Consider the following 57,671-nt stretch of genomic DNA (forward strand, 5'->3'; position numbering starts at 1 on the left):
GCTGGTGGCGCGCGATGCCGACGCGCTGGCGCAGGCGCGCGACGACCTGGCCGACGAATTCCCCGGCCGCGCCATCCACGGCCTGTCCGCCGACGTCGCCGACGACGAGGACCGCCAGGCGATCCTGGACTGGGTCGAAGACCATGGCGGGCTGAACCTGCTGGTCAACAACGCCGGCGGCAACATCACCAAGCCGGCCAACGACTACAGCGAGGACGAGTGGCGCGGGATTTTCGAGACCAACCTGTTCTCGGCGTTCGAGCTGTCGCGCTATGCCTACCCGCTGCTCACCCGCCACGCCGCGTCGGCCATCGTCAACGTCGGCAGCGTGTCCGGCATCACCCATGTGCGCAGTGGCGTGGTCTACGGCATGACCAAGGCGGCGCTGCAGCAGATGACCCGCAACCTCGCCTGCGAATGGGCCGAGGACGGCATCCGGGTGAACTCGGTGGCGCCGTGGTATATCCGCACCCGGCGCACCTCCGGGCCGCTGTCCGACGCCGACTACTACGACGAAGTGATCGCGCGCACGCCGATGCGCCGCATCGGCGAGCCGGAGGAAGTGGCCGCGGCGGTCGGCTTCCTGTGCCTGCCGGCGTCGAGCTATGTCACCGGCGAGTGCATCGCGGTGGACGGCGGCTTCCTGCGCTACGGGTTCTGAGCCGCGCCGGCGGCGTCAATGGCCGCCGCAATCGCGGTCCAGCCGTGCCTCGATGCCGCGCTGTTCGCGGGTCAGGGCCTGGCGTTCGCTCTGCAGCGCGCTGTTGTAGCGGCGCACCAGTTCCCAGCGACGGTCGCGCAGGCGCGCGCACACTTCCTGTTGTGGCAGCGGGTGACAGACATCGCGGACCCAGGTGCCGCTGGCGATGACGGCGCCGCCGGGGTGCGGGTGGCCGTGGCCGGGCCGTCCGCCCGCGACCATGCCGCCACCGGAAGCCGGTGGCGCGGTGCCGATGCGCCCGGGCGGGTGATGGCCGCCGACCCACAGCGGCACCCAGCGCGGCGTGCCGAGACCGTCTTCGCTGGTGTAGCGCCCGCCATCCGGCGCGATGCACTCGTACAGGGGCTGCGGCGGCTGCACGGTGACGATGCGCACTTCGCGCTCCGGTGGCGGTGGCACTGGCGCAGTGGCGGGCGCCACCGCCGGCCGCGGCGGTGGATCCCGGGGGCGCTGCATGTCCAGCACCTGCTGCCGATGCGTACCGGCGCAGGGGGCGTCCTGCAGCGTGACCGCGCCATTGGCAGCCACGCAGCGGTAAATGCGCACGCTGTCGGCCGGCGGCGGCTCGGCGGCCATCGCCATGGCGGGCAGCAGGCCCAGGAACCCGGGCAGGAGCAGGCGGACACGCATGCGGCCATGGTGCCGCATCTGGCGGACCGCGGGTAGGCGGGCGTTTCCGGCCGTGGTGGTGGGCGCCTGCCGCCCCCGGGACCCCGCGCCGGGTGGCTTACTCGCGCAGCACCTGGCCGGTGGCGGCGACGCGGATGCGGGTGGGCTGCGCCAGCCCGCCGGTGGCGCCATCGAGCAGCCCGTCGAGCTGCGCCAGCAGGGCCGGGTCGAGCTGGTCGCGGGCGCGTGCCGGCGGCTGCCCGGCGAGGTTGGCGCTGGTCGAGACCAGCGGGCCGCCCCAGGCCTGGCACAGGGCGCGTACCTGCGGATGCGCGCTGACCCGCACCGCGATGCCGGTGTGTTCGCCGGTGATCCAGCGCGGGGCGAGCGGCCCGGCCGGCACGATCCAGGTATGGGCCCCGGGCCAGCTGTCCAGCACCGCCTGGCGGCGGTCGTCGGCCAGCGCGTCCAGCCGCACCCAGCCTTGCAGCTGCGTCACGTCGGCGGCGACCAGGATCATGCCCTTCTCGACCGGCCGCTGCTTGAGCGCCAGCAGTTTCATCACCGCCGTTTCGTTGGCCGGGTCGCAGCCCAGGCCCCAGACCGCTTCGGTCGGATAGGCGATGACGCTTCCGGCGCGCAGCGCCGGGACCACGTTCTGCAGATCGAATTCAATCATCGGGGGTACCGTTGGCTACCGCGGCGGTGGCCGCGGGAACGCAGGGAGGCCAGACGCGCCAGACCGCCCGTGGGCGGCCTGGTACAGGTACGCGATTATCCCCCTGCCGGGGCGGCAGGGCGAGACGGCGCTCAGAACGGCGGCGCGTCGTCGGCCGCCGGTTTGCCCGCGGCCTTCACCACGGCTTTCTTGACGGCCTTCTTCGCCGTGGTCTTGGTGGCCGTGGCCTTCTTGGCCGCCGCCTTCCTGGCCGGTGCCTTCTTGGCGGCCGGCTTCTTCGGCGCGGCGTCCTTCTTCACCGTGGTCTTCTTGACGGCAGCCTTCTTGGCCGCGGCCTTCTTCGCGCCGAAGCCCTTGCGTGCCGGCTTGCCGGTCTCGGCCATCAGCTGCTGGACCTCGGCCAGGGTCAGCGAGGCCGGCTCGCGGTCCTTGGGGATCTTGCCATTGAGGGTGCCGTCGCTGATGTAGGGCCCGAAACGGCCGTTGAGCACCTGGATGTCCGAACCCTCGAACTCCTTGATGATGCGGTTGCGGGCGATCTCTTCCTTTTCCTCGATCAGGAACAGCGCGCGCGCCAGGTCGATCTTGTACGGATCGTCCTCCTTCTTCAGCGAGGCATAGGTGCTGCCGCGCTTGGCGAACGGGCCGAAGCGGCCGATGCCCACGCTCACTTCCTCGCCATTGGCGTCGGCGCCGAGCCTGCGCGGCATGTCGAACAGCTTCAGCGCGTCCTCCAGCGAGATGGAGTAGATGCTCTGGCCGGGCTGAAGCGAGGCGAACTTCGGCTTCTCCTCGTCATCCACGGTGCCGATCTGCACCATCGGCCCGAAGCGGCCGATGCGCGCGCTCACTTCCTTGCCGCTGCCCGGGTCGGTGCCGAGCACGCGCGCGCTGCCCGCGTCGGTGCGGTCCAGCGATTCGCTCTTGTCGCTGACCAGCTCCTTGAACGGGCCCCAGAAGCGCTCCATCAGCGGCACCCATTCCTCTTCGCCGCGCGACACCGCGTCCAGCTCGTCCTCGAGCCGGGCGGTGAAGTCGTAGTCGACGTAGCGGGTGAAGTGGCTGGACAGGAACTTGCTGACCGCGCGGCCGACGTCGGTGGGCTTGAAGCTGCGGCCTTCCATCTCGGCGTACTTGCGGAACAGCAGGGTCTGGATGATCGAGGCGTAGGTCGAGGGGCGGCCGATGCCGTATTCCTCCAGTGCCTTGACCAGCGCCGCTTCGGTGAAGCGCGGCGGCGGCTGGGTGAAATGCTGTTCGGCCCCGATGCGTTCCAGCGGCACGTTGTCGCCGGGTTTCATCGCCGGCAGCTTGCGGCCTTCGTCCTCGTCCTCGGCATTCCTGCTGTCCTTGCCTTCCTCGTAGACGGCCAGGAAGCCGGGCACCACCACGGTGGTGCCGCTGGCGCGGAACACGTGTTCGCTGCCGGCGGACAGGTCGACGCTGACCGTGTTGAGCGTGGCCGGGATCATCTGGCAGGCCACGGCGCGCTTCCAGATCAGCTCGTACAGCCGGCGCTCGTCGTCGGTCAGGAACCTGGCCACCTGCGCCGGCGTGCGCAGCGCCGAGGTCGGGCGCACCGCTTCGTGCGCTTCCTGGGCGTTCTTGCTCTTGGTGGTGTAGGTGTTGGGCTTGTCCGGCAGCGAGGCGGTGCCGTAGTCGCGGGCGATCACGTCGCGGATCTCGACCAGCGCGTCCTGCGACAGGTTCACCGAGTCGGTACGCATGTAGGAGATCAGGCCGACGGTGCCTTCCTCGCCGATCGCCACGCCTTCGTACAGCTTCTGCGCCACCTGCATGGTCTTGCGCGTGGTGAAGCCGAGCTTGCGCGAGGCTTCCTGCTGCAGGGTGGAGGTGGTGAACGGCGGCGCCGGGCGACGCTTGCGCTCCTTGCTGGCGACGTCGGTGACGTGCAGGCGGCCCTGCGCGGCCTGCTGGATGCGCAGGCGTGCGGCCTCGGCGGTGTCGCCGTCGGTGATGGTGAACTGCTCGAACTTCTGCCCGTCCAGCTTGATCAGCTTGGCCGAGAAATGCTGGGTCGGATGCGCGCAGTCGGCCTGGATCGACCAGTACTCGCGCGCCTTGAACGCCTCGATCTCCTCTTCGCGCTCGACGATCATGCGCAGCGCCGGGCTCTGCACGCGGCCGGCGGACAGGCCGCGCTGCACCTTGCGCCACAGCACCGGGGAGAGGTTGAAGCCGACCAGATAGTCCAGCGCGCGCCGCGCCTGCTGGGCGTCGACCAGGTTGTCGGCAATGGCGCGCGGCTGCGCCATCGCCTCCTTGATCGCGCGCGGGGTGATCTCGGTGAAGACCACGCGCTGCATCGACTTGTCCTTCAGCAGCCCGCGTTCCTTGAGGATCTCGGCGATGTGCCAGCTGATGGCCTCGCCCTCGCGGTCCGGGTCGGTCGCCAGGAAGATGTCGTCGGCGCCCTTGGCGGCCTTGGCGATGGCCTCGACGTGCTTCTCGTTCTTCTCGATCAGGTCGTAGCGCATCGCGAAGCCGTGGTCCGGATCGACCGCGCCTTCCTTTGGGACCAGGTCGCGCACGTGCCCATACGAGGCCAGGACGGTGAAGTCCTTGCCGAGGTATTTGTTGATCGTCTTGGCCTTGGCGGGCGATTCGACGATGAGCAGGTGCTTAGGCATGTCAGTGGGTTCTTGCGGGGAGGGCGGGGCCCGGTGGGGGGCGCTAGGGTGGCGCAAACGCGCCCGATAGTGAAGCCGCGGGGCCGATGCGGAGATGCGCAACGCCCGGGCAGGGCCCGGGCGTTCAGCTTTCCTTGTCCAGAGAAATCACGGAGAGGCCGCCGTTGTCAAGCGGCGGCATGTGACTCAGCTGAAGTTGGAGGCGGCGATGCCGATGATCGCCAGCAGCGCGACGATGCCCACCAGCACCATCACGCCGAACAGCGACAGGATCACGATGGTCACCGTGCCCAGCCCGCGCTGCTGCCACTCCGGGTGGTCGGTGAAGGCCCATTTGTCCACCACCAGGGTGTCGCAGATCATGTCGTGCAGGCTCTGCTTGCGCTCGGTGAAGGCGGCCATCAGGTAGCCGATGCACAGGATCAGGCCGCTGAGCATGGCCGCGAAGTAGCGGCCGATGCCGCGGGCGATGGTGATCCGTTCGCCGTTGCTGCGCACCACCTTGATACCCACCGCCATCTTGCCCAGGGTGGCCTTGCCGGACGAGGCATGGAAGACCGCGTAGTAGGCGGCGGCCAGGCCGATGGAGACCAGGTTGGTCAGCAGCTGGATCGCGATGAAGCCCGCGCCCATGGCGTCGCTGCCGCCGCCGATGCCGGCCATGCCGATGCCCAGCACCATGCCGATGACCATCGCGATCACGCCGCCGACGATGCCCACGACCAGGCTGTCGATGAAATAGGCCGCCACGCGCTTCCAGAAGCCGGCGTAGACGATCTCGCCGCCGCCGACCACCGCTTCGCCGGTGGTGGCGCTGGTGGGCGCCGCGTACGGCGATGGCGCCGCCGCACTGGCCTTGGCGACGGCGCTGCCGTCCTCGATCGCCTGGTAGTCCGCGCGCAGGTCGATGCCGGTACCGGCGGCCGCCGGCACCAGCAGCTGCAGCTCCTCGGCCATCGCCGAGAGCGGCTGCCACTGCGACATGCCTTCGCGCCAGACCAGGCTGCCCAGGTCCAGCTCGTTCCTGCGGAACTTGTCGCGCAGCACGTCGGCTTCGACCGGCCCATGCCGCTCGCGCTGCGCATCGGCGTAATACCACTGACTCATCAATATTCCCCTGTGAAGTGTGTGCGTCCCGGCTCAGCCGCGGCACTGGGCTGGCAGATGTTGGTCCGCCACGTCGGACCGGCATGTCCAGGTGGCGGTCTGCGTATCGTAGTCGAGCCAGAGGTGCTTGCCGTCAAGCGCCTGCCTGCCGGGCACCTGGAAACGCGCCTCCACGCCGCAGTGGCCGTTCTCGAAACGGCCGATGCGCGCGCTTGCGACATCGCCGGCGGCGTAGCTTTCCGGGCTGTGGAAGCCACTGTCGCCGTTGACCGGGCAGTGGCCGCTGGCGCTGGCGAACCGCGCCACGTCCTGGGTGAGTGGCTGCAGCTGCGCCCACGCCGCGGTCACCTTCGCGCGGGTCAGGTAGCTGTTGTAGGCGGGTATGGCGATGGCGGCCAGAATGCCGCCGATCGCCAGCAGCGCGACGCCCGCAACCGCGGCGATGATGCCGGCCACGGCGCACCCGGACAGTCCGGGCCGTGGCGGCGCCGGAGCGACGATAGGTGCCTGTTGCACCGGCGGTGGTAGCGGCGGCGCGGAGGATTGGCCCGCGGGCATGTCCAGGCCGAGCTCGGCGGCGAAGTCGGCCAGTGGCCGCCAGTCGCTGGCGCCCTCGCGCCAGACCAGGGTGTCGCCGGCGATGCGGTTGGAGCGGAACAGCTCGACGATGCTCGCTGCGGGCAGGGGGCCGCGGCGTTCGCGGTTGCCCTCGGCATAGAACCACTGGCTCACGGGGACTCCTTGTGGCTGTCCAGGGTGGGGCGCGTCGTGGCGCGCAGGGATGTCCTTTCCGCTACCCGCGCCGGCACCGGCGGGCCCGGCGTGCCGCCAGGAGTCGGGCGGCGGGGTCGTCAGCGCCGCGCGATGCGCCGCGCCGTCGATCCTCAGTGCAGCGGCTCGGGCTCGTCGACGAACATCTGCGTTTCCATCCAGGCATAGGCGGCTTCCGCGCCCGGCTGGTTGAACAGCACCATCAGCACCACCCACTTGAGGTCGTCCAGGTCCAGCTCGTCTTGGTCCAGCGCCATCGCCCGGTCCAGCACCAGTTCGCGCTGGTCGGCATCGAGGATGCCGTGCTGTTCCAGGAACAGCAGGAACCCGCGGCTCTCCACGTCCAGCTTGTCCAGCTCCGGGCCATGGAAGATGCGTACCGGCCCGTCCACCCGCGCCTGGCCCACGGCCGGGCGCTGCTCGGCCAGGGCATCGAGCCAGTCGAAGGCCTTGCTGATCTCGGTGGGGCTGAAACCGGCCTGGATCAGGCCGTTCTGCAGGGAGTCGCGGTCTCGGATGAGATCGGCGTCCTCGCTGAAATAGTGTTCGAACAGATACAGCAGGACGTCCAGGATGCTCTCTTTCATTGCCTCGGCCTGCGCCATGCGGCGCTGTGGAGGTGAAGGAACCTCAGGTGCGGGTGTAGCAGCCGTATGCGGACGACACCTTCCCTTCCAGTTCCATGACCAGCAGCATGGATGACAGCCTGCTGGCCGTCAATCCAGTGCGCCTGATCAACGAATCCATACCGGTTGGGTCGTAACCCAGCGCATTCCACAAGCGCTGGTAGTCCGGGTCCGGTGGGGTGGGGGCCGGGCAAGGGCTGCCCGGGGCCTCAGGAATGGGGGTCAGCAACCGGTTTTGCAAGGCGCCCGCCAGTTCGCCGGCCAGATTGGCCACGCCTTCCATAATGTCCGCCGGTTGTGTCACCAGGATTGCACCGTCGCGTATCAGGCGATGGCAACCACACGCCATGGCGTTGCCGATCGATCCGGGCACCGCGAACACTTCACGACCGGCTTCGGCCGCCAGCCGCGCGGTGATCAGCGCGCCGGAGCGCGCGGCGGCTTCGACCACCACCGTGCCCAGGCACAGCGCGGCGAGCAGCCGGTTGCGGGCGGGAAACTGGCCGTTGCGCGGTGGCGTGCCGGGTGGGTACTCGCTGACCACTGCTCCGGTCGCGGCGACCTGCTCCTGGAGCGGGGCATGGCGGCGTGGGTACGCCAGGTCCGGGCCGGTGCCGATCACCGCGAACGTGGCACCGCCGGCATCCAGCGCGGCACGGTGGGCGGCGGCGTCGATGCCGGCGGCCAGGCCGCTGCCGATCGCCAACCCGCCCGCCGACAGCTCGCGCGCGAACGCGTAGGCGTTGTCGCGGCCCCCCGCGCTGGGATTGCGGCTGCCGACGATGGCGATGGCCGGCTGCCACAGGCAGGCCGGGTCGCCATCGACGAACAGGGCCAGCGGGGGATTCGGGCAACGCCGCAGCAGGGGCGGGTAGTCCTCATCGCCCCAGCCGAGCAGGTGGTGGCGCGGATGCTCCAGCCAGCGACGTGCCTGCGCCATGCGCGCCGGTGCCGGCGCGACCAGCGCCTGCGCCTGCTGTCGGTCCAGGCCGGCGGCCTGCCACGCGGGGCGCCCGGCAGCCAGCGCGTGGCGTGCGCTGCCGCAGTGGTCGAGCAGATCGCGCAGCGGCCGGGCGCTGCCGCCGGCCAGCACCAGCGCCAGCAGCGCCTCGGCTTCGTCTGCGCACGCGCCGGCAGGGTCGGGAAAGGCGGGCATGCGCGGATGCTGGCCCGGAAACGACGACGGCGCCCTCGGGCGCCGTCGTGCTGCTGCATAGGATTACGCCGCGCCTACTGCGCGTCCGGATGCTTGAGCTCGTAACCCACGCGCGCCGGCTTGGTGCCTTCCATCACCAGCGCATAGCTGACCCGGTCGAAGGTGCGGAACACCATGGCGTGCGCGGCATACTCGGCCGGCAGCGACACGCGACCAGCGCCGGGCTTGAGCCCGTCGTCGGTGCGCGACGTGGCCATGCCGGTCACGCGGTCGGTGACATGGCGGCCGCTGCGCCAGACCGAGAACACGGTGCCGTTGTCGATGCCGTCGCGGGCGCCGCCGGAAATGGCGATGACGTCGCGCGGACCGCCCGAGGTGAGGGCGTCGGCCACGGCCAGGACGCGCAGGTGGCCGTCCGCGACCGCCGTGCTGGGGGCGTGCGGTACGAACTGCAGGTCGTAGGGGCTGGCCTGCACCGGGACCAGGCGGTCGCCGGCGCGCACTTCGCGGCCGCTGGCCTGCAGCAGCAGGGTGCTGGTCTCGTGCTCGCCGTTGCCGACGCGGGTGACGGTGCCGGTGGCGACCTGGGCCAGCTCGTAGCCCAGCAGTTCGTGGCGGTCGCTGCTGGCCACGTAGCTCCGCCACAGGTCGCCGGTGAACGGGGTCACGTTGCCGCGCTCGTCCAGGTCGTCGCTGGGCTTGGGCTGGCCATACCGCACCGTGGGCCGCAGCACGGCATAGCGCTGGCCGGCCTGTGCGCCCTGCAGGCCGCGCACATAGGCCTGCTGCCCGGCGCTGGCGCGCATGCGGTTGTCTTCCAGGCCGACCACGTAGGGCAGCTGCTTGAAGCTGTCCATGACGGTCAGGTTCTTCAGGAACGGTTCAACCTGCGCCAGCGGGATCGCATTGATCGGCGCTTCGTCGCGCTTGCCCGGCTGGATGCTGCCCTGCGGCGTCACCCGGTCCAGATAGGCCAGGCTCAGCACGTCGCCCGGGTAGATCAGGTGCGGATTCTTGACCTGCGGGTTGGCCTGCCAGATTTCCGGCCAAAGCCACGGCTTCTTCAGGAAACGGGCGGCGATATCCCAGAGCGTGTCGCCCTTGCGCACCACGTAGGTGTCCGGATGGGTGGCGCCCGTCTCGACCGCCACGGCATAGGTCGTCACGGTCAGCAACGCGACGGCGGCGACCGTACGTATTTGTTTCAGCATGGCTGCGATCTGCCTGATTCCCCAACAGGTTCGCGCACTATAGTGCAGAACCCGGGGCGCGGGGCAAGCGCAGGCGCTAGAATTGGGACGTCCTGCCGAATTGTGCGGCATCCCCATTCCGGTGCACCCCATGGCCCTCCTGCCCATTCTCGAATTCCCCGACCCGCGGCTGCGCACCAAGGCGGTCCCGGTCGACCCCGCCGAAGTGACCACCCCGGCGTTCCAGCAGCTGCTCGACGACATGTTCCAGACCATGTACGACGCCCCCGGCATCGGCCTGGCCGCCAGCCAGGTGGACGTGCACAAGCGTTTCATGGTGATCGACGTCAGCGAGGAGCACGACGCGCCGCAGGTGTTCATCAACCCGCAGATCGCCAGCGCCAGCGAAGGCGGCCGGGTCTACCAGGAAGGCTGCCTGTCGGTGCCCGGCATCTACGCCGACGTGACCCGTGCCGACAGCATCGTGGTGCGTTTCCTCGACCGCGAGGGCAAGGCGCAGGAACTGGCGGCCGATGGCCTGCTGGCCACCTGCATCCAGCACGAGATGGACCACCTGGATGGCAAGCTGTTCATCGATTACCTCTCGCCGCTCAAGCGCGAGATGGTGCGCAAGAAGCTGGCCAAACAGCGCAAGCACGTCGCCTGAGCCGCGCCCCCGGCCTGGCCGGGGGCGCACCAGCGCAGCGCACGGCGCCGACCCCGGCGCCGTCGTTCTTTCCGGGAGTTGGATTGCCATGAGAATCGTTTTTGCCGGTACGCCGGAGTTCGCCGTCGCCTCGCTCGGCGCGGCAGCGCGCCACCACGAGGTGGTCGCGGTCTACACCCAGCCCGATCGCCCGGCCGGCCGCGGCCGTGGGCTGATGCCGTCGCCGGTCAAGCTCGATGCCATCGCCCGCGGCATTCCGGTGTTCCAGCCGGAGAGCCTGAAGACCCCCGAGGCCCAGCAGCAACTGCGCGACCTGCAGCCGGACCTGATGGTCGTGGTCGCCTACGGCCTGATCCTGCCCAGGGCGGTGCTCGCCATCCCCACCCATGGTTGCTGGAACGTGCACGCCTCGCTGCTGCCGCGCTGGCGTGGCGCGGCGCCGATCCAGCGGGCGATCGAGGCCGGCGACAGCGAGACCGGGGTCTGCCTGATGCAGATGGAAGCCGGGCTGGATACCGGGCCGGTGCTGTTGCGCCAGCACACCGCCATCGCCGACACCGATACCGGCGGCCTGCTGCACGACCGCCTGGCCGAGATGGGCGCGCGGGTGCTGTCCGATGGCCTGGGGCTGCTGCGCGCGGGCCTCAAGCCGGTAGCGCAGCCGCAGCCCGAGGCCGGGGTCACCTATGCGCACAAGCTCGACAAGGCCGAGGCGCGGCTGGACTGGAGCCAAGACGCCGCGGCGCTGGCGCGGCGGGTGCGCGCCTTCAACCCGTGGCCGGTGGCCGAGGCCATGCTGGCTGGCGAGCGCGTGCGCATCCACGGCGCGGTGGCCATCGACGACAACCGCGGCAAGGCGCCAGGCACGGTGATCGGCGCCTCCCGCGAGGGCATCGACATCGCCTGCGGCCAGGGTGCCCTGCGCCTGCGCGTGGTGCAGCGCGAGGGCGGAAAGGCGATCACCGCCGCCGACTACCTCAATGCCCGCCGCGACCTGCCGGTGGAGGGCTGAGCGGATGGTGGTTTCGGCATCCGGGCCGTGGAAGGGCGGCGTCGCGCAACAACCGGGCGTGCAGACGCGCGTGCTGGCGGCCAAGGTGCTGGCGGCGGTGGCCGGCCGCGGCCGTTCGTTGAAGGCCGAGCTGGCGACCGTGCTGCCGCAGCTGGACGACGGTCGTGACCGCGCCCTGCTGGAGGCGATCTGTTTCGCCGCGCTGCGTCGCCACGCGGTCTACGAGCAGGCGTTGCGGCAATGGCTGCAGAAACCGCTGGGGGCGCGCGACGCCGACCTGAAGGGGCTGCTGCTGGCCGGCTTCGCCCAGCTCGATGCGCTGCAGCTGCCAGCCCATGCGGCGCTGTCGGCCACGGTCGATGCGGCACGCGCGCTGGGGCGCGAGCGCCAGGCCGGGCTGGTCAACGCGGTGCTGCGCCGGGCCCAGCGCGAAGGTTTTGCGGACGCCCGCGCCGGGGATGCGTGGCCGGCCTGGCTGCAGGAGCACGTGCGCCGCGACTGGCCGGCGCAGGCCGAGGCGGTGTTCGCCGCGAGCCTGCAGCCGGCGCCGCTGTGGCTGCGGGTCAACCGCCAGCGCCATGCGCGCGACGCCTATCTCTCGCTGCTGCACGAGGCGGGCATCGAGGCCGAGGGTTCGGCCCTGGCCGCCGACGCGATCCGCCTGCCGGTCGCGGTGCCGGTCGCCAGCCTGCCCGGCTTCGGCGAGGGCGCGGTGTCGGTACAGGACCTGTCGGCGCAGCAGGTGGCCGACGCACTGGCGCCGGCGCCCGCTGCGCGGGTGCTCGATGCCTGCGCCGCCCCGGGCGGCAAGGCGGCGCACCTGCTGGAACGTGATCCCGGCCTGCGGCTGCTGGCGCTGGACGTGGATGCGCGGCGCCTGCAGCGCATCCGCGAGACCTTCAACCGTACCGGGGTCGGTGCGTCGGCGCAGGTGCGGGCGGCGGACGCGGCCGATTGCGGCGCATGGTGGGACGGCGAGCCGTTCGATGCGGTGCTGCTGGATGCCCCGTGTTCGGCCACCGGCGTGGTCCGTCGCCAGCCCGACGTGCTGCTGCACCGGCGCCCCGCCGACATCGACGCGCTGGTCGCCCAGCAGGCGCGGCTGCTCGATGCGCTGTGGCCGGTGGTGGCGCCCGGCGGCGTGTTGGTGTACGCCACCTGCTCGATCCTGCGTCGCGAGAACCAGCAGCAGATCGCGTCCTTCCTGGAGCGGACGGCCGATGCGCGCATCGACGTGCTGCCGGAGGCGTTTGGCCATGGCGATGCCGGGACGCGGCAGCGCCTGCCCGGTGAACAGGATGGCGATGGCTTCTTCCATGCGCGGCTGCTGAAGCGCGGCTAGCCGGGCCAGCCCCGGGCTTGGTGAATGTGTTCATCATCACGGAACGCGCATTTACATTCGCTTTCCAGTCGCCGTGCAATGCTTGTGAAGAAGTGTGCGGGCCCTGTGAAACCCCGCCCAGCCAGGCAACCAGAGTTGCGTGACGCTGGGGCGCGGGTTGCCTGGTCCGCACGCGCAGGCCGGCGGGCGTTGCCTGCTGCGCCGCAGTCCGTTTCCCCGAATCCAGAAGTGCCTCCCATGTCTCGGCCCTCCAGCGAACTGCCGATATACGTCATCAACCTGCCCGCATCGGCCGACCGGCGGGCATCGATGCAGCGCCAGGCGACCGCGCTGGGGCTGCGGTTCCACTTTTTCGAGGCGGTGAACGGGCGCCAGCCGCATCCCCTGTTCGCGCATGTCGCCGAAAAGAAGCGGCTGCTGCGCAAGGGCAGGCCGTTCCGCCCCGGGGAGATCGGCTGCTGGGCCAGCCACTACCTGCTCTGGCAACGCTGCGTGGAAAGCGGGCAGCCGATGCTGGTGCTGGAAGACGACATCGCGATCGACCCGCGCCTGCCCGCGCTGCTGGCCGACCTGGATCAGCTGCCGCAGGATGTCGGGTACTTCCGCCTGCATGCCGCCGACCGGGCCAGCGAGCCCTGGTGCCGCGTCGGCGGTTTCGTTCTCCACCGCTACTGGCGCAGCCCGCTGTGCACCTTCGGCTACTACCTGGCCCCGGCGGCGGCGGCGCGGTTCCTGGAGCATGCGGACGAGTGGATCGTCGCGGTCGACGACTACATGGACCTGGCCTGGCTGCACGGCGTGGAATGCCTCGGCCTGAAGCCGGGGCTGGTCAGCAGCGACGAGAGCTTCGAGTCGATCATCCAGGCCCGCACCGGGGCGAAGGAACCGGTCGGGCCGTGGCGCTGGCTGGCCCGGGAGGGTTACCGCCTGAAGCTCGACGTGCGCTGGTTCCTGCACAACCTGCCCGGGCGCGTCCGCCCCCGCGCGGTGTCCTGACCCCGGCCGCGCCGCGCGCTGTCCTGCCGGCGGCCGGCCGTCAGCGGCCGCGCCTGTGGCCGAGCAGGATGCTGGCCGCGCGCTCGTAGCGCTTCCACCACGGCGCATCGCCGCGCAGCGCCAGCGACGCGTAGCGTTTGCGTTCCTTGCGCGTCGGTGCGGGCTTGGTGCGGTACTCGGTTTTGCTCAGCACGCAGCAGTTGTCGTCCAGCCCGCTGCGCCAGGCGTAGTGGCGGACGATCCCGTAGTTGCGCAGGCCGTTGAGGTGCAGCGATGCCGGCTGCTGGCGGGTCGCCCACCAGCCGTTGCTGCCGTGGGTCCGGTATTCGACGCAGCCGGTGGGCAGGTAGTACTTGCGCGCGCCGAGGATGCTGGCGCCGTGGACCAGGCAGGCATCGGCGCACAGCTTCCACTGTTTGCGGAAGCTGGGTGGCAGGTCCAGCACGGTGTCCGCCCAGCGCCGGCGCAGCGAGAGCGCCGAGGTCGGGGCGCCGTACCAGGTGACGAAGAAGTAGGTGCTGATCGCGGTGTAGCCCAGGTCGATCGGGCTCTTGCTGTCCTCGTACAGGATGTCCTGGTTGTCGATGCCGAAGGTCTGCAGGTCGCTGAACACGAAGTCGACGTCGCGCCGCGCGTCGTAGACCGCGCCGATCTGCTCCAGGTACCGCGGTTTCCAGCGGTCGTCGGCGTCCAGGAAGCAGACCACGTCGGCGCTGGCGGCGGCCACGCCGCGCTGGAACGCGGCCAGCTGCCCCTCGTTCTCGCCGAACAGCAGGGTCACCCGCGGATCGGCGCCGTAGCGCTGCTGCAGCAGCGCCGGCGAGCCGTCGCTGGAACCATCGTCGACGACGATGACCTGCGCGGCCGGCCGCGTCTGCGCAAGCGCGCTCTCCACCGCCTCCACCACGAACGGGAGGTAGTTGTAGCTGGTGATGACGACCGAGAATGTGGTGGCCGCGGTGCTCATGCCGCCAGCACCTGGCGGAAGTAGGCGATGGTCTCCCTGAGGCCGTCGTCCAGCGCCACTTTCGGTTCCCAGTCCAGGCTGGACCGGGCCCGGGCGATGTCCGGCTGGCGCTGCCTGGGGTCGTCCTCCGGCAGCGGCTGGAACACCAGCCTGGAGCGGCCGCCGACCAGCGAGATCACCTTTTCGGCCAGTTCCAGCATGGTGAACTCACCGGGGTTGCCGATGTTGACCGGCCCGGTGAAGCCGCGCTCGCTTTCCATCATGCGCAGCATGGCCTCGATCAGGTCGTCCACGTAGCAGAAGCTGCGGGTCTGGCTGCCGTCGCCGTAGATGGTGATGTCCTCGCCCCTGAGCGCCTGCACGATGAAGTTGCTGACCACCCGGCCGTCGCTGGGATGCATGCGCGGGCCGTAGGTGTTGAAGATGCGCACCACCTTGATGTCCAGCCCGTGCTGGCGGAAGTAGTCGAAGAACAGCGTCTCGGCGCAGCGCTTGCCCTCGTCGTAGCAGCTGCGCATGCCGATCGGATTGACCCGGCCCCAATAGCCTTCCTGCTGCGGGTGTACTTCCGGGTCGCCGTAGACCTCGCTGGTGGACGCCTGCAGGATGCGTGCGTCCAGGCGCTTGGCCAGGCCCAGCATGTTGATCGCCCCGTGCACGCTGGTCTTGGTGGTCTGCACCGGGTCGTGCTGGTAGTGAACCGGCGAGGCCGGGCAGGCGAGGTTGAAGATGCGGTCGACCTCGACGTAGAGCGGGAACGTCACGTCGTGGCGCATCAGCTCGAAGCCGGGGTTGCCCAGCAGGTGCGCGACGTTGCGCTTGTTGCCGGTGAAGAAATTGTCGACGCAGAGCACGTCGTGGCCGTTGCCGACCAGCCGGTCGCACAGGTGCGAACCGAGGAAGCCGGCACCGCCGGTGACCAGGATGCGTTTCATGGGGGGAGATATCACCGGAAGGGCGGCCTGTTAAGGCGAATGATACAGGCGTGATATCGTCCACCGGTTACCAAAGTCGCGGGTCGCATGCACGGATTCAGGGGCCGTGGAAGGGTTCGGCAGCGTTTCTGGTAGGGAATGATTCATGGCCTCGGCCCCAGAGTGACAGGGATGGCACGCAATCTGACGTATACCGAAACCGCTGCGCTCGAGCGGCCGGACGCATTGGGCATGCTGGCTTCGGCAGGGCTGTTCCTGCTGCCGGCGGCGCTGGTGAGTACGCCGGTCAATGTGCTGCCGTTCGCCATGGTGCTGCTGGCGACCAGCGCGTGGGGGTTCTCCCGGCTGTGGCGCGTGCGCACCGGTGTCGTCGGCGGCCTGCTGCTGGCCCTGGCCCTGGCGGCGCTGGTCTCCGCACTGGTGTCGTCGTTGCATTCGGTGGGGATGTTCAGGGACGAGGGCTACCGTACCCGCTTCCTGGCCATGCCCTGGGTACTGCTCTGGGTGTACGCCTTGCGTCCCCGCCAGGAAATGTTGTGGTGGGGGGCGCTGTTCGGCCTGTTCGCGACCCTGGCCATCGCCGTTTACCAGGTGACCCATGGCTGGGCGCGAGCCGAGGCATGGACCAACGCCATCGTGCTGGCCGACGTCACCCTGGTGCTGATGATCGTACTGGTGTTCTGCCGCCCGCCCGGGCGCTGGGGCTGGATCGCGCTGGGCATGGCGGCCGGCGGCACGGTGATTCTGCTCAGTGGCAGCCGGGGGGTATGGCCGGCGCTGCTTGCGCTGCTGGTGGCGATGGCGCTGTCGATCCGCCGTGGCAGCGGGCGCCTGCGCCTGGCCTGGCTGGGCGGGCTGCTGCTGGTCGCGGCAGCCCTGGTGCTGGCGGTCCCGCAGCTGCGCGAGCTGACCCGCCTGAGCGAGCTGCACAGCGACGTGCAGCGCATCGAGGCCGGGGATGTGGATTCGTCGGCCGGCGCACGCCTGGAGCGGCTGCAGGTGGCATGGGACACGTTCCGCGAGCACCCGTGGACGGGCGTGGGCATCGGCAGGTTCGATACCGCCATGCAGCGCCTGCCGGAGTGCCGCCTGCCGCAGGCGGTGGAGGCGCGCTGTCATCTGGGGCACGCGCACAACGACGTCGCCGAATGGGGCGCCACCCAGGGCATCCCGGGCCTGCTGTTGCTGCTGTGCATCTATGGCCTGCCGCTGTGGATCTTCATCCACCTGCACCGCCACAGCGGCATCGGTGGGTTCCGTGGCCCCGCCGCGGCCGGGGTGATGCTGGTGGTCGCCTACCTCCTGTGTGGGGTCACCCAGTCGATGTTCGCCCACCAGATAACCGTGAGTACCTACGCCACCCTGGTGGGGGTACTGGCCGGCCTGTCGCTGGTGACGGCCTCCGCGCGCTACCGCCCGCAGGACGGGCAGCGCCAGGCCGGGCAGCGCCAGAGTGGGCGCCGGCAGCCCGTTCAGGGCTGATCGCGCGGCGGATCGGCCACGTTCCGGCCGTTCTGCAGCAGCCACAGCATGATGGTCTTCTGCCGCACGTAGTTGGCGCGCACGTAGGCGTACACCAGGCCGTGCCAGCCGTCGCGGAAGCCGCCGCGCAGCAGCCAGCCGCGCCAGAAGCGCCACGCCGGCGCCAGCACCAGCTTGCCCAGGGTGGCGCGCTTGCCGCGGGCGAACTCGTGCTCGGCCATCATCCGTGCGTAGCGCTGGGTCTTGGCCAGCTGCTGCTCGAATGAGCGGTAGGGGTAGTGGACCAGGTCGCCGCGCAGCGTGCGCACCGGGCCATCGACAGTGGCCGCCTCGTGGATCTCGCGCGCGCCGCGCCAGCCGCCGCGGCGGCGGTCGAACAGGCGCAGCACGCGGTCGGGGTAAGCGTTGCCATGGCGCAGGAACCGGCCGAAGTATTCGGACAGGCGGGCGAACCGGTAGCCGGCCGCGCCGTCGAATCCGGTGTCGCGCGCCTGCTCGATGGCGTGCCGCAGTTCGGGGCTTACCCGCTCGTCGGCGTCCAGGCACAGCACCCAGTCGTGGCGGGCCTGCTCCACGCAGTACGCCTTCTGGCTGCGGAATCCGTCGAACGCGCGCTGCAGCACCCGTGCGCCCGCCGCTTCGGCGATGGCCACGGTGGCGTCGCTGGAGTACGAATCCACCACCACGATCTCGTCGCAGAAGGCCAGCGAGGCCAGGCAGTCGCCGATGCGTGCGGCTTCGTTGAACGCGATAATGCAGGCCGTGATGCGAGGCCGTTCGGTGGGAGCGGTCGAAGAGGACATGGTGATGGCCGGATACCTGCTGTTTGCGACGGAGCGCTATGCGCTGCCTATTCTCGCGCCTCTGGCGCAGGCGTTGCACGCGGGCGGCCATGCGGTCGCGGCCTGGTTCGAGGGCGGTGCCGCCGGGGCGACCCTGGACGGAGTGCCGTCGATCGGGCTGCAGCAGGCGCTGGCGATGCGGCCGCGCGCGGTGCTCAGCGCGGCCAACTGGGTGCCGCCGTTCGTGGCCGGGGCCAAGGTGCAGCTGTTCCATGGTTTCAACGTGCAGAAACGCGAGGATGCCCGCGGCCATTTCCGCGTGCGCGGCCTGTTCGACCTGTACTGCACGCAGGGACCGGCGACGACGCGGCCGTTCCAGGAACTGGCCACGCGCGAGCGCCACTTCGTGGTGCAGGAAACCGGCTGGCCGAAACTCGACCCGCTGTTCCGCGATGATGGCGGGCAGGCCGCCGCCCTGCGCGCAGCGGCCGGCGACCGCGCGGTGGTGCTGTTCGGCTCCACCTTCACCGAGCGCCTCAGTGCCGCCCCGCACCTGTACGACAGCATCGCCGCCGACATCGCCGCGGGCGGGCGCTACTGGCTGCTGACCCTGCACCCCAAGTGCGCGCCGGAACTGTTCGAGCGTTACCGCGCGCTGGCCGGCGACAATGCCCGTTTCATCGAGCCCGAACAGGTCATGGCCGCGCAGCGCGCCGCCGACGTGCTGGTTTCGGATACGTCGTCGATCGTTTCGGAGTTCGTCGTCCAGCACAAGCCGGTGGTGACCTTCCGCAACCGCGTGCCGCAGCCGCACATGCTCGACTTCGACGATCCGCGGCAACTGCCGGACATGCTGGCGCGCGCACTGTCGCCGGAGCCGGCCTTGCTGGCCGAGATCGTCCGCTATGCCGATTCGATCCATCCGTATCGTGACGGGCGCTCGGCGGAGCGGGTGATCGCCGCCACCGAGGACTTCATCGCCGGCCGCCTCGGCACGCCCGGGCGCAAGCCACTGGGCGCGCTGTGGCGCGGCCTGCAGATCCGTCGCGAGCTGGGCTACTGGGGGCCGTCGCGGTCGTAGCGCGCCGGGTTCCGCCGCGCCCTTACCAGCGCAGCCGGCGCCGCGCCATCTCCTGCCCCAGCTGCTCCATCAGTTCGCGTGCGCGCGCTGCTTCCAGGAAGTGCAGCCGCAGCGGCGGCGAGCCGGAGGCGCCGGCGGTATCCAGGGTGAGGGTGGCGGTGCCGAAGCAGTGGTCCAGCGGCGAGCGGTCCAGGCGCAGCGCCTGCAGCTTGTCCAGCTCGGCCACCCGCCACCAGCGGCTCCACCAGCCACCGCGTATCGCGACCCGGCGCGAGTCGATGCTGTAGCCCATGCGCGCGACCTGGCGGTGCGCATGCAGCGCGGACCAGGGCAGCCACAGCAGCGGCAGCAGGCCCCAGGCACCGAACTGGCGGCAGCCCAGCGCGGTCACCGCGGCAACGGTCATCAGCGCCGGCAGACACAGGCGCCACCAGCCACGCATCGACACCGCCTGCCATCGTGCCGGCGGCCACTGCACCGCGGGCAACAGGTGCTGCAGCAATGCGTCGCACGCCGCGGGCGCGGCCACCGGTACCAGCTCCTTCAGCGCCCGGCCCTGCTGCTCCTGGCCACCGCCGCTGGCGATGTCCACGCGCAGCTGGCGACGCCGGAACAGGCGATGCAGCATGCCTTCGCGCAGGGTCCAGGCCTGGATCCGGCGCTGCGCGACGCTGCTGCGCGAGCGGCTGAGCAGGCCGCGTTCGACGGTCAGCCGGCGCTCGGCCTCGCTGAGGCGGAAGCCGTGGTACTGCACGATCGCCAGGGCGATGGACATCAGCGCCATCAGCAGCAGCCCGGCCACCAGAACCAGCGCGACGGTGCCGGCCAGCGGCACCGCGCCCAGCTGCAGCTGGCTGGCATAGCCGATCGCCTGCCGGCCCTGGTCGCGGACGAACTCCTCCGCGACATCGCGCGGGAACATCTGCCAGATGGCGCCGCAGGCGGCCGCGGCCACCACCAGGGCGCGGTTGGAGATCAGTCCCAGCCGCACCAGTTCCGGCAGCGGCAGTTCGAGCAGCGGGGCCGGAGCGGCGGGCCCGCTGTCCGCGGCCGCCGGCGCGCTTTCGCCGCGCTGGCGGATGAGGCGTTCCAGCTCCAGCGCCTGCGCCAGCCGCAGCACCCGCATCTGCGCCTCGGGCTTGTCGCCGGCGGCCGACTCCAGGCGCAGCTCGGCCACGCCGAACAGGCGGTGCAGCAGGTTCTGGTGGACCACCACGTTGTGGATGCGCGCGAACGGGATTTCGCGGCGGGTGCGCTCGAGGATGCCACTGCGCACGGTCAGCGCATCGCTGCCGATCCGGTAGCGGTAGGTCAGGTACTGCAGCAGCGCGCTGCCGGTCATGGCCAGCAGTACCGCGAGGGTGACCAGGTGGAACGGCCATTCGCCGTCCTGGCGGCGGCTGCCGAAGAACAGCAGGGCCACCAGCGGCAGCAGGAACTGCTGCAGGTGCTGCTGCAGTTCGAACAGCCACGACCAGGGGTGCAGGCGCTGGTCCGGTGCGTCGTCCGCGCTGTCGGACATGCTCACAGCGCGTCGTCGTGGTCGAGTTGGCGGGCCAGCCGGTCGCGCAGGTGCTCGGCGTCCTCCTGCGCCAGCCCGGCGATGGCGACGGTGTTCATTCGCGTGCCCGCGGTATGCACGACCAGCGTCGCCAGGTTGGCGGCGCGCTGCAGCGGGCCGCGGCGCAGGTCCAGGTGCTGCACGCGCGACACCGGTACATGGCTCTCGCTCTGCCACAGGTGGCCGCGGCGCACGCCCAGCGCCTGCGGATCCAGCCGCCAGAACGTGCGGCGATGCCGGCGCCAGCCGATCCAGGCACCGCCCAGCAGGCCGGCAACGGCGGCGGCCAGCACGCTCGGCAGCCACCAGGGGTTGCGCAGCACCAGCGACAGCACGCCGCTGGCCAGCAGCAGCACCAGCATCGATGCCAGCCCCGCGCCGATCGCGGCGAACGGCGCGCCGCGCGCCGGCAGCGGTTGCCAGTCGGCGGTGGTGGAAGGCGGGGTGGGGAGCTCGGGAGGTTCGATCATGGCGCGACCATACAGGCACCCCGGGAGGTCCGTCATCCGGGTGCCGCGGCCGTGCCTACTGCGCCGACATGATCAGCGCGTCGACGTCCAGGTGGTGGCCGGCGCGCGCGGCCTTGGTGCGCAGGTACTGCTCGTTCTCGGCGGTGATCTCGCCGGTCACCGGGATGCTGCCCAGCACCTCGATGCCGGCATTGCGCAGGTGCTGCACCTTGGTGGGGTTGTTGGTCAGCAGCTGGATGCGCTGCACGCCCAGCCCGCGCAGCATGGCGATGGCGCTGCCGTAGCGGCGCTCGTCCGCGCCGAAGCCCAGCTGCGCGTCGGCGTCGATGGTGTCCAGCCCCTCGTGCTGGTAGCCATACGCGCGCATCTTGGCGGCGATGCCGGTGCCACGGCCTTCCTGGTCCAGGTACAGCAGGATGCCGCCGCCCAGTTCCTTCAGCGTGCGCAGGGCGCGCCGCAGCTGGTCGCCGCAGTCGCACTTGAGCGAACCGAACAGGTCGCCGGTCAGGCACGAGGAATGCACGCGCACCGGCACCACGCCCTGCAGGTCGGGGCTGCCGACGATCACCGCGACCTGGTCGCGCTGCGCCACCCCGCCGCGGAACACCGCGAACTCGGTCATGCCGACATCGCGCAGCGGCACCGGCGAGCGGGTCACCAGCTCGTAGTCCTGGCCGGCCTGGGCGGCGCCGCAGCGCAGGTCGTCCAGCGCCAGGTGCAGGCAACCGTCGAACGCCGTGTCGCCGGCATGCAGGGTGGTCGATACCAGCGCCGGCAGCAGCAGGCCCAGGCGCGCCACTTCCACGGCCGCCGCATCCAGGGCGTCGCCCTCGCTGGGGAGGCCGTCCGGCGAGGGTGTGTCGCGCAGGTAGGCCAGCGCCGCCAGGGCCTCGAAGCCTTGCCCGGCCAGCGCGATGCGGATGCCGTGGGCGCTGTCGATGCCCAGCGTGCGCGCGCGCGGCGTGGTCAGGAACAGGTAATGGCGGTCGTCCGCGGCATGCGCGAACGCGGCGAAGCCGGCCGGCGAGGCGCTGTCCAGCGCCATCGTGGCGAGGCGGCGGTCACCCTCGGTGATCACCACCGGTCGCCCTGCGCGCAGTTCGGCGGCGGCGCGCTCGCAGCGGATCGCCGCGGTCTCGCCAAAGCAGGGGAGGGCGGCAGCGGGGAGGGAGGAGGTGGCGTTCATCGGCAACCTAATGGGGTCGGCACCCGTGGATTCAATCGATCACCGGGGTGACGCAGTGTTGCAGGGGCATGTAGCGGGCGCATCAGTGCGGGTGGCGCTCGGTGGCGTACGGGTCGCTCTCGCCGCTGCCAGGGGGGCGCAGCGTGTAGCGCTTGTAGGTCCACTGGTACTGCGCCGGGTCGCGCCGGGCGATGCGCTCGATGCCCGCGCTCAACGCGCTGGTGGCGACCTGCAGGTCGGGGTCGGCGATCGACGCCGGTGCCGGTTCCACGTGCAGGGCGAACTTGATGTCCGGGCCGATCCGCTCGCACCAGGCGTAGAGCACGGTGGCGCCGGTACGCTCGGCCAGGCGGTTGACCAGGGTCATGGTCAGCGCCTGCACCCCGAAGAACGGCACGAACACGCCGTCGCCGTTCTTCGGCTGCTGGTCGGGCAGGATGCCGACCGCGCCACCGTCCTTGAGTACCTTGAACAGCTGCCGCACCGCGGGGCCCTCGGCCCGCACCTGGCGGATGTTGTCGCCACCGCGGACCCGCTGCAGGAAGGCGTCGCCGACCAGGTTGTCCGGGGGCGCGTACACGATGGCGATCGGCCCGCGCGAGGCCAGCCACTGGTTCAGCAGTTCCCAGTTGCCGTAGTGCGGGGCCACCACGATCACGCCCCTGCCGGCGGCCAGCGCGGCGTCGTACAGCGCCTGGCCGTGGCGCTCGCGCAGGTGGGTGGCCAGATTGCGGGCCGGGTCGTGGGTCCACAGATACAGGGTCTCCAGCGCCTGGCGGGCGGTGGTCCTGAGGATGTCGCGGTGCAGGCGCGCGCGCTGCGGCGCCGACAGCGCCGGGTAGGCCAGTTCCAGGTTGCGCCGCGTCACCCGGCTCTCGCGGGCGTCCAGCCGGCGCCACAGCCAGGCCAGGGCATCGGCCAGGGTCCGCTGCCAGGACCAGGGCAGGGCGGTCAGCCCGGCGGCGAGGCGGTGGTAGAGCTTGGCGGCGCGTTCCGGTTTCATCCGTGCAAGTTTAGCCCGCCGCGGCGGCGGACCCGGCAGCGGCGCCGCCGGGCGGCTGCAGGGCCGTCGCCGCGCCGCCCGGTGCGGTATATGGTGCGCGCTCCCCTTTTCCAGGAGCCGCCATGCTTTCCCTCCTCCAGCGCGTCACCCAGGCGTCGGTCAGCGTCGGGGACCAGGTCGTCGGGCAGATCGGCCCGGGGTTGCTGGTGCTGGTCGGCGTCGAGCCGGGCGACGACGAGGCGGCGCTGGCGCGGATGGCCGAGCGCCTGCTCGGATACCGGGTTTTCGCCGACGATGCTGGCAGGATGAACCGCTCGCTGCGCGATACCGGGGGCGGCCTGCTGCTGGTCAGCCAGTTCACCCTGGCCGCCGACACCCGTTCGGGCATGCGCCCGGGCTTCAGCACTGCCGCGGCGCCGGCCGAGGCTGAACGGCTATTCAATCGATTGGTGGCGATCTGCCGTGAAAAACACGCCGGCGGGGTGGAAACCGGGCGCTTCGGGGCCCATATGGTGGTCAGCCTGGTCAACGATGGACCGGTGACCTTCCTGCTCAGACACTGACGCGCCGTGAAACCACCGCCCGGCAAGCGTTATGCTGCGCTGGTATAATAGTAGGTTCTCTATCTTTCCCTGCCGGTGGCGCGAGCACTACATGGCCAACGAACGTCCTGCCCAGCAATCCGATATCAAACAACTGATCAGCAAGGGCCTGGAACAGGGCTACCTGACCTACGCCGAAGTCAACGACCACCTGCCGGACGACATGGTCGACCCGGAGCAGATCGAAGACATCATCGGCCTGATCACCGGCATGGGCATCGACGTCCATGAAGTGGCGCCCGATGCCGACACGCTGATCCTCAGCGATGGCAACACCGGCAACCGCGAGGTGGATGATACCGCCGCCGAGGAAGCCGCTGCAGCGCTGACCGCGCTCGACACCGAAGGTGGCCGCACCACCGACCCGGTGCGCATGTACATGCGCGAGATGGGCACGGTCGAGCTGCTGACCCGCGAAGGCGAGATCGCCATCGCCAAGCGCATCGAGGAAGGCCTGGGCCAGGTGCAGGCGGCACTGGGCACCTTCCCGCCGGCGGTCGAGTCGGTGCTGGCCGATTACGAGCTGCACAAGGAAGGCAAGAAGCGCCTGGCCGAGATCATCGTCGGCTTCAACGACCTGGTCGAGGAAGAGCCGGCGCCGGCCGCCACCGACAGCGACGACGCGTCCGACGACAGCGATGCCGAGGCCGACGAGGACGAGGACGATGTCGGCGGCGACGAGGATGCCGGCCCGACCGGTCCGGATCCGGTGGAAGTGGCCAACCGCATGGAGCAGCTGGCCAGCGACATGGCCAAGTTCAAGAAGGCCCATGCCAAGGGCGACCTCAAGGCGCAGGCCAAGCTGCGCGAGGAGCTGTCGGCGACCTTCGTGACCCTGAAGCTGCCGCTGCCGCTGACCGACGTGCTGGTGCGCCTGCTGCGCGACACCATGGGCCGGATCAAGGCCCAGGAGCGCCGCGTGCTGCACCTGGCCACGGTCACCGCGCGCATGCCGCGCAAGGACTTCATCCGTTCCTGGGAAGGCAACCAGACCAACCTGGAATGGGTCGAGGACGCGATCAAGCGCAAGCAGAAGTGGTCCTCGGCGCTGCGCGACGTCAAGGACCAGATCATCGCCGAGCAGCAGGCCACGCTCGACGTGGAGAAGGAGTCGCACCTGAGCCTGGACGAGCTGAAGGAGATCAGCCGGGTCATGGCCTATGGCGAAGCCAAGGCGCGCAAGGCCAAGAAGGAAATGGTCGAGGCCAACCTGCGCCTGGTGATCTCCATCGCCAAGAAGTACACCAACCGCGGCCTGCAGTTCCTGGACCTGATCCAGGAAGGCAACATCGGCCTGATGAAGGCGGTGGACAAGTTCGAATACCGCCGCGGCTACAAGTTCTCGACCTATGCCACCTGGTGGATCCGCCAGGCGATCACCCGCTCGATCGCCGACCAGGCGCGCACCATCCGCATCCCGGTGCACATGATCGAGACGATCAACAAGCTCAACCGCATTTCCCGCCAGATGCTCCAGCAGTACGGCCGCGAGGCCACGCCGGAGGAGCTGGCCAAGGAAATGGACATGCCGGAAGACAAGATCCGCAAGGTGATGAAGATCGCCAAGGAGCCGATCTCGATGGAAACCCCGATCGGCGACGACGAGGATTCGCATCTGGGCGACTTCATCGAGGACACCAACGTGGAGTCCCCGATCGATAACACCACCAACATCAACCTGTCCGAGACCGTGCGCGACGTGCTGGCCGGCCTCACCCCGAGGGAAGCCAAGGTGCTGCGCATGCGCTTCGGCATCGACATGAACACCGACCACACCCTGGAAGAGGTCGGCAAGCAGTTCGACGTCACCCGCGAGCGCATCCGCCAGATCGAGGCCAAGGCGCTGCGCAAGCTGCGCCACCCCAGCCGTTCCGAGCAGCTGCGCAGCTTCCTCGATATCGACTGACCGGCCTGCGGCCCCGCCGCGGTACCGAAGAGAAGGCCCCGCATCGCGGGGCCTTTTCGTTTTGTGGCGCCGCGCCAATACCCCGATGGCGACGGATGTTATCTTCGATAGAGATTGGATCGATCCAAGGAGCGGGCAATGGCAGTCGGGCAGGCGAAGTGGATGATCGCGCTGGTGCTGTTGGCGGGCACGGCGGTGGCGGGCGAGCGTGCCGGCGAGCACGCGGTGGCGGCGGTGGACCCGTTCATCGGCACCGGCGGCGAAGGCCACACCTACCCGGGCGCGACGGTGCCGCACGGCATGGTCCAGCTCAGCCCCGACACCCAGATCCGGTCGCGCAGGGACGGCTACGGCTGGGCGGCCGGCTACCGGCACGACGACACCACCATCGTCGGCTTCTCGCACACGCACTTCTCCGGTACCGGCCACTCCGACCTGGGCGACGTGCTGCTGATGCCACTCAGCGGCGAAGTGAAATACGAGCGCGGCGACGTCACCCGGCCGGGCAGCGGCTACACCTCGCGCTTCGACCACCGCAGCGAGCGCGCCGAGCCGGGCTACTACGCCGTCACCCTGGACGACTCCGGGGTGCGCGCCGAGCTCACCGCCAGCGCGCGCGTGGGCATGCACCGCTATGCGTTCCCCGCGGACCGGCCGGCGCATGTGCTGGTCGACCTGCGCACCAGCATGTACGACTACCCGGGCAAGATCCTGTGGTCGCGCCTGCGGTTGCGCGCGGACGGCACCGTGACCGGTTACCGCCAGACCCGCGGCTGGGCGCCGGGACGGCAGCTGTACTTCGCCATGCGCTTTTCGCGGCCGCTGCGCGGCCACGCCTTCCACGACACCGAAAGTGATGTGGTCTACCGCGGCTTCCCGCCGCCGGCGGAGAAGGACCCGGGCGCGCGTGCGCAGATCGAGGGCCGGCAGCTGGTGGGCAGCTTCGATTTCGGCCCGGGTGGACGCGAGCCGCTGCTGGTCAAGGTGTCGATCTCGCCGGTCAGCGAGGACAACGCCATCGCCAACCTCGACGCCGAAGCGCGCGGCTGGGACTTCGACGGCATGCGCGCCGCCGCCCGCGCGCAGTGGGCGCAGGCGCTGGCGGCGGTGGAAGTGGACGCAGCGCCGGCGCAGCGCACCGCGTTCTACACCGCGCTGTACCACAGCATGCTCGGGCCGACCCTGTTCATGGACAGCGATGGCCGCTACCGCGGCCCCGACAACGCCGTGCACCAGGCGCAGGGCTGGACAAACTATTCGACCTTCTCGCTGTGGGACACCTATCGCGCGCTGCACCCGCTGATGACCCTGCTGCAGCCGCCGCAGCGCAGCAGCGACATGGTCAACTCGCTGTTGGCCGCGCGCCGCGAAAGCCCCTACGGGATCCTGCCGGTGTGGTCGTTCCACGGCCTGGAGACGTGGTGCATGATCGGCTACCACGCGGTGCCGGTGATCGCCGATGCCTACCTGAAGGGCATCCGTGGCTTCGACGCCGACGAGGCGCTGCAGGCGATGGTCGCCAGTGCCAACTACGGGCCCTATGACGGCATCGCCCAGTACCGCGAACTGGGCTGGGTGCCGATCGACGAAGAAGGCGAGGCGGCGAGCAAGACCCTGGAATACGCCTACGACGACTGGAGCATCGCGCGCATGGCCAAGGCCATGGGGCGGGACGATATCGCCGCGGAATTCGCCAAGCGCGCCGGCAACTGGAAACACGCCTTCGATCCGTCCACCGGCTTCATGCGCGCGCGCAGGCGCGACGGCCGCTTCCGCGAACCCTTCGACCCGGCCGCCAGCGGCTACGGCAGCGACTACACCGAAGGCAACGCCTGGCAGTACTCGTGGTACGTGCCGCAGGACGTGGCCGGGCTGGCCGCCGCGCATGGCGGCGCGGACAGGCTGCTGCAACGGCTCGACGCGGTGTTCGATGCGAAGGTGGACCCGGCGGTGTTCGAGCACATGGAGGACATCACCGGCCTGATCGGCTGGTACGCGCACGGCAACGAGCCCAGCCACCACGTCGCCTACCTCTACGCCTACGCCGGCCAGCCGTGGCGCACCCAGGCCCGGTTGAAGCGGATCATGGACACCCAGTACGCGCCGCGCCCGGATGGCCTGGCCGGCAACGACGACCTCGGGCAGATGTCGGCGTGGTATGTGTTCACCGCGCTGGGCTTCTACCCGGTCACGCCGGGCAGCAACGAGTACATCATCGGCCGCCCGTTCCTGCCGCGTGCGCGCCTGAACCTGCCCAACGGCAAGCATTTCACCATCGTGGCCGAAGGCCTGGGCGAGGCCCATCCCTACGTCGGCCGCGTCACCCTCGATGGCAAGCCGCTGGACCGCGCGTTCCTGCGCCACGACGAGATCATGGCCGGCGGCGAGCTGCGCTTCACCCTGCAGGCCGAGCCCAACCGCGAGTGGGGCACCCGGCCCGATGCCCGCCCGTACTCGCAGTCCACGCACTGAGCCGCGCATGCCGGCGGACCCGGCGGTGGCCGCCTGCCGCGGCCTCCACTACACTTGCGCACCGGCAGCGGGCCTATAGCTCAACGGTTAGAGCAGAGGACTCATAATCCTTTGGTTCCAGGTTCGAATCCTGGTGGGCCCACCAAATAGCCATCCATTGACGTCCAGAGCAGTCCACTCGACCACTTCAGAGCAAGCATTTTACTTGGCTTATCGCTCACCGCTGTCCATGGTCGTCCAGTTGAATCCGCCCAGGAAGTGAGTCACGCTGTGAGTCAATCAGCCCCCCTCCATCGGCTGACTCACACATCGCTGACTCACATGCTCACTGACACCAAGATCCGAGCCCAGAAGCCGCGTGAGCGCGCGTATCGCGTCGCTGATGCTCAGGGCCTATGCCTCGAGGTACGCCCGAGTAGCGCCAAAGTCTGGCGGTACCGCTACCGGCACGCCGGCCAGGCGAGCATGATCACCCTTGGCGAATACCCAACCATGGGGCTGGCCGACGCTCGTGCAGAGCGAGACCGACTTCGGGCCCTGGTCCGATCTGGCGCGAATCCTGCGCACGTGGCTCGCGTAGAGCGCATCACAAAGGCCGGGCAGGCTGCGACCACCTTCGGCGCCGTTGGCTTGGAGTTGCTGGAGAAGCGCGCCAAGGAGGGGTTGAGCCCTCAGTCTGTAAAGCGCGAGCGCCGACTGATCGAGAAGGACATGGCCGGCATCCGAGACTTGCCGATCACAGAAGTGACTGCGCCGCTGCTTCTGGATGCGTTGCGAAAGCTTGAGCGTCGCGGAGTGATAGAGACCGCCCACCGCGCCCGAGCGCACGCGGGCCAGGTGTTCCGCTACGCCATCGCCACCGGCCGCGCTGAGCGGAACCCCGCGGCCGACCTGACGGGCGCTCTGGAGCAACCGAAGACAACCCATCTTGCCGCACTGACGGAGCCCGCAAAGATCGGGGAGCTGCTTAGGGCCATCGATGCCTACCAGGGCTCGCCAGTCACCACAGCCGCCCTCAAGCTCGCTCCGCTCTTCTTCGTTCGCCCAGGTGAGCTGCGAAGCGCCCGATGGGCTGACATCGACCTGGAGGGCGCTGAGTGGCGTTATACGGCCTCGAAGACCAAGACGCCCCATATCGTCCCCTTGGCAACCCAAGCAATTGCGATCCTCCGGGAGCTCCACCCTCTGACACAGCGGAGCGAGTACGTCTTTCCAAGTGTCCGCGGCGCGTCCAGGCCTATGAGCGAGAACACAATCAACGTGGCCCTACGGACAATGGGCTACGACGGGAGCGTGATGACTGGGCACGGCTTCCGCGCAATGGCTCGTACCGTGCTGGACGAGGTGCTTGGGTTCCGACCGGACTTCATCGAGCACCAGCTTGCCCATGCAGTCCGGGATCCGCTTGGGCGGGCCTATAACCGCACCGCGCACTTGGCGGAGCGGAAAAAAATGATGCAGGCGTGGGCGGACTACTTGTATCAACTCGCTAGTGAGACCACCTGCGCCGGGAAGTAGCAACTACCGCGGCTCAACAGTTACTACAACCACGTGCTCAAGCAGACAGGCTTATTACCCCTGTCCGACGGGCATGTTGGCTGGGTTTAGTGCTGGATCACCGCTGTGTCAACCGACCTCTGGCGCGGCGACACCTCCGTTGGGGTGTCTGGCGTCGAGGCTGCCGCAGTCTGCGTCTGCGTGCGTGGGCATGCGCCGGGGGGGGGCGATCCCGTAAACCAACCACGCGAAGTCAGCAGGTTGACCTACGGACCTGCTGGTGGGTGATAGGTCGCCCTGAAGCTGGCATCTGTAAGCCAAGTCTTGAAGCCGGGATTGTCGCTGAACTGCTTGAATAGCTCGATGTGGTCGGCCATCAGCGACATCACTGCGTTGGACAGCGCCTTGTCGTGCTCAAGCTTTGCATTGGCCTTGTCGGAATTGGCGACGGCGCGCTTCTACGCTTTCGCCGGCAAGGACAGCCCGGCCAGCACGGCGCTGATCGAGGCGGTCCGACGCGCCGGCCAAAGCCGGTTTACTCCGCGAGGGCTGCGGGACCGATAGGCGCTATGGCTGTCTTCGTGTTGATTGAATCCGAGATGTAGACGACCGGTCTATTTTAATGCATAATGCCCAGCATGCACCTGACCAAGAAAGCCGAAGCGACACGCCAGCACATCCTCGATACGGGGCACCGGCTCGTGCTGCACAAAGGGTTTTCCGCGTTGGGGCTGCTCGAAATCCTCAAGGCCTGCGGCGTGCCCAAGGGCTCGTTCTATCACTACTTCCCGTCGAAGGAAGCCTTCGGGTGCGAGCTGCTGCAACAGTACGTCGATGGCTACGCGCGCAAGCTCGATGGCCTGCTTTCGGTGCCCGGCAACGGCAACGAGCGCCTGATGCGGTATTGGGATGCCTGGATCGCAGATCCCGCCGATCCGGCACAGGGATGGGCCGACGAATGCCTGGTGGTGAAGCTGGCGGCGGAAGTGGCCGACCTTTCCGAAGACATGCGCCGGGTACTCGATGCCGGTGTGCAACGGCTTCTGGCAAGGATCGCGGCACTGATCGACGAAGCCCGCGCGGACGGCTCCTTGCCTGCTGGCTCACCATCGCCGGCATTGGCCCGGGTGCTTTACCAGATGTGGCTGGGCGCGGCGCTGCTGGCGAAGTTGAGCCAGGACAAGACGCCTTTGACGCAGGCGCGCGACGCCACGGGGCAGTTGCTGGCCTGCGGCACGGCACGGCACATCGCGGCCGACCAAGCACTTTCCCGATAACGCCTGGAGCTTTTTATGAAAATCCTGTTCGTACTCACTTCCCACGACCGCCTGGGCGATACCGGCCACAAGACCGGTTTCTGGCTGGAGGAGTTCGCCGCCCCCTACTACGTGTTCAAGGACGCCGGCGCCGCCATCACGCTGGCTTCGCCCGCAGGCGGCCAGCCGCCGCTGGATCCCAAGAGCGACGAACCCGATGCGCAAACGGCCGCGACCGAACGCTTTCGCCAGGACGTCCAGGCGCAAGCGGCCCTGGCTGCCACCGTACCGCTTGCGCAGGTGGACGCCGCGGATTTCGATGCGGTGTTCTACCCCGGCGGCCACGGCCCGTTGTGGGATTTGGCCAACGATCCCGCCTCCATCGCCTTGCTCGAAGCCTTCGAGCGCGCCGGCAAACCGCTGGGCCTGGTCTGCCACGCGCCGGGCGCGCTGGTGAAGGTGCGTGCAGCGAACGGCCAGCCGCTCGTCGCGGGACGCCGTGTCACCGGCTTCACCAACAGCGAGGAAGCGGCCGTGGGTCTGAGCGCCGTCGTGCCATTCCTGATCGAAGACGAATTCATCCGCTTGGGCGGCCACTACCAGAAGGGCCCGGACTGGCAGGCGCACGTCGTCACCGATGGCCGCCTGGTCACCGGGCAGAACCCAGGCAGTTCCGAGGGCGTGGCCCAGGCGCTGTTGTCCCTGCTGGCGCGGGACGTAGAAGCGTCATGAATGCAGACAACGCGCATCCGCGTCCGCTGGCGGCCTATTACTTCGGAAACGATCCAGCCAGGCAGCAGGCGTTTCTCGACCGCACCACCTCCGGCGCCGCGGTCATCAACGACGTGATGACGCATGCCGTGGTCGAAAGCGTGCCTTTCGGCGGCGTGCGCCCGTCCGGCATGGGCGCCTACCACGGCATCCACGGCTTCCGTCGCTTCAGCTACGCCAAGGCCGTGGTGGTGCAAAGCGCCGATGGCGCGTCCAACCTGCGCTTGCGCGCACCGTATGCCGACGCGCTGGCGCAGGCGCAGGCCGCGCTCGCCGGCGTTGCGTGACGTTCCGCTTTCATCCTTTGCCTCTCTCATCCAACAGGAGCCAGCCATGAAGATCTTCTACAAGACCCGCGCCACCGCCACGGGCGGCCGTTCCGGCCGCACCGCGCTGGACGACGGCAGCCTGGCGCTCGACCTGGCCACGCCCGGTTCCGGCAAGACCGGCGCCAACCCCGAGCAGCTTTTCGCCATGGGCTACGCCGCCTGCTTCGACAACGCCTTGCCCGTGGCCGCCAAGCAACTGGGCCTGGCGCCGACCGGGACGCGCACCTCGGTGGAGGTCGGCATCGGCCAGACGGCCACCGGCGGCTATGCACTGGACGTGGACTTGCATGTGGAAGTCCAGGGCCTGGACGAGGCCGCTGCGCGCAAGCTGGTGGAGGCCACGCATCAGGTGTGTCCGTATTCAAATGCCACGCGCGGCAATATCGACGTGCGCCTGCATGTTTCCGTGGCCTGAGCAGGAGAACAGCATCATGCGCAGTGCCATCCACACCACATTTGGCGAGCCTGCCGACGTCCTCGAACTCGGCGACCGTCAGGTGCCGCAGCCTGGCGCGGGCGAAGTCCGCATCAAGACCTCGCTGGCGCCGATCCACAACCATGACCTGTGGACGATCCGCGGCCGCTACGGCTACAAGCCGGAACTTCCCGCCATCGGCGGCAGCGAGGCGGTCGGCATCGTCGATGCACTGGGCGAGGGTGTCGAAGGCGCCACCGTCGGCCAGCGTGTTGCCGTGGCCTCGGCACACGGTACCTGGGCCGAGTACTTCCTGGCCCCGGCGCGGCTGCTGGTGCCGGTGCCGCAGGCCCTGCCCGACGAGACCGCCGCGCAGCTCATCGCCATGCCGCTCAGTGCGTTGATGCTGCTGGAGTTCCTGCACGCCGAGCCGGGCCAGTGGATCGTGCAGAACACGGCCAACGGCGCGGTCGGCAAGACGCTGGCCATGCTGGCCGCCGCACGCGGTGTGCAGGTGCTGAGTCTGGTGCGCCGCGACGCGGGCGTGGACGAACTGGCGGCCCTGGGCATCGGCAACGTCATTTCCACTGCGCAGCCGGAGTGGCAGGAACGCGCCCGCGCGCTCCTTGGCTCCACCCTGGCCCACGCGGCCGTCGACTCCATCGGCGGCGCGGCCAGTGCAGCGCTGCTGGGCCTGCTGGGCGAAGGCGGCACGCTTGTTTCCTTCGGCACGATGGCAGGAGAGCCGATGCAGATCGACTCGGGCTCACTCATCTTCAAGCAGGCCACGGTCAAGGGTTTCTGGGGCAGCAAGGTCAGCCAGGCTTTGTCGGCGGATGACAAGCGCCGGCTGGTGGGCGAACTGTTGCAGCGCACGCTGGCCGGTGAACTGTTGCTGCCGGTCGAGGCGATCTACGACCTGGCCGATGCAGCCCAGGCCGCGGCCGCCAGCCTGCAACCGGGGCGCAAGGGCAAGGTCTTGCTGAAGCCATGAGAAAGGGGTTTTCCCATTCGCTGTGTTTTGGCGATCGTGCCTGTGGAATGCGCCTCTTCTTGAAACCCGATCCCCGCGATGAACGTCTCCAGCATGTGCGGGATCAGCCAGTTCGGCCTGGATTGATACGCTGGGCGCGCAGCCGCAGCGCATTGCCCACCACCGAGGCCGAGCTCAGGCTCATGGCCAGGGCCGCGAACATCGGCGAGAGCAGCCAGCCGGTCAGCGGGTAAAGCACGCCGGCGGCCAGCGGCACGCCCAGGCCGTTGTAGACCAGCGCGAACGCCAGGTTCTGGCGCATGTTGGCCACCGTGGCCTGCGACAGCCCGCGCGCCACGGCGATGCCGCGCAAATCGCCCTTGACCAGGGTCACCTGGGCGCTGTTCATCGCCACGTCGGTGCCGGTGCCCATGGCGATGCCGACGTCGGCGCGCGCCAGCGCCGGGGCGTCGTTGATGCCGTCGCCGGCCATCGCCACCACCCGACCCTCGGCCTGCAGGCGCTCGACCAGCGCCAGCTTGTCCTCGGGCTTGACCTCGCCGTGCACCTCGTCGATCCCCAGGCGCGCGGCCACCGCGCGGGCGGTGGTCACGCCGTCGCCGGTGGCCATGACGATGCGGATACCCGCCGCGTGCAGCGCCGACAGGGCTTCGGGCGTACTCGCCTTGACCGGGTCGGAAACGGCCAGCAGCCCGGCCAGCCGATCCTCCACGGCCAGGTGCATGACGCTGGCGCCTTCCCGGCGCAGGGCCTCGGCCGGCGCCGCCAGCACCTCGACGGCCACGCCGAGCCGGGCCATCAGCGCGGTGTTGCCCAGCGCCAGCGAACGGCCGGCGACGCGGCCTTGCACGCCGATGCCCGAGCCCGAGTCGAACTGCTCCACCGCATCCAAGGCGATGCCCTGTTCGCGCGCCTGGCGGACGATGGCGTCGGCCAGCGGGTGCTCGCTGCCCTGGTCCAGGCTGGCCGCCAGGCGCAGCACCTCCTCGGCGGCGAAGCCCTCGGCGGGCACCACCCGGTCGAAGGCCGGGCGGCCCTCGGTCAGCGTGCCGGTCTTGTCCACGATCAGCGTGTCGACCTTGCGCAGGTTCTCGATGGCCGCCGCGTCGCGGAACAGGATGCCCTGGCTGGCGCCACGCCCGGTCGCCACCATGATCGACATCGGCGTGGCCAGGCCCAGCGCGCACGGGCAGGCGATGATGAGCACCGAGACCGCGTTGATCAGGCCGAACACCCAGCCCTGGGCGGGGCCGAACAGCCCCCAGGCGAAGAAGGTGACGATGGCCACGCCGACCACGGCCAGCACGAACCAACCGGCCACGCCATCGGCCATGCGTTGCAGGGGCGCCTTGGAGCGCTGCGCCTGGGCGACCATCTGCACGATCTGCGACAGCACGGAGTCGGTACCGACCCGCTCGCAGCGCATCAGCAGCGCGCCGCTGGTGTTGAGGGTGGCGCCGATCAGCCGGTCGCCTGCGCGCTTGGTCACCGGCAGCGGCTCGCCGGTCAGCATGGACTCGTCGAGCGCGCTTGCGCCTTCGAGCACGATGCCGTCGACCGGCACCTTCTCGCCGGGCCGCACGCGCAGGCGGTCGCCCACCTGCACGTGGGTCAGCGGCACGTCCTCCTCCGTGCCATCCTCGCGCACGCGCCGGGCGGTCTTGGGCGCCAACCCCAGCAGTGACCTGATCGCTGCCGAGGTCTGCGAACGCGCGCGCAGTTCCAGCATCTGTCCCAGCAGCGTCAGCGAGATGATCACCGCCGCCGCCTCGAAGTAGACGTTGACCCGCCCCATCGAGACGAAGGACGCGGGGAAGACGCCCGGCGCCACGGTGGCCACCACGCTGTAGACGAAGGCTGCGCCGGTGCCCAGGCCGATCAGCGTCCACATGTTGGGGCTGCGATGGACCAGCGATTGCCAGCCGCGCTGGAAGAACGGTGCGCCGGCCCAAAGCACCACGGGCGCGGCCAGCACCAGTTCCACCCAGCTCTGGGTCGCCATGTCGAACAGGTGCAGCCGGTGGCCGGCCATTGCCAGCAGCATGACCACCACCGACAGCGGCAGCGTCCACCAGAAGCGGCGCGAGAAGTCCTTCAGCTCGGGGTTGTCGTCGTCTTCCAGGCTGGGCAATTCCGGCTCCAGGGCCATGCCGCACTTTGGGCAGGTGCCGGGGTGGTCCTGGCGGATCTCCGGGTGCATGGGGCAGGTGTAGAGCATCCCGGCGCGAGACGGCGCCCCTGTTGCCTGCGAGGCAGAAGCGGCCGGTGCGGCATGTTCGCCATGGTGTGCCCCGTGCCCGCCAGGGGCGGATGGCACCGCAGCGGTCGCCTGCACGGGCGCGAGATACCGATCGGGCTCGGCGACGAACTTCTCAAGGCAGCGGGCGCTGCAGAACACCTGCGTGGCCCCGGCATGCTCGACGCGGTGCGGCGAGTCCCCGGATACCGCCATGCCGCAGACCGGGTCGTGCAACGGCGTGACCTGGTGCGCGCTGCCAGGGCCGTGCGCACCAGGGCCATGCTCCACCTGTGGGCTGGTGGTCTTGTCGCTTGTGCTTGCCTGACCGGCAGGCGGATGAGGTGTGTGCATGGAGCCTCCCGGCATGAGGCCGTGCGTCTACACGCGCGGCGTTTTCAATCTTCGGTGACCAGCTTGAACTCCCGCAGCAGCGCGCCGATCTGGGTCTTGTCGAGCCGGTTCATCAGCAGGTTGCGCAGGAACGCCGGGCCGGGAATGTCCAGTACCTTGCCGTCGCGCAGGCGGCCGGTCGCCGCCAGCAGCGTGCGCACGTCGTAGGTGGAATTGAACACCTCTGGCACGCCGCGCTCCACACCCAGCAGGGTATACACCGCTTCCATAGGCGTGCGCACCGAGTATTCGGTGGTGAAGATGCAGTCGCGCTGCCGGGACTCGGCGAACTGGCCGATGAAGGCGAAGTTGACCGCGCCTTCCGGCACCACGTCGGGCCGGTCGCCGGCCTGGCGCGGCATGAAGAACGCGGTGATGTACGGCATCATCACCGGCACCGTCTTGGCGCCGGTCGCGGCCAGTTCGTCGATCTGCTCCACCGGCACGCCCAGGTGGTACAGCCACTCGCGGGTGATCTCCTCGCCGGTGCACGCCTGCATCGGCTTTTTGACGTAGTCGCCGGGCGTGTCCACGAACAGCGAGTACACCCAGACCACGATCTGGTCCTTGGGCTGTTTCTTGAAATGTGGCTGGCGGTTGACCGTCCAGCTCAGCAGCCAGCTCGAATCCTTGACGCTGACGATGCCGCCGGTGACCACCTTGCCGCTGAACGGGTCGCGCCTGGCGATCTTCTGGATGTACTGCGGGATGCGCGCGTCCAGCGTGGTGACGGTGGCCGACTCCCACTTGGTCTCGGGAATATGCGCGCCGAACACATCCGGGCGGCCGAAGTCCGGTGCCCTGGCCGCGATGCGGCGCCACAGGTCCCAGGCCGGGGCCGGGCCTTCATCGAGCCTGGCTGGGGTGTGGTGGTCGCCGTTGTCCGAGTTCTCGGTCAGCGAGCCGATGGTCATGAACACCAGGTCGTCCGGGCCAAGGTCCACGCCACCATCGGCGCCGTCGCGCTTCCAGTGGATGCGGGTGGCCTGCTTGCGGCCCGGGGCGATGTCGAAATCGACGTCGGTCACCTCGGTGCCGTACTGGAACTTCACCCCGTGGCCTTGAAGCCACTTCACCAGCGGCAGCACCAGCGACTCGTACTGGTTGTACTTGGTGAACTTCAATGCCGAGAAGTCCGGCAACCCGCCGATGTGGTGGATGAAGCGGTGCAGATACAGCTTCATCTCTAGCGCCGAGTGCCATTCCTCGAAGGCGAACATGGTGCGCCAGTAGAGCCAGAAGTTGCTGTCGAGGAAGTCGCGGCCCAGCACCTCGTCGATGCGCTTGTTCTCCATCTCCTCGCGCGTGGCCAGGAACAGCTTGATCACGTCCTTCTGCGCCTGCTCGCTGAGCGTGAACAGGCCATCGGTGCGCGCATCTTCGCCTTGGTTCACCGTGGCGCGTTGCAGCGAGTAGTTGGGATCGTCCTTGTTGAGCCAGTAGAACTCGTCGAGCACGCTGGCACCTTCAATCTCCAGCGAGGGGATCGAGCGGAACAGGTCCCACAGGCACTCGAAGTGGTCCTCCATCTCGCGCCCGCCGCGGATCACGAAACCCTTCTCGGGCACGTCCAGCCCATCGAGCGCACCGCCGGCGATCGCCTGCTGCTCCAGGATGGTGATGCGCTCGCCGGGCATGTGTCCGTCGCGCACCAGGAAGGCCGCGCCGGCCAGCGAAGCCAGGCCCGAGCCGACGAACCAGGCGGTCTTGTTCTCCACCCCGGCCGGCTTGCGCGGGCGGGCGAAGGCTTCGTAGTTGCCGCTGCTGTAGTACATGCGTTGTCCTTTCCTTATGAGGGGTCAGTTCGGGGTCTTGTCGTAGCGGTAGAAGCCCTCGCCGGAGGCGACGCCGAGCTTGCCGTGGTCGATGTAGTGCTCCTTCAGCCAGGCCGCCAGCTGCTGGGTGTGGGTGTTGCCGTGGGACAGGATGTTGTAGGGCGTAGTCAGGCCGATGATGTCGTAGATCTGGAACGGCCCCAGCGGCGCGCCGGTGGCGATGCGCCAGACCTTGTCCACGTCGTGCGGGTCGGCATAGCCGCCGGCGGCCAGCTCGGCGGCCGCGTTGAGCAGCGGCACCAGCAGCGAGTTGAGCACGTAGCCCGCTTTTTCTTTATGCAGCGCGATGGGCACCATGCCGATGTCGGCGGCGAAAGCCAGCAGCGCGTCGAACACCTTCGGGTCGGTGTCCTGCGTGCCCATCACCTCGGCGGTGTTGTACTTCCAGATCTGGTTGGCGAAATGCAGGGCGATGAAGCGGTCGGGTCGGCCGGTGGCGTCCTGGATCGCGCTCGGCAGCAGCGTGGACGAGTTGGTGGCGAAGATGGTCTTCTCCGGCGCCAGCCGGTCCAGCCTGGCGTAGGTCTGGCGCTTGAGTTCCAGCACTTCGGGGATGGCCTCGATCACCAGGTCGGCATCGGCCACGGCCGCACCCAGGTCGGTGTGCAAGGCGATGCGCGCCAATGCGGCGTGCAGCTTGTCGCCGTCGGCGCCGGCCACCTCCTCCTCGTAGGTTTCGAACAGCCCGTCCAGGCGCTGCCGCGCCTTGGCGATGGCCGCCTCGTCGATGTCGTAGACCGATACCTCGAAGCCGCTGTAGGCGGTCTGGAACGCGATCTGCGAACCCAGCACGCCCGTGCCCAGCACCGTCACCTTGTTAATCTTGTCCAAAGCACAACTCCTTGTATCGAAGGGAACAGGGCTAGGCTGGCCCTTCGGTAGCCAGGCCCGCGAAATAGCCGTCCACGATTTGCCGGACCTGCGCGCGCAGGTCGTCCATCGGGACATGGCCGGGATGGGCGCCGGTGGAGGCGCGCGAGACCGCCAGATGCGCAGCGCCGAAGATCGAGATGCTGGCCACTCGCGCCAGCTCCGGGCGTGCCGGCAGGCCGCGCGCGCCGGCCTGCTCGAGCAGGCCGGCGGCCACGGCCGCCTCCAGCCCGGCCAGCAGTGCCAGGCCTTCGTTGCGGTATTTCTCGCCCGGGGCGCCGAACATCAGCTGGCGCTGGTAGACCGCCAGGTTCTCCGCATGCCGGCCGCCCAATTGCAGGATGGGCGCGACCATCGCCACCGCGATGTCCACCGGGTCGCGCAATCCACGGGCCCGCGCGGCGCCCTGTGCCAGCGCCGCGCGCAACGCCTGGTTAAGAACCATCAGCAGCAGTTCGTCCTTGGAGGACGCGTAGCGGAACAGCGTGCCCGCGCCGACGTCGGCGCGCTCGGAGATCGCCTGCGTGGTGACGCCGGCATAGCCATGCGCCTCGAACAGCGCTGCGGCCGCCTGGAAGATGCGGCCATGCTTGTCCTGCATGTTGCGGTCGCGCCGACCGGGTCGGGCGAGCGCGTCGGTCGTGATCATGGATGGCGATTGACTGAGTTTGCTCATTTATGAGTGTACTCAATTATTGTCGCAATCGCGCCCGGTTTCTCCTGCCGCCCGGAAACCCCCGATCCCCCGCGATGAACGCCTCCAGCATGTGCGGGATCAGCGTCGCTGCATCGACCGCCTCGCCATACGTCTGCGCGTGCAGCGCGGCGTAGCGGTCGAGGTCGGCTTTCAGGCCGGCCGGGCAAGCGAAGGTCAGCTTGACGCTTTCGGTCTTGGGCAGCGGCCCCAGCCGCAGCCTTTTGGTCGTGCTCATCGCGAAGCCCCCCGATTGAAGAACAACGGCTGGTACGGCCGCAGCACGAGATCCCGATTGACGATGATGCGAACCGGCAGGCCCGGTCGCTCGGTCAAGGTGGGCTGGATGTTGAGGTTGCGCCGGGTCATCTCCTGGCCGTAATCCGGGGGCGGACATCCGTGAGGTGGGCAACATCATCGAAGCGCTGTGCGCCCAGGACGCGAAGTTCCGGAAGGACTGGGACCTGTTCCGAACCGTCTATGGCCGCGACGTGGGCAAGTGGGGGGCGACCCAGGAACCAGACGCCTACTCCAATGGCAAGCGCGGCTTCCTCACGGCCAAGGGCGACATCGTCAAGAGCAAGGAAGAGCGGGTCATTGCCGACTGGTTGTTCTACTGCGGGGTGAACTACGAGTACGAGCGTGCATACGAACACGACACCGCCACCGAGCACCACCGGCAGTACTTCCCCGACTTCTACTACCCCGATGCCCAGCTGTACCACGAGCACTTCGCGCTCAACGAGAAGGGTGAGGCGCCCAAGGACTTCAAGGACTACCTGCAAGGCGTGGCATGGAAGCGGAAGGTCCACGCCGAGAAGGAAACGGCACTGGTCGAGACCACCTCGCACACGCTGTCCACTGGCGAGTGGATGGACACCCTGGAAGCAGCCCTTATTGAGCGGGGTGTCCAGCCCGCATTCGACCCCAATCGACCATTCCTGGGGCTGCCGCCCGTCTCCAATCAGGACCTAGCCCGCTCCTTCCGCGTGTTCCAGCAGCACGTCAAGAACAACGGGCTGTCGCACGCTCAGCTGCACGCAGCACTCAGGGAGCAGTCCGAGGAAGGCTTCGCTGCACGCTTGCGCATGTACCTGGCAATCTACGAGCGCATCGCGGCCGAGTGGGAGCGCCGGCTGCGCGAGGGCAAGTTCATCGACTTCGAGGACATGCTCATCCAGGCTGCGGAACATGTGGAGTCCGGGGCTTACCAGAGCCCGTTCACCATCATCCTGGCCGACGAGTTCCAGGACAGCTCCCGCGCCCGCATTCGCCTGTTGAAGGCACTGGCCTCCAACCCACCCGTCGAGACCCATCTGTGCGTGGTGGGCGACGACTGGCAAGGCATCAACCGCTTCGCAGGCTCCGATATCTCCGTTATGACGGAGTTCGAGAAGACCTTCGACCACGCCACACGCTTGACGCTCAACACCACGTTCCGGTGTCCGCAGGACTTGTGCGACGTTTCCAGCAAGTTCATCCAGGCCAACCCCGCCCAGATCAAGAATTCAGTCAACACGACCAACCCGCTGACCAAGACGCCGATGCTGGCATATGGCTTTCAGCAGGAGGAAGGAATGCTGGGCCATGTTGAGGAGCAGCTGGCAGGCATGCATCGCTTCGCCTCCGAGGGCAAGCTCACGCCCGCTAAGGGCAACCACATCACCATCATGCTGCTAGGGCGGTACCGTGACGACCAGCCCCCAATGCTCGCAGCCTGGCAACGCCAGTTCGGCGACCGGTTGAAGATTGAGTTCCGCACCGCGCATGGCTCCAAGGGGCTGGAGGCGGAGTACGTGTTCGTCCTCAACGTGGTGCAAGGTACCCGCGGCTTCCCCAGCCAGATCCAGGACGATCCTGCATTGCAGTTGGCCATGCCGGCACCTGACCCGTACCCCTACGCCGAAGAGCGTCGCTTGTTCTACGTGGCCATGACCCGCGCACGGAAGCAGGTGCGCTTCTACACCACGCTGGGGCAGCCTTCCCAGTTCCTGGTCGAGCTGGTCAAGGCAGAGCACCTCAAGATTGACCCTGTCGACGGTGTAGCGTTGGAGGCGTGCCCCAAGTGCGGCAACGGCGTGCTGCAGCTACGGGGTGGGCAGTACGGCGCCTTCCATGGATGCAGTCGCTTCCCTGCGTGCGATTTCAAGCGGAAGGCGGAGCAAGGGGCGGGGCAGCCCCGACCTCGAACAGGTGGATCTCAAAGGATCCAGGTGCCGGTCAAGTCGGGGGATCGATGCCCGATCTGCCGGCGCGGCTCCATCCAGGAGAAGAACGGGCGCAATGGCCCGTTCCTCGGGTGCTCCCGCTATCGCGAAGGGTGTCGCGCTACTGCGAACATCCGTTAGTGGCCTTCAAAGCTTGGTGACGTGGTGCCTGTGCCAGGTCAGTAAAGCCGACAGGAAGGTGCTTCGACTGGATGCGTTTATCAGTTGAATCCAAGGCCGAAAGCCGCCAGTTACTCAGAAATATTTCAAACCCACACTACTACGATGAAGCAGGCAGTTCTGCTTCTCGTCTGGGCGCTTCGGTTCAAGCGCCCCGTGGAGGTCAACGCATGTGCGATGACACCAAGGAGACGATTGTTCAGGTGCTGACCGTTGCGGCCGTGATCCTCGCGGCCATCTTCGGCAGGACCAACACTCGGATCTGACTCGCTACGTTGCTGGCAGCACAGAAGGCCCGCCCTCACCGGCGGGCCTTCTGCGTTTATGCCGCTGATTCAAGGAGCAGGAACATTCATCTGGTGGAAACGATGGCCTATACCGGCGAGAAGCCCTGGCACGGCCTTGGCAACAAGCTGGCCCCGCAACAACCCATCGAAGTGTGGCGGCAGCAGGCAGGGATGGACTATTTCCCTGATCAGTCACTGGCCCACAGCCGATCGTCATCCTGGGTCGCGGCCCAGAAGTCATCGAACAGCGCCAGCTTGGCTTCGTCCTTGGTCGCGTAGGTCTTGGTGCTGAACCGGCTGCCCGTCCGGTAGCCCCACCGCTTGAACTTGTTCATGTGGACGCCGAGGTTGTGCCCATCGACGTTCAGGAAGCTGTTCCCCTTGGCGGACACCCGCCACTTGCGTTGCAGCCATCGGGTTCGGCGTGCTGCCCGGTTGCGCAACTTGGCCTCACGCCGTTTCGGTCCTTCGTAGTCGCCACTCATCTTCTCGGCGCAGACGCGGCCGACGTCGAAGTTCTCATCCAGATCCGGGTGTTCCATGATGTGGACGTAGCGGATCTTCTCGTTGCCGCACATCTGGCAGGTCGCGTAATCGGTTTCGTCCGCCGACTCGCCGTCGGCCCGCAGGTCGACCACATCCACGCAGTGCCATCCTTTGTGGGGCACGCCCGGCTGGTCCCATCGATTTCCGCTCATGCCAGTTCACTCCATCTCAGAATCCCGGGTACTTGCGCCAGATCCGCTGGTTCAGCTCTTCGTTGTCGCTGTACTCGCCGATCGCCCAATCCTTGAAGGCGTAGAGGTCTTCAGCCAATTCGGTAATGACGTCGCGCAGTTCCAGCGGCTCCAGCCACTCGGCAGGGATTGCCTTCACGCCGTGCATCGCGCCCAGCAGGTTGCCGACGATCGCTCCGGTCGAGTCGGAATCGCCATCGTGGTTCACGGCCAGGATCACGCCATGTTTGAAATTGCGGGCGACCAGCGCGCAATAGATGGAGATCGCCAGGGCCTCCTCGGCGATCCAACCCTGGCCCAGCCTGGCAATGGCTTCTTCATGTGGCAAATCGGAATCGGCTAACTCCTCCGCCATCTCGATCGCCCGAAGCGTCTCCTCAAAGCCGGGCTCAGCTCGCAGTAAGAGTTTGACGGCGGCCAACGCCTCGCGCAGCGACGCGCCATCGGTCAGGGCCAGGATCAGAACCGCCAGCACACCACCGGTCAGGGCTCCGGTCGGGTGCCCATGGGTCAGCGCAGCCAACTCGGCACCCAGCCGGAAGGCGTCTTGGGGAGATTCGTACTGACGCAGGCGCCAGGCGAACAGACCGACCGGCGCAACCCGCATGACGCCGCCGCAGCCCTTGCTGTCGTTGCGGGCCGGCTCCCCGAGCGAGTTCATTGCCCGCAGGGCCGCCAGGCAGGTGTTGCCCGGTGCGCGACGGCTGTGCAGCTGACGCTGCTGAAACAGCCAGCCAGGCTCATCGGTGCCGAAGTCGATGTCGCATGTCGGACGTTCGCCCTGGGTTTGCAGCCAGCGCAAATAGGCGTGCGCCGTTACCCCGGAATAGGTTGTGATGCCTTTGAAGCAGCCACGCACCCAGCCTCGGATCAGTCCCTCGGCGGTAAACAAGGTCATCTGCGTGTCGTCGGTGATCGTCCCCAGGCCACCATAAGCCGGTGCGTACTGGGTGATTCCCTTCGGGCCGAAGCGACGCAGAATCTCGGTCCGCTTCATGAACTCCACCGGAGCGCCCAGCGCATCACCGACTGCACCACCGAGTAGGCAGCCCAGAAACCGCCCCTGGACTGTGCGTTTTTGCTGGCGCTTGCTGCGCCAGGCAAGTGGTGCCGGTGTCTCGAATTCTTCCGCCGCGCCCGCATCGGCAACAGGCTCCTCGTCCTCATTGCCAGACAAGGTGTAATGGATGCCCAACTCTGCGACCACGCGGGCGGCGGGCCGGGCAACGAGGTCGAGCTGCTTACGCCACTCAGGCACATCGGAGCCGTCCCAACTGATGCCCAGGCCTTTCTCCCAGTAGGACAGATAGGCCTCGCCCCGGTCGGCGGCGTAGTAGTTGCCGTTGCCCGCAGAGCAGTCGAGCGCGTACTCCCAGTTGTTCTCGCGCATGCAGACTCCGTGCTCAGGGTGAGGCACTTGCCCCAGCCCGATCAGGTATTCCGCGCTCTTGGCGTCCAACGGGCGAAACACGGCCACCCGCAAGCGTCCGTCGTCCCGGGCGGTGATGGCAGCGATCAGAGCATCGCCACGTTGGATGGTGACCAGTTTGCCGCCGAGGTCCACGGGCCCGACCTCGAGCCACCAGTGGTCCCCGGCCGCTGAAATGACATCGCGGGCATCGTCGGGCGCCAATAGCTCGGCAAGCCGATCCATTGCGGGTTCGACCTGCTGCCATTCGGCCTCCCCATCCCGGCTACGCTGCTGCAGACCGTGCAGCATCACGGCCAGCGGCAGGTCCCCGTTATCGAGCAGGGCCGACTTCAGATCGGCTGCTGGAACGGGGTACGCGATGTCCGGCAACCCGTACTGCGCCAGCGTCTCTGGCTTGAGGTGAAGCTCTGCGAAATCTTGCATGGCGCCCGTACCGATCCTTTTATCGCTGCGCCGCTTATGGTTATCACAATACGATGCTTGCACAAATCAAAATAGAGTCATGGACAGATTCTAGGGCAGACCATATATTTTTCACAATAACCCGTATAAGCATTCGCTAACCCGAACGAGCCAGCCAGGATGTCGAACGAACAGCTTGCAGATCTAACCCAGCCACAACGCGATCGGCTCGCGTTCGTGGAGTTGCGCGTGCGCTTCATCGGGGAGATACGCCGTCAGGACTTGGTCACGCGGTTTGGCATCCAGTCCGCCGCCGCATCCAGGGATCTGGCGCTGTACAAGGAGTTGGCCCCGGGCAACATCGACTACGACCCCAAGGGCAAGTCCTACGTCCTGGGGCCGGACTTCCGGCCCGTATTCGACTTTCCCCCAGAGCGGGTGCTGTCGTGGCTGACCCAGGGCTTTGGCGATGGCGAGCCGATGCGGCTCAAGGCGTGGGTGGCCAGCGAGAGCCCGTCACGGCTCACGCATCCGGATCTGGATGTGCTGGCGAGCGTGACCCGGGCGATCCACCAAGAGTGTCCGCTCGGCATCGAGTACCACTCCATCTCCAGTGGCCCCACTGAGCGGGAGATCGTCCCGTTCGCGCTGATCGACAACGGTCTGCGCTGGCACGTCCGCGCCTTCGACCGGAAGTCCCAAGAGTTCCGAGATTTCGTCATCACCCGGATCAAATGCCCGGTCCTTATGAAGGATGCAGATGTGCAGCCCCATGAGCGCAGTGATCAGGACATCCAGTGGACCCGGATTGTTGAGCTGGAGCTGGTACCGCACCCGGATCAACCCCGGCCGGAGATCACCGAGATGGACTACAGCATGCAGGGTGGCGTTCTGCGGATGAAGCTACGCGCCGCCACGGCCGGATACATCCTGCGCAAATGGAGTGTCGACTGCTCCCCTGACCACAGCCTGCGCGGGCATGAGTACCGACTTTGGCTGAAAGACCATCTTGCGCTCTACGGAGCCAAGAATGCGGTGTTGGCGCCAGGCTATGTAATTCCTGGTCGGGAGCCAGAAGGAGGTCAGGATTGATCTCCGCCTACCACGCCAAGTACTACGCCCACGAGCTGACGCGGCGACACGCCGCCGATGGCGTAGATCGACTCTCCCAATCGCTGTTCGATGCCAGCGTCGATCTTAACCCGCATCAGATCGAAGCCGCCCTGTTCGCCCTTCGGAACCCGTTGCAGGAGGGCGTACTGCTGGCTGACGAGGTGGGTCTTGGAAAAACCATTGAAGCCGCGCTGGTGGTTTGCCAGTACTGGGCCGAGCGCCGTCGTCGGCTACTTGTCATATGCCCGGCTAGCCTGCGCAAGCAATGGGCGCAGGAGCTGCACGACAAGTTCGCCGTGCCTACCACCGTGGTGGATGCCGTTTCGCTCCGCAAGCAGTCTGCTGGCGACATCCTCGCCACCATGCAGCGGCTGGTTGGCAAGGCGGTCGTGATCATGTCCTACCAGTTTGCCGCCAAGCTGGAAGCCGAGCTGCGTGCAGTTCCTTGGGATGTAGTGGTCATCGACGAAGCGCACAAGCTGCGCAATGCGCACCGCGCCAGCAACCGCACCGGGCAGGCGCTCAAGCGTGCGCTGCAAGGCCGCAAGAAGCTTCTGCTCACCGCCACGCCGTTGCAGAACTCGCTGATGGAGCTGTACGGCCTGTCGACGCTGATCGACGAACACATGTTCGGCGACGAAGCTGCCTTCCGCAAGCAATTCATGAACAGCGGAACGGGGCTTGACGAGCTGCGTGAGCGCCTTGCCAGCTTCGCCAAACGGACACTGCGCCGTGACGTACTGGAGTACATCAAGTACACCGAGCGCAAGGCACTCACCCAGCCATTCAACCCGACTGACGACGAGCAGGCGCTATACGAGCGCATCTCGACCTTTCTGCAAAAGGAAGACTCCTACGCCCTGCCCAAGCAGCAGCGCCACCTCACGGCACTGATCCTGCGCAAGCTGCTTGCCTCCAGCTCGCACGCCGTTGCTGCCACCTTGGTCACCATCCGCGAGCGCCTGCAAGGCCTGCTCACGGCAGGCAAAACGGAAGACGACGGCAGCCAACTGGTCGAACAGCTCATTGCCGAGGACGACCTGGAGCAGGACTATCTGGAAGAGGAAGCCAGCGAGGCCGACGAAGACGCCGAAGTCCCTACGCCCGCGCCAGCGGAAGACGATAAGACGGGCGCTGCAAAAGACGCGCATGCCGTCCGCGCTGCCATCAGCACCGAGATCGCGGAGCTGACCGCGTTCGTCGATGCCGCGCAAGCGCTGCAAACCGACACCAAGGCGCAGGCGCTACTGAAGGCGCTCGGCTTGGGCTTCAGCAAGATGGCCGAGTTGAACGCACCACGTAAGGCCATCATCTTCACGGAATCCAAGCGCACGCAGGAGTACCTGCACCGCTTCCTCTCAGCCAACGGCCATGCCGGCAAATTGGTGTTGTTCAGCGGGACGAACAACCATGAAGACTCCACCGCCATCTACCAGCGCTGGCTGGAAGAGTACAAAGGCACGGATCGCGTCACCGGCTCGCCGCAGGTGGATCGCCGCACCGCGCTCATTGACCACTTCCGCAAGGACGACGGCAGCGGCGCGGAAATCATGATCGCCACCGAAGCGGCTGCCGAAGGTGTCAACCTGCAGTTCTGCGCGCTCATCATCAACTACGACCTGCCGTGGAACCCGCAGCGTGTCGAGCAGCGCATTGGCCGTTGCCACCGCTACGGTCAGCGTTACGACGTGGTGGTCATCAACTTCCTCAACACCCGCAACCAGGCCGACCAGCGCGTGCTGGAACTGCTCACTGAGAAATTCAATCTGTTCTCCGGCGTGTTCGGCGCAAGTGATGAAGTGCTGGGCCGCATCGAAGGCGGCCTCGACTTCGAGAAACGCATCCTTCAGATCTACGACACCTGTAGGCAGCCCGAGCAGATCGAAGCCGCCTTCAATGCGCTGCAAGCGGAGCTGGAAGAGTCAATAGCCGACCGCATCAAAGACACGCAGTCCCAGCTGCTGGAAAATTTTGATGAGGATGTCCACGACCGGCTCAAGCTGCGATTGGACGAGGCCGAAGCTCGTCTCGACAAACTGGGGCGCTGGTTCTGGGGCGTCACCCGCTATGCCCTCAATGACAGAGCACGCTTTGACGAGCAGTCCTACGCGTTCTCTCTGAGCACGCCGCCAACTGGAATCGCCACAGGTCGCTATCAGCTCATTCGTGGGGCGGCGCAGCCGGACATGCTGGCGCACGCCTACCGCCTCAGCCACCCGCTGGGGGAGTGGAGCATTGAAGCCAGCCTGAATGCAGCCACGCCCGTCGCCACATTGAAACTCGACTACGACAAACACGGCGCGCGCGTCTCCGTGATCGAGAAATTGCGCGGCAAGTCAGGCTGGCTGACGCTGGCTCGACTGGAAGTCACTGCCTTCGAGACCACAGAGGCGCTGTTGTTCTCCGGCCTCACTGACGATGGTCAGGTACTGGATCAGGAAACCTGCGAAAAGCTGATGGCCATTCCAGCAGCGGGCAAACCCACGCCTTTGAGCACCACCGTGCCCGAGGGCCTGCTGGCCAACAGCCAGCGCGCGGTCGCCGCCACCGTTGCCCAGGTGCTGGAAGCCAACCAGCGCCTGTTCAATGAAGAGCGTGACAAGCTGGAACGCTGGGCTGACGACAAGCTGTTGGCCGCAGAGGAAGCCCTGAAGAACACCAAGGCGCGCATCGCACAGTTGAAGCGCGACGCCCGCAAGGCTGTCACCTTGCAGGAGCAAGACGCCATCCAGCGCGAACTGTCTGAGCTGGAGCGCAAGCAACGCCGCCTGCGGCAGGAAATTTTCGCCGTCGAGGACGAGATCATCGCCAAGCGCGACGAATTGATTGCCTCGCTCCAGCAGCGCCTGCAAGAAAAAACAAGCAACGAGACCCTGTTCAGCGTGCGCTGGCAGGTCACCTGAAACGCAAATCCTTCAAAGAATCAGAAATCCCGAGATCAGGGCAAACCATGACCAACAAACAGAATCCCAAGTTTCAGGAGCTCGTCGCCAAGCTGCGCGAGATCTTCCAGATCGACCGCCCGGAACTGGACTTCGGTATCTACCGCATCCTCAACGCCCGCGCGGGCGAGATCAACGACTACCTGCAAAACCGGCTGGCTGAGAAGGTTCAGGCAGCCCTCTCCGCAGGGAGCGCCGCCAGCGCCGTGCAATTGCAAGCTGAGTTGCAAGAGGCAGAGAAGAACGCCCAAGCCTTGGGTGTCAGCCCCGATGCCGTGCCCAAGGTGCAGGAACTACGCGCCAAGCTGAAAGAGACAGCAGCAGGCAGCAGCGAACACGAGAACGCAGTGTTCTCGCACCTGCTGGCCTTTTTCTCCCGCTACTACGAGCAAGGCGACTTCATCAGCCAGCGCCGTTACAAGGGCGACACCTACGCCATCCCCTACGCGGGCGAAGATGTGATGCTGCACTGGGCCAACAAGGATCAGTACTACACCAAGAGCGGCGAGAACTTCAGCAATTACAGCTTCAAGCTCGAAGACGGTCGCACGGTGCATTTCCGCCTCGCCGCCGCCGACACCGCCAAAGACAACCGCAAGGACAACGACAAGGAACGTCGATTTGCCCTGGTAGCGGCCAAGACCGTCACCCGCCTGGATGAAAACGGTGACGAATATGAAGAGGAACTGGTGCCCGTGGAGGAGGCATCGGGCAGTGACGGCAACAAGGAGCTGATCATCCGCTTCGAGTACGCCGCCCAGCCCAAAGGCACCAAGCAGGAGGCGCTGGTCACCAAGGCGGTCGAGGCTGTACTGGCGGACGCAGCCGTCAAGGCTCGCTGGCTGGCCCTGGGCAACCGCGCGCCCACCGAGAAGAGCCCGCAGCGCACCCTGCTTGAAAAGCACCTGAGCGACTACACCACCAAGAACACGGCGGACTACTTCATCCACAAGGATCTGGGTGGTTTCCTCCGGCGCGAGCTGGACTTCTACATCAAAAACGAAGTCATGCATCTGGATGATGTGCAGAACGCGGGCGCGTTCGCGGACATCGAAAAGAACCTGCGCATGATCCAGTGCCTGCGCAGCATCGCGCTGGAGCTGATCACTTTCTTGGCCCAGTTGGAAGACTTCCAGAAGAAGCTGTGGCTGAAAAAGAAGTTCGTTGTCTCCAGTCACTACTGCATCACCTTGGATCGGGTACCGGAAGCGCTGTGGCCGGAAGTGGTAGCGAACGCGCAGCAATGGGCGCGGTGGAAACAGCTGGGCGTTTGGGATGGCGATGCACCGGGGACGGTGGAGGACTTGAAGGCTGCGCAGTATCGGATGGTGGATACGGCACTATTCAATGACGACTTTAAGCATCGCCTTTTGGCAAATATCGACGATATCGAAACAGGCCTCGGCGGCGTCGTCATCAATGGGGATAACTTCCAGGCGCTCAATTTAGCGAAGTATCGTTACCGGGCGAGCATAGATTTCACCTATATTGATCCACCCTACAACACTGTCCATTCGAAGATCGCGTACAAGAACCAGTTCGAGCACTCAAGCTGGTTGGCTTTGATTTCCAACACGTTGCCATTCACTCGCGATCTTTTCGGAGAAGTTTATTCGTTTGGATTCGCCATTGACGATTACGAATATAACAATGCCTTTCACTGTTTGAAGGGGCATTTCACTGAATGCGATGTCTCGACCATCGTGATCAATCACCATCCACAAGGATCGGGTGGAAGGCTGTCACGGACGCATGAATACTACATCGTCGCCTCTCCAAAAGATGCTCCGCAATACCTTGGTTTTCCGAAAGAGGACGAGACCGAGGACAGGCAGTTCATGCGGAGTGGAACGGCTGACAACAACTACCGCGCGCCGCGTAGCGGGGGAGTTGGTCGTTGGCGTAGCTTCTACGCTCTTCTCGTTGATCCATCTACCAAGAAGGTTGTAGGAGCAGAGCCGCCGCCGCCACTTGGAACCGATTATCCAACCGGGCCAACGGCAGAAGGATTACAAAGAATCTATCCAATCAATACCACGGGTGAGGAGCGCGTTTGGCGGTCATCCTACGAAACCGGCAAGGTACGTGCAGCAAACGGCGAGTTGATCGTTACTGACCGTGGCGCTGTGAAACAGCTGATCGATCATCAGGACAAGCGGGAGACACTATTCAGTAATTGGATCGGTGCAGACTTCAATGCAGGCACTAATGGCACTAACGTCTTGGATAGTCTCGGGCTCGGTGGAATTTTTGATTACCCGAAGTCAGTCAAAACCCTTGAGCAATCCTTTTGGATGCAGTCATTCGGAAAGGCAAACTTTACTGTTCTCGATTACTTCGCAGGCTCAGGAACAACTGCACATGCAACAATTTCTCTAAATCGCCAGGACAACGAATCGCGCAAGTACGTTCTAGTCGAGCAAGGTGAGTATTTCGAGACCGTTCTCAAGCCAAGAATTCAGAAAGTCGTCTTTTCAGCTGATTGGGCTGGCGGCAAACCGACTTCGTCAGAGGCAGGCATTTCGCATTGCTTCAAAGCAATCAAACTCGAAAGCTACGAAGACACCCTGAACAACCTGCAACTGCGCCGTACGTCCGCGCAGGGCGATCTGCTGAACACCCTGCCGCAGCAGGCCAAGGACGACTACCTGCTCAATTACCTGCTAGACGTGGAAAGCCGTGGCTCGTTGCTGTCGGTGGAAGACTTCAAGAAGCCCTTCGACTACACCCTCAACGTGGCCGTGGATTCGGCGGGCGCGTTCGAGCCGCGCAAGATCGATCTGGTCGAGACCTTCAATTTCCTGATCGGCCTGCGGGTAAAGCACATCGACGCCCAGCCGCAGCGCGGCTTCGTCACCGTCACTGGAACCCTGCCCAGCAATGAGACCTGCCTCGTGCTATGGCGCGATTGCGATGTTCTGGACTACGAAGGCATCAGCAAGCTCTGCGACAAGCTGGCCATCAACCCGGCGGACAACGAGTTTGACGTGGTCTACATCAACGGCGACCACAACATTCCCACCGTGCTGACGCAGACGGCCGAGGAAGGCGGTGCCACCCGCGTGCTCAAGCTGCGCCAGATCGAGCCGGAGTTTCTGGAGCGCATGTTCTCCGTGGAGGACATCTGATGGCACGACCACGCAAGACCCCTGTCGCCGGTTCGGGCGCAAGCGGCGCAGCCGGTTCCAGTCGCGGCGTCAGGAAGCGCAGCTTCCATCAGGAATTGGTGCTCAACCGCTGGGTGCTGGGTTTCTTTCAGGGCGGCACGCTGGCGGCACTCAAGATGCGCTTGGGCGATGACCGCTTCGAGGGCATCGACGAGGACGGCCAGACCAAGTTCTTCCACGAACTGATCCGAGGCTTGTTCGATCCCAACAAGGTGCCCGAGGCCGACCTGCGGCGCTACGACTTGAACGTCGTCGCCCACTGGCAGGCCATCACGGCCCAGCGCAACAAGCTGGAAGGCCACGAACTGCAGATGAAGTACTTCCAGTACCTCTCGCTGCTGTTCACCGAGCTGTATCTGGACTGGTACTTCAACCACCGTCAGGACTTACTCGATGGCCTGAACGAGGAAATGACGCGCTACCGCGCCGAGACGGGCGCGGAACCGTTCCGCGATTTCGAAGTGGACGACCTGAACAAGATCGCCTTCTGGAATGCCACCGGCAGCGGCAAGACCCTGCTGCTGCACGTCAACATCCGCCAGTACCTGCACTACTTCCAGGCGGGGCGCAGCGATCACTACCCGAGCAAGATCATCCTGCTCACGCCCAACGAAGGGTTGAGCCGTCAGCATCTGGATGAGTTGCACCTGTCCGGCTTCGGGTTCTCGCAGTTCTTCAACAAGGCCCAGTCACCCGCGCGCGGCACTATCGAAATCATCGACATCAACAAGCTGGGCGATGAGATGGGGGACAAGACCGTCGCCGTGGATGCCTTCGAGGGCAACAACCTGGTGCTGGTGGACGAAGGCCACCGTGGTACGGGCACTGCGGCGGGCGCGTGGATGGCGCGACGCGATGCGCTGGTGCGAGGCGGTTTTGCCTTCGAGTACTCGGCCACCTTCGGGCAGGCGGTGGCCAAGGGCATGACCGTGGCGACGGCGGAAGAAGACATCCAGAAAAAGCGCGCCAAGATGCTGTTCAACACCACCAGTCTGCGCAGCCTGGACGACGGACAGAAGGCGCAACTCGCGCTGACCGCCGAGGACAAGCGCCGCGCGCGCATCACCGCCACCCGTGAGATTTACGCCAAGTGCATCCTGTTCGACTACTCGTACAAGTTCTTCTATGAGGACGGCTACGGCAAAGAGTCGCTGATCCTCAACATGAATGGCGAGGCCTACGAGCAGGCGGATAACGCGCGCAAGTATTTCACCGCCTGCCTGCTTGCCTACTACCAGCAGCTCTGGCTGTGGAGCACGCACCGCTCGGCGCTTGCCGACTTCAACATCGAAAAGCCGCTGTGGGTGTTCGTGGGCAACACCGTGTCAGGCGAGGAGTCGGACATCCTGGAAGTGGTGAACTTCCTCGCAGACTTCCTGAACAGCGAAGCGCAGATCAAGAGCTGGCTGACCGACCTGATTGCGGACAAGGCGCAGATTTTGGACGCCAAGGGCAACAACATCTTCAGCGGGCGTTTCACGCCCCTGATGGGCTTCGGCGGTCGCGTGGATGATCTGTACGCCGACATCCTGCTGCGGGTGTTCAATGCCTCGGCCCGCCAGCGATTGAAACTGGTCAACATCAAGAGCAGCAAGGGTGAGCTTGCCCTGCGCGTGGGCGATGCGGAGCCCTTCGGCCTGATCAACATCGGCGATGACGCGGGCTTTTTCAGCATGGCGGAGAGCGCCGACACTTTCGACAGCGAACGCGATGACTTCGGCGGCGCGCTCTTCGGCACGCTGAACAACAAGGACAGCCGCCTCAACGTGCTCATCGGCTCACGCAAATTCACCGAAGGCTGGAGCAGTTGGCGCGTGTCTACCATGGGCTTACTGAACATGGGCCAGGGCGAAGGCTCGCAGATCATCCAATTGTTCGGACGCGGGGTGCGCCTCAAGGGCAAGGGCTTCTCGCTCAAGCGCACCTTGCCGCAGGACCGGCCCAAGGGCGTGCATCTGGACAAACTGGAGGCACTGAACATCTTCGGTGTGCGCGCCAGCTACATGGCCGCGTTCAAAGACTACCTGCGCGAGGAAGGCATCACGCCCAGCGATGAAGTTCTGGAGCTGGACTTCCCGACACGGGCCAACTTGCCCAAGGGCAAGCTCAAGACCCTGGCGCTGAAGGATGGCTACAAGGACAACCAGAAACTTGGGTTCAAGCGCACGCACTTTCCGTGGCTGTACGAAATACCCGCGCAGTTCCAGGGCAAGATCAAGCCCCCCCATGTGGTACTCGACCTGTACCCGCGTGTCGAAGCGCTGTCCAGCAAGGACAATGGCACAACCCCCACGACGGAAGCCCGCAACAAGGGCAAGCTGAATCAGACGCTGTTCCCGGCTTTCAATTGGGATCGCATCTATCTGGCGTTGCAGGATTACAAGTTGCAGCGCAGCTGGAGCAACCTGCGGTTGGAACGGCAGAAGCTGATCGACTTCTGTGCGGGCACGCAGGATTGGTACACGCTGTTCATCCCGGCGGCGGAACTGAACGTGAGGACCTTCGCCGACATCCGCAAGCAGGAAGACATCCTGCTTCGACTGCTGACGGACTACACCGACCGCTTCTACAAGGCCCTGAAGACGGGCTACGAAGGCCAGTTCTACGACATCACCCACATCGATGAAGATCACGGGTCGATGCTCAAGCTGTACCAGTTTGAGATCGAGAACAGCGACGACGGTCTGGAATATCAGGCGAAGCTGGAAGTGCTGAAGAAGCTGGTGGCGGACGGCAAGATCGGAGAGGCCAGCAAATGGAACGCACCACACATGGTCGCCATCAGCTTCGACCGCCACTTGTACTACCCGCTGCTGGCATTGGAGGACAAGGATGCAGTGCCGCTGAAACTGCGTCCGCTGGCCTTTGACGCGCCGAGTGAATGGGAGTTTGTCCGCGATTTGGAGGCGTTCTACAACTCAGGCGAGGGCAAGGAAGCGATTGGCCCGCGCAGTCTGTACCTGTTGCGCAATGCGGATCGGGAAGAGAAAGGCCTGGGCTTTGCGTTGGCGGACAACTTCTATCCGGACTTCCTGCTCTGGCTGGTGGACGATGCCAGCGGCAAGCAGTGGCTGACCTTTGTCGATCCGAAGGGTCTGCGCAATCTCGATCTGTCGCACCCCAAGCTGGGGCTGTACAAGGAAGTGAAGACGCTTGAAACGACGCTGGCATCGCAGGCCAAGGCGGGCGAAGCGCCGCTGGTCTTGAATGCTTTCGTGCTGTCACCGACGAAATTCGCCGACCTGCTCAACGTGGGCGACCCCACAAAGAAGGCCGATCTGGAAAGCCGCAACGTGCTGTTCATGGAAGACGGAGGGGCAGCTTACCTGAAAAAGCTCTTTGCTAAGGTGACCGCCGCATGATCGAACATCGGGCTGATATCTCTACTTGGGATTGCTCCTTGCCGATCCCTAACAATCTAAAAATCGATATCCGATCGGAAGGGTCAAGTTGTCAGTTCGTCGCTTTGTGCGCCACCCTCTGAGGACAGACATGAATACAAAAACAGACAGCACAGGCGCACAAGCAAACTGGTTCGTCGGGGCGAGCTATGGCGGTACTGATGATCAGATGCCGCGATTTCTTGCAGAAGGAATTTGGGAGAACGGCTACGACGACAAGCTCCTCGATGTGGTGCGTTCCATGCGCCCGGGAGAGCGGATCGCCATCAAGTCGTCTTACACGCGAAAGCACGGTCTGCCATTCGATAGCCGAGGCCGGGCGGTTTCGGTTATGGGCATCAAGGCGGTCGGCACCATCATCGAAAACCTGAACGACGGCAAGCGGGTGAAGGTGGACTGGGCCAAGGTCGAGCCGGTACGGGAGTGGTACTTCTACACTCACCGAGCAACGATCTGGCGCGTGCTGCCCGGCGAATGGATGAACGATGCGCTGATTGCATTTGCGTTTGACGGCAAGCCGCAGGATGTGGATCGCTTTCGCAACGAGCCCTTTTGGCGTGAGCGTTACGGCACGACTTCGCCAGAAAGGCAGCGCTTCGAGTGGACGGACTTCTACGAGGCAGTGGCCGAAAAGCTGCTGGCCCACGCAGACGATCGAACTCCGCTCATCGAGGGCATCCACGAGATCGCGTCCCGGGTGCCGGGGCTGACCTATCTCCAGGATAAGTTTCCCGATGGAACCAGTGGTCCGCTGCGGGACATTTGCCCGTTCACCACGATGGGCACCTTTAACCGATCCATGACCGATGCCAACCGCAAGACCATCGCGGGTGAACTTGCCAAGTTGCTGGGTGTGACGGTGCCGGTCCCGCCTTCATTCGAAGGCATTCCCGTTCTCAACAACCAACGTTCCTGGTTTTTCGCCTATGCCGACAAGCGTGGTGCGGGCGACATCGACGCGCTATGGAAGGTATTCGTTGCCGCGAGCAAGATGGTCGATGGCGACCAGTTGGACACGCGCGATGCCTTCATCCGCGCTTATGACGAGGCAACCCAAGTGTGGGGTGTCGCATGGAACCTTTCGACAGGTCTCTACTGGGCGCATCCGTGGGAATTCCTGACCTTGGATAGCCAGTCGCGCCACTACATCAACAAGCGGCTCGGCCTGAATGTCGCCATCAGTGGTCAGCAAGGCCCATGTGATGGTCGGGCCTATCTGAAGCTGCTGGACGATTTGCGTTCGCGCTTCGGCGAAGACGGCTATCCGGTCCACAGTTTCCCGGACTTGTCGCTTGCGTCCTGGATGTACAAAGACCCGGTTGACGAGCCTGTGCCGGCTGGCGATATCGGTACCAATGCCGGAGCAGAACAGGAAACTGAAGGTGAGGTTCGCGAAGCCTTTCAGGTGGCAGCGCCAATCGTTCCCTACTCGGTGGCGGACCTCCTCAAGGACGGCTGTTTCCTGGAGCGGGCCGAGATTGACCGCTTGCTCGATCGTCTCCGCACAAAAAAGAACCTCATCCTTCAGGGGCCTCCGGGCACGGGCAAGTCCTGGCTAGCCAAACGGCTCGCGTTCGCGCTGATGGGGCAGAAGGACGACAGCAAGGTCCGCGCAGTGCAGTTCCACCCCAACCTGTCCTACGAGGACTTTGTTCGAGGATGGCGCCCCACTGGCGAAGGCAAGTTGTCGCTGGCGGACGGCGTCTTCATGGAAGCCATTAAGGCCGCATCAAAGGACCCTTCGTCGAAGTTTGTCGTGGTGATCGAGGAGATCAACCGTGGAAACCCAGCGCAGATCTTCGGCGAGTTGCTGACGCTGCTTGAGGCCGGCAAGCGGACACCCAACGAAGCGCTGGAACTCTGCTATCCAGATGCAGACGGCAAACGACGTCCCGTCCATATTCCCGAGAATCTCTATATGGTCGGCACCATGAATATCGCTGACCGATCACTTGCACTGGTCGATCTGGCATTGCGTCGCCGCTTTGCTTTCGTTGGGCTGGAGCCAAGACTGGGCCAGGTTTGGCGGGAGTGGGTGGTCAAGGAGTGTGCTGTCGATCCGGGCTTGGTCGCGGATATTGAACGCCGTATTGCCGATCTGAACGAACAGATCGCGGCGGATGCACGCCTTGGCAAGCAATTCCGGATTGGTCACAGCTATGTGACACCCGCACATCGACTGGAGGCGGGAGACACGAAGAAGTGGTTCCAGCAGGTCGTGGAGACGGAGATCGGCCCGTTGCTGGATGAATATTGGTTCGACGCGCCCGACGAAGCACAAAAGGCGATTGCACGGCTGACGCAGGGCTGGTGATGACCGCCGTCGCAGAACAGATGGAAAGTGCATCCATGAGCGCTGAGGGGTTCATCGGACGCATTCCGGTGCGCAACCTCTGGCTGCTGATGCTCTACGCCTCTGACCTGTTCCGCACTCGCGGCATCGGCAAGATCGGCTTGGAAGACAGCCCGGACGATCTACCGGATCTAGTTGCGGAGATCCTTGCCCACTCGGTTGAAGTGCGACAGCGTCGCCGCTTGA

At 66.5% G+C, this 57,671-nt stretch carries 46 protein-coding genes, 1 tRNA gene and 1 pseudogene (2 of these 48 running past the window's edge); 25 read left to right on the forward strand and 23 right to left on the reverse strand.

Annotated features, from left to right (window positions below):
• Positions 1 to 661: the 3' portion of an SDR family oxidoreductase gene (locus tag MKP15_RS12075; protein ID WP_104937836.1), read on the forward strand. 113 nt of this gene lie to the left of the window's left edge; only the last 661 of its 774 coding nucleotides appear in the window; its start codon lies beyond the left edge, outside the window; the stop codon is at positions 659 to 661.
• A 15-nt stretch (positions 662 to 676) separates the two neighbouring features.
• Here the strand turns inward: MKP15_RS12075 and MKP15_RS12080 are convergent, their stop codons facing one another.
• The 8 genes from MKP15_RS12080 to MKP15_RS12115 form a co-directional block, all read right to left on the reverse strand.
• Positions 677 to 1,303 carry a DUF4124 domain-containing protein gene (locus MKP15_RS12080; RefSeq protein ID WP_237723490.1) on the reverse strand — a complete coding sequence of 209 codons (627 nt, stop codon included), beginning with the start codon at positions 1,301 to 1,303 and terminating at the stop codon, positions 677 to 679.
• 145 nt (positions 1,304 to 1,448) lie between these two features.
• Positions 1,449 to 2,009, reverse strand: coding sequence for a Sua5/YciO/YrdC/YwlC family protein (locus tag MKP15_RS12085; RefSeq protein ID WP_161614162.1), 561 nt, complete (start codon positions 2,007 to 2,009; stop codon positions 1,449 to 1,451).
• A 131-nt stretch (positions 2,010 to 2,140) separates the two neighbouring features.
• On the reverse strand, positions 2,141 to 4,660 hold the full coding sequence (locus MKP15_RS12090; RefSeq protein ID WP_240212861.1) for a DNA topoisomerase I: 2,520 nt from the start codon (positions 4,658 to 4,660) through the stop codon (positions 2,141 to 2,143).
• Positions 4,661 to 4,846: 186 nt separating this feature from the next.
• Positions 4,847 to 5,767 (reverse strand): RDD family protein, encoded by a 921-nt coding sequence (locus MKP15_RS12095; RefSeq protein WP_240212862.1) that lies wholly within the window; start codon positions 5,765 to 5,767, stop codon positions 4,847 to 4,849.
• 33 nt (positions 5,768 to 5,800) lie between these two features.
• Complete coding sequence (locus MKP15_RS12100) at positions 5,801 to 6,499, reverse strand: pilin (protein WP_240212863.1); 699 nt, start codon at positions 6,497 to 6,499, stop codon at positions 5,801 to 5,803.
• A 152-nt stretch (positions 6,500 to 6,651) separates the two neighbouring features.
• On the reverse strand, positions 6,652 to 7,125 hold the full coding sequence (locus MKP15_RS12105; protein WP_054668528.1) for a DUF494 family protein: 474 nt from the start codon (positions 7,123 to 7,125) through the stop codon (positions 6,652 to 6,654).
• 43 nt (positions 7,126 to 7,168) lie between these two features.
• Positions 7,169 to 8,320, reverse strand: coding sequence for a DNA-processing protein DprA (gene dprA / locus MKP15_RS12110; protein WP_240212864.1), 1,152 nt, complete (start codon positions 8,318 to 8,320; stop codon positions 7,169 to 7,171).
• Between the two features lie 74 nt (positions 8,321 to 8,394).
• Entirely contained in the window at positions 8,395 to 9,531 is a 1,137-nt protein-coding gene (locus MKP15_RS12115; RefSeq protein WP_240212865.1) for a LysM peptidoglycan-binding domain-containing protein, read from the reverse strand.
• Positions 9,532 to 9,661: 130 nt separating this feature from the next.
• On the opposite strand from MKP15_RS12115, the gene def reads away from it, so the two are divergent.
• The 4 genes from def (at position 9,662) to MKP15_RS12135 (ending at position 13,527) form a co-directional block, all read left to right on the forward strand.
• Positions 9,662 to 10,177: a peptide deformylase gene (gene def, locus MKP15_RS12120; protein WP_104937844.1), complete on the forward strand. Its 516-nt coding sequence runs from the start codon at positions 9,662 to 9,664 to the stop codon at positions 10,175 to 10,177.
• 88 nt (positions 10,178 to 10,265) lie between these two features.
• Positions 10,266 to 11,189, forward strand: a complete 924-nt coding sequence (gene fmt / locus MKP15_RS12125; protein ID WP_104937845.1) for a methionyl-tRNA formyltransferase — start codon at positions 10,266 to 10,268, stop codon at positions 11,187 to 11,189.
• A gap of 4 nt (positions 11,190 to 11,193) precedes the next feature.
• Positions 11,194 to 12,531, forward strand: a complete 1,338-nt coding sequence (rsmB, locus tag MKP15_RS12130) for a 16S rRNA (cytosine(967)-C(5))-methyltransferase RsmB (protein WP_240212866.1) — start codon at positions 11,194 to 11,196, stop codon at positions 12,529 to 12,531.
• A gap of 237 nt (positions 12,532 to 12,768) precedes the next feature.
• Positions 12,769 to 13,527, forward strand: a complete 759-nt coding sequence (locus MKP15_RS12135; protein ID WP_240212867.1) for a glycosyltransferase family 25 protein — start codon at positions 12,769 to 12,771, stop codon at positions 13,525 to 13,527.
• A 40-nt stretch (positions 13,528 to 13,567) separates the two neighbouring features.
• Here MKP15_RS12135 and MKP15_RS12140 read toward each other — a convergent pair whose 3' ends face one another.
• Complete coding sequence (locus MKP15_RS12140) at positions 13,568 to 14,494, reverse strand: glycosyltransferase family 2 protein (RefSeq protein WP_104937848.1); 927 nt, start codon at positions 14,492 to 14,494, stop codon at positions 13,568 to 13,570.
• The gene (locus MKP15_RS12145; protein WP_240212868.1) at positions 14,491 to 15,429 is read right to left on the reverse strand and encodes a UDP-glucuronic acid decarboxylase family protein; all 939 of its coding nucleotides are present in this window, start codon (positions 15,427 to 15,429) and stop codon (positions 14,491 to 14,493) included. Before MKP15_RS12145 ends, MKP15_RS12140 begins: the two co-directional genes overlap by 4 nt.
• A gap of 171 nt (positions 15,430 to 15,600) precedes the next feature.
• Here MKP15_RS12145 and MKP15_RS12150 point away from each other — a divergent pair, with 171 nt between their 5' ends.
• Positions 15,601 to 16,911, forward strand: coding sequence for an O-antigen ligase (locus MKP15_RS12150; protein WP_240212869.1), 1,311 nt, complete (start codon positions 15,601 to 15,603; stop codon positions 16,909 to 16,911).
• Here MKP15_RS12150 and MKP15_RS12155 read toward each other — a convergent pair.
• Positions 16,902 to 17,714 carry a glycosyltransferase family 2 protein gene (locus MKP15_RS12155; RefSeq protein ID WP_240212870.1) on the reverse strand — a complete coding sequence of 271 codons (813 nt, stop codon included), beginning with the start codon at positions 17,712 to 17,714 and terminating at the stop codon, positions 16,902 to 16,904. The genes MKP15_RS12150 and MKP15_RS12155 overlap by 10 nt on opposite strands.
• Position 17,715: 1 nt before the next feature.
• Here MKP15_RS12155 and MKP15_RS12160 point away from each other — a divergent pair, with 1 nt between their 5' ends.
• Positions 17,716 to 18,774: a CDP-glycerol glycerophosphotransferase family protein gene (locus MKP15_RS12160; protein ID WP_240212968.1), complete on the forward strand. Its 1,059-nt coding sequence runs from the start codon at positions 17,716 to 17,718 to the stop codon at positions 18,772 to 18,774.
• A gap of 22 nt (positions 18,775 to 18,796) precedes the next feature.
• Here MKP15_RS12160 and MKP15_RS12165 read toward each other — a convergent pair whose 3' ends face one another.
• From MKP15_RS12165 to MKP15_RS12180, 4 genes are all read right to left on the reverse strand, one after another.
• Entirely contained in the window at positions 18,797 to 20,296 is a 1,500-nt protein-coding gene (locus MKP15_RS12165) for a PH domain-containing protein (protein ID WP_240212871.1), read from the reverse strand.
• A gap of 2 nt (positions 20,297 to 20,298) precedes the next feature.
• Positions 20,299 to 20,805 carry a PH domain-containing protein gene (locus MKP15_RS12170; RefSeq protein ID WP_240212872.1) on the reverse strand — a complete coding sequence of 169 codons (507 nt, stop codon included), beginning with the start codon at positions 20,803 to 20,805 and terminating at the stop codon, positions 20,299 to 20,301.
• Between the two features lie 55 nt (positions 20,806 to 20,860).
• A complete protein-coding gene (ribA, locus tag MKP15_RS12175) occupies positions 20,861 to 21,991 on the reverse strand; it encodes a GTP cyclohydrolase II RibA (protein ID WP_240212873.1) in 1,131 nt (376 codons plus the stop codon).
• 82 nt (positions 21,992 to 22,073) lie between these two features.
• The gene (locus tag MKP15_RS12180) at positions 22,074 to 22,994 is read right to left on the reverse strand and encodes a lauroyl acyltransferase (protein WP_240212874.1); all 921 of its coding nucleotides are present in this window, start codon (positions 22,992 to 22,994) and stop codon (positions 22,074 to 22,076) included.
• Positions 22,995 to 23,116: 122 nt separating this feature from the next.
• On the opposite strand from MKP15_RS12180, the gene dtd reads away from it, so the two are divergent.
• From dtd to MKP15_RS12230, 10 genes are all read left to right on the forward strand, one after another.
• Entirely contained in the window at positions 23,117 to 23,557 is a 441-nt protein-coding gene (gene dtd, locus MKP15_RS12185) for a D-aminoacyl-tRNA deacylase (RefSeq protein WP_240212875.1), read from the forward strand.
• 91 nt (positions 23,558 to 23,648) lie between these two features.
• Positions 23,649 to 25,502 carry an RNA polymerase sigma factor RpoD gene (gene rpoD, locus MKP15_RS12190; RefSeq protein WP_104937856.1) on the forward strand — a complete coding sequence of 618 codons (1,854 nt, stop codon included), beginning with the start codon at positions 23,649 to 23,651 and terminating at the stop codon, positions 25,500 to 25,502.
• Positions 25,503 to 25,664: 162 nt separating this feature from the next.
• A complete protein-coding gene (locus tag MKP15_RS12195) occupies positions 25,665 to 27,974 on the forward strand; it encodes a GH92 family glycosyl hydrolase (RefSeq protein WP_240212969.1) in 2,310 nt (769 codons plus the stop codon).
• 69 nt (positions 27,975 to 28,043) lie between these two features.
• Positions 28,044 to 28,119, forward strand: a tRNA-Ile gene (locus MKP15_RS12200).
• A 176-nt stretch (positions 28,120 to 28,295) separates the two neighbouring features.
• Positions 28,296 to 29,492: an integrase arm-type DNA-binding domain-containing protein gene (locus MKP15_RS12205; protein WP_054661656.1), complete on the forward strand. Its 1,197-nt coding sequence runs from the start codon at positions 28,296 to 28,298 to the stop codon at positions 29,490 to 29,492.
• Positions 29,493 to 30,109: 617 nt separating this feature from the next.
• The gene (locus MKP15_RS12210) at positions 30,110 to 30,748 is read left to right on the forward strand and encodes a TetR/AcrR family transcriptional regulator (RefSeq protein ID WP_081044035.1); all 639 of its coding nucleotides are present in this window, start codon (positions 30,110 to 30,112) and stop codon (positions 30,746 to 30,748) included.
• A 15-nt stretch (positions 30,749 to 30,763) separates the two neighbouring features.
• Positions 30,764 to 31,459 (forward strand): type 1 glutamine amidotransferase domain-containing protein, encoded by a 696-nt coding sequence (locus tag MKP15_RS12215; RefSeq protein WP_033474866.1) that lies wholly within the window; start codon positions 30,764 to 30,766, stop codon positions 31,457 to 31,459.
• Positions 31,456 to 31,785: an aldehyde dehydrogenase family protein gene (locus MKP15_RS12220; protein WP_033474865.1), complete on the forward strand. Its 330-nt coding sequence runs from the start codon at positions 31,456 to 31,458 to the stop codon at positions 31,783 to 31,785. Before MKP15_RS12215 ends, MKP15_RS12220 begins: the two co-directional genes overlap by 4 nt.
• 46 nt (positions 31,786 to 31,831) lie before the next feature.
• On the forward strand, positions 31,832 to 32,242 hold the full coding sequence (locus MKP15_RS12225) for an organic hydroperoxide resistance protein (RefSeq protein ID WP_033474864.1): 411 nt from the start codon (positions 31,832 to 31,834) through the stop codon (positions 32,240 to 32,242).
• Between the two features lie 16 nt (positions 32,243 to 32,258).
• Positions 32,259 to 33,236 carry a zinc-binding dehydrogenase gene (locus MKP15_RS12230; protein ID WP_033474915.1) on the forward strand — a complete coding sequence of 326 codons (978 nt, stop codon included), beginning with the start codon at positions 32,259 to 32,261 and terminating at the stop codon, positions 33,234 to 33,236.
• Between the two features lie 103 nt (positions 33,237 to 33,339).
• Here MKP15_RS12230 and MKP15_RS12235 read toward each other — a convergent pair whose 3' ends face one another.
• The 6 genes and pseudogenes from MKP15_RS12235 to MKP15_RS12260 form a co-directional block, all read right to left on the reverse strand.
• On the reverse strand, positions 33,340 to 35,763 hold the full coding sequence (locus tag MKP15_RS12235; protein ID WP_225546722.1) for a heavy metal translocating P-type ATPase: 2,424 nt from the start codon (positions 35,761 to 35,763) through the stop codon (positions 33,340 to 33,342).
• Positions 35,764 to 35,870: 107 nt separating this feature from the next.
• Positions 35,871 to 37,640, reverse strand: a complete 1,770-nt coding sequence (locus tag MKP15_RS12240; protein WP_033474863.1) for an oleate hydratase — start codon at positions 37,638 to 37,640, stop codon at positions 35,871 to 35,873.
• A gap of 24 nt (positions 37,641 to 37,664) precedes the next feature.
• Positions 37,665 to 38,531 (reverse strand): 3-hydroxyacyl-CoA dehydrogenase, encoded by an 867-nt coding sequence (locus MKP15_RS12245; RefSeq protein ID WP_054661665.1) that lies wholly within the window; start codon positions 38,529 to 38,531, stop codon positions 37,665 to 37,667.
• 31 nt (positions 38,532 to 38,562) lie between these two features.
• Entirely contained in the window at positions 38,563 to 39,219 is a 657-nt protein-coding gene (locus MKP15_RS12250) for a TetR/AcrR family transcriptional regulator (RefSeq protein WP_198421470.1), read from the reverse strand.
• A 43-nt stretch (positions 39,220 to 39,262) separates the two neighbouring features.
• Complete coding sequence (locus MKP15_RS12255; RefSeq protein ID WP_033474861.1) at positions 39,263 to 39,502, reverse strand: DUF2274 domain-containing protein; 240 nt, start codon at positions 39,500 to 39,502, stop codon at positions 39,263 to 39,265.
• Positions 39,499 to 39,642, reverse strand: a pseudogene (locus MKP15_RS12260) (conjugal transfer protein TrbI); the annotation flags it as partial. The pseudogene MKP15_RS12260 and the gene MKP15_RS12255, both read right to left, overlap by 4 nt.
• Before the next feature lie 26 nt (positions 39,643 to 39,668).
• Here MKP15_RS12260 and MKP15_RS12265 point away from each other — a divergent pair.
• Together MKP15_RS12265 and MKP15_RS12270 are read left to right on the forward strand one after the other, a co-directional pair.
• Complete coding sequence (locus MKP15_RS12265; protein WP_240212876.1) at positions 39,669 to 41,612, forward strand: UvrD-helicase domain-containing protein; 1,944 nt, start codon at positions 39,669 to 39,671, stop codon at positions 41,610 to 41,612.
• 71 nt (positions 41,613 to 41,683) lie between these two features.
• The gene (locus tag MKP15_RS12270) at positions 41,684 to 41,917 is read left to right on the forward strand and encodes a hypothetical protein (RefSeq protein WP_162486321.1); all 234 of its coding nucleotides are present in this window, start codon (positions 41,684 to 41,686) and stop codon (positions 41,915 to 41,917) included.
• 209 nt (positions 41,918 to 42,126) lie between these two features.
• On the opposite strand, the gene MKP15_RS12275 is transcribed toward MKP15_RS12270, so the two are convergent.
• The gene (locus tag MKP15_RS12275; protein ID WP_200909193.1) at positions 42,127 to 42,582 is read right to left on the reverse strand and encodes a hypothetical protein; all 456 of its coding nucleotides are present in this window, start codon (positions 42,580 to 42,582) and stop codon (positions 42,127 to 42,129) included.
• Between the two features lie 70 nt (positions 42,583 to 42,652).
• The gene (locus tag MKP15_RS12280; protein WP_240212877.1) at positions 42,653 to 44,530 is read right to left on the reverse strand and encodes an ADP-ribosylglycohydrolase family protein; all 1,878 of its coding nucleotides are present in this window, start codon (positions 44,528 to 44,530) and stop codon (positions 42,653 to 42,655) included.
• Positions 44,531 to 44,689: 159 nt separating this feature from the next.
• Here MKP15_RS12280 and MKP15_RS12285 point away from each other — a divergent pair, with 159 nt between their 5' ends.
• The 6 genes from MKP15_RS12285 to mcrC form a co-directional block, all read left to right on the forward strand.
• Positions 44,690 to 45,601, forward strand: a complete 912-nt coding sequence (locus MKP15_RS12285) for a WYL domain-containing protein (RefSeq protein ID WP_240212878.1) — start codon at positions 44,690 to 44,692, stop codon at positions 45,599 to 45,601.
• Positions 45,598 to 48,525, forward strand: coding sequence for an SNF2-related protein (locus MKP15_RS12290; protein ID WP_240212879.1), 2,928 nt, complete (start codon positions 45,598 to 45,600; stop codon positions 48,523 to 48,525). Before MKP15_RS12285 ends, MKP15_RS12290 begins: the two co-directional genes overlap by 4 nt.
• A gap of 47 nt (positions 48,526 to 48,572) precedes the next feature.
• Positions 48,573 to 51,692 (forward strand): DNA methyltransferase, encoded by a 3,120-nt coding sequence (locus MKP15_RS12295; RefSeq protein ID WP_240212880.1) that lies wholly within the window; start codon positions 48,573 to 48,575, stop codon positions 51,690 to 51,692.
• A complete protein-coding gene (locus tag MKP15_RS12300) occupies positions 51,692 to 55,093 on the forward strand; it encodes a DEAD/DEAH box helicase family protein (protein WP_240212881.1) in 3,402 nt (1,133 codons plus the stop codon). The genes MKP15_RS12295 and MKP15_RS12300 overlap by 1 nt, the downstream gene beginning before the upstream one ends.
• A 130-nt stretch (positions 55,094 to 55,223) precedes the next feature.
• Complete coding sequence (locus tag MKP15_RS12305; RefSeq protein ID WP_240212882.1) at positions 55,224 to 57,446, forward strand: AAA family ATPase; 2,223 nt, start codon at positions 55,224 to 55,226, stop codon at positions 57,444 to 57,446.
• Positions 57,446 to 57,671 carry the 5' portion of a 5-methylcytosine-specific restriction endonuclease system specificity protein McrC gene (mcrC, locus tag MKP15_RS12310; RefSeq protein WP_240212883.1) on the forward strand. 935 nt of this gene lie beyond the right edge of the window, so 226 of the gene's 1,161 nt are visible here — the first part of the coding sequence; its start codon is at positions 57,446 to 57,448; its stop codon lies beyond the right edge, outside the window. The genes MKP15_RS12305 and mcrC overlap by 1 nt, the downstream gene beginning before the upstream one ends.

Source organism: Stenotrophomonas sp. Y6 (assembly GCF_022436665.1).
Classification (GTDB): Bacteria; Pseudomonadota; Gammaproteobacteria; order Xanthomonadales; family Xanthomonadaceae; genus Stenotrophomonas; species Stenotrophomonas acidaminiphila_A.

Bases quoted from the DNA above. Each gene is read 5' to 3' on its own strand.
- MKP15_RS12080 (WP_237723490.1), bottom strand. From the start codon at position 1,303: ATGGCGATGGCCGCCGAGCCGCCGCCGGCCGACAGCGTGCGCATTTAC.
- MKP15_RS12085 (WP_161614162.1), bottom strand. From the start codon at position 2,009: ATGATTGAATTCGATCTGCAGAACGTGGTCCCGGCGCTGCGCGCCGGA.
- MKP15_RS12090 (WP_240212861.1), bottom strand. From the start codon at position 4,660: ATGCCTAAGCACCTGCTCATCGTCGAATCGCCCGCCAAGGCCAAGACG.
- MKP15_RS12095 (WP_240212862.1), bottom strand. From the start codon at position 5,767: ATGAGTCAGTGGTATTACGCCGATGCGCAGCGCGAGCGGCATGGGCCG.
- MKP15_RS12105 (WP_054668528.1), bottom strand. From the start codon at position 7,125: ATGAAAGAGAGCATCCTGGACGTCCTGCTGTATCTGTTCGAACACTAT.
- dprA (WP_240212864.1), bottom strand. From the start codon at position 8,320: ATGCCCGCCTTTCCCGACCCTGCCGGCGCGTGCGCAGACGAAGCCGAG.
- MKP15_RS12115 (WP_240212865.1), bottom strand. From the start codon at position 9,531: ATGCTGAAACAAATACGTACGGTCGCCGCCGTCGCGTTGCTGACCGTG.
- def (WP_104937844.1), top strand. From the start codon at position 9,662: ATGGCCCTCCTGCCCATTCTCGAATTCCCCGACCCGCGGCTGCGCACC.
- fmt (WP_104937845.1), top strand. From the start codon at position 10,266: ATGAGAATCGTTTTTGCCGGTACGCCGGAGTTCGCCGTCGCCTCGCTC.
- rsmB (WP_240212866.1), top strand. From the start codon at position 11,194: ATGGTGGTTTCGGCATCCGGGCCGTGGAAGGGCGGCGTCGCGCAACAA.
- MKP15_RS12135 (WP_240212867.1), top strand. From the start codon at position 12,769: ATGTCTCGGCCCTCCAGCGAACTGCCGATATACGTCATCAACCTGCCC.
- MKP15_RS12140 (WP_104937848.1), bottom strand. From the start codon at position 14,494: ATGAGCACCGCGGCCACCACATTCTCGGTCGTCATCACCAGCTACAAC.
- MKP15_RS12145 (WP_240212868.1), bottom strand. From the start codon at position 15,429: ATGAAACGCATCCTGGTCACCGGCGGTGCCGGCTTCCTCGGTTCGCAC.
- MKP15_RS12150 (WP_240212869.1), top strand. From the start codon at position 15,601: ATGGCACGCAATCTGACGTATACCGAAACCGCTGCGCTCGAGCGGCCG.
- MKP15_RS12155 (WP_240212870.1), bottom strand. From the start codon at position 17,714: ATGTCCTCTTCGACCGCTCCCACCGAACGGCCTCGCATCACGGCCTGC.
- MKP15_RS12165 (WP_240212871.1), bottom strand. From the start codon at position 20,296: ATGTCCGACAGCGCGGACGACGCACCGGACCAGCGCCTGCACCCCTGG.
- MKP15_RS12170 (WP_240212872.1), bottom strand. From the start codon at position 20,805: ATGATCGAACCTCCCGAGCTCCCCACCCCGCCTTCCACCACCGCCGAC.
- ribA (WP_240212873.1), bottom strand. From the start codon at position 21,991: ATGAACGCCACCTCCTCCCTCCCCGCTGCCGCCCTCCCCTGCTTTGGC.
- MKP15_RS12180 (WP_240212874.1), bottom strand. From the start codon at position 22,994: ATGAAACCGGAACGCGCCGCCAAGCTCTACCACCGCCTCGCCGCCGGG.
- dtd (WP_240212875.1), top strand. From the start codon at position 23,117: ATGCTTTCCCTCCTCCAGCGCGTCACCCAGGCGTCGGTCAGCGTCGGG.
- rpoD (WP_104937856.1), top strand. From the start codon at position 23,649: ATGGCCAACGAACGTCCTGCCCAGCAATCCGATATCAAACAACTGATC.
- MKP15_RS12195 (WP_240212969.1), top strand. From the start codon at position 25,665: ATGATCGCGCTGGTGCTGTTGGCGGGCACGGCGGTGGCGGGCGAGCGT.
- MKP15_RS12205 (WP_054661656.1), top strand. From the start codon at position 28,296: ATGCTCACTGACACCAAGATCCGAGCCCAGAAGCCGCGTGAGCGCGCG.
- MKP15_RS12210 (WP_081044035.1), top strand. From the start codon at position 30,110: ATGCACCTGACCAAGAAAGCCGAAGCGACACGCCAGCACATCCTCGAT.
- MKP15_RS12215 (WP_033474866.1), top strand. From the start codon at position 30,764: ATGAAAATCCTGTTCGTACTCACTTCCCACGACCGCCTGGGCGATACC.
- MKP15_RS12220 (WP_033474865.1), top strand. From the start codon at position 31,456: ATGAATGCAGACAACGCGCATCCGCGTCCGCTGGCGGCCTATTACTTC.
- MKP15_RS12225 (WP_033474864.1), top strand. From the start codon at position 31,832: ATGAAGATCTTCTACAAGACCCGCGCCACCGCCACGGGCGGCCGTTCC.
- MKP15_RS12230 (WP_033474915.1), top strand. From the start codon at position 32,259: ATGCGCAGTGCCATCCACACCACATTTGGCGAGCCTGCCGACGTCCTC.
- MKP15_RS12240 (WP_033474863.1), bottom strand. From the start codon at position 37,640: ATGTACTACAGCAGCGGCAACTACGAAGCCTTCGCCCGCCCGCGCAAG.
- MKP15_RS12250 (WP_198421470.1), bottom strand. From the start codon at position 39,219: ATGATCACGACCGACGCGCTCGCCCGACCCGGTCGGCGCGACCGCAAC.
- MKP15_RS12255 (WP_033474861.1), bottom strand. From the start codon at position 39,502: ATGAGCACGACCAAAAGGCTGCGGCTGGGGCCGCTGCCCAAGACCGAA.
- MKP15_RS12270 (WP_162486321.1), top strand. From the start codon at position 41,684: ATGCGTTTATCAGTTGAATCCAAGGCCGAAAGCCGCCAGTTACTCAGA.
- MKP15_RS12280 (WP_240212877.1), bottom strand. From the start codon at position 44,530: ATGCAAGATTTCGCAGAGCTTCACCTCAAGCCAGAGACGCTGGCGCAG.
- MKP15_RS12285 (WP_240212878.1), top strand. From the start codon at position 44,690: ATGTCGAACGAACAGCTTGCAGATCTAACCCAGCCACAACGCGATCGG.
- MKP15_RS12295 (WP_240212880.1), top strand. From the start codon at position 48,573: ATGACCAACAAACAGAATCCCAAGTTTCAGGAGCTCGTCGCCAAGCTG.
- MKP15_RS12300 (WP_240212881.1), top strand. From the start codon at position 51,692: ATGGCACGACCACGCAAGACCCCTGTCGCCGGTTCGGGCGCAAGCGGC.
- MKP15_RS12305 (WP_240212882.1), top strand. From the start codon at position 55,224: ATGAATACAAAAACAGACAGCACAGGCGCACAAGCAAACTGGTTCGTC.